At 34.5% G+C, this 57,671-nt stretch carries 51 protein-coding genes (1 of these 51 running past the window's edge); 2 read left to right on the forward strand and 49 right to left on the reverse strand.

The window, feature by feature from the left end; genetic code table 11:
* Positions 1–146: 146 nt before the first annotated feature.
* From ACZM4J_RS03615 to mtaB, 22 genes are all read right to left on the reverse strand, one after another.
* Positions 147–665: a hypothetical protein gene (locus ACZM4J_RS03615; protein WP_489485633.1), complete on the reverse strand. Its 519-nt coding sequence runs from the start codon at positions 663–665 to the stop codon at positions 147–149.
* A gap of 109 nt (positions 666–774) precedes the next feature.
* Positions 775–1,764 carry a hypothetical protein gene (locus ACZM4J_RS03620; protein WP_489485635.1) on the reverse strand — a complete coding sequence of 330 codons (990 nt, stop codon included), beginning with the start codon at positions 1,762–1,764 and terminating at the stop codon, positions 775–777.
* Between the two features lie 185 nt (positions 1,765–1,949).
* Positions 1,950–2,711 (reverse strand): class B sortase, encoded by a 762-nt coding sequence (locus ACZM4J_RS03625; protein WP_489485637.1) that lies wholly within the window; start codon positions 2,709–2,711, stop codon positions 1,950–1,952.
* Positions 2,695–6,924, reverse strand: a complete 4,230-nt coding sequence (locus tag ACZM4J_RS03630) for a SpaA isopeptide-forming pilin-related protein (RefSeq protein ID WP_489485638.1) — start codon at positions 6,922–6,924, stop codon at positions 2,695–2,697. The genes ACZM4J_RS03625 and ACZM4J_RS03630 overlap by 17 nt, the downstream gene beginning before the upstream one ends.
* 259 nt (positions 6,925–7,183) lie before the next feature.
* The gene (locus tag ACZM4J_RS03635; RefSeq protein WP_489485640.1) at positions 7,184–8,119 is read right to left on the reverse strand and encodes a CAP domain-containing protein; all 936 of its coding nucleotides are present in this window, start codon (positions 8,117–8,119) and stop codon (positions 7,184–7,186) included.
* Between the two features lie 197 nt (positions 8,120–8,316).
* On the reverse strand, positions 8,317–9,477 hold the full coding sequence (locus tag ACZM4J_RS03640; protein ID WP_428245267.1) for a DUF6017 domain-containing protein: 1,161 nt from the start codon (positions 9,475–9,477) through the stop codon (positions 8,317–8,319).
* Complete coding sequence (locus ACZM4J_RS03645) at positions 9,461–10,309, reverse strand: ParB/RepB/Spo0J family partition protein (RefSeq protein ID WP_428244556.1); 849 nt, start codon at positions 10,307–10,309, stop codon at positions 9,461–9,463. The genes ACZM4J_RS03640 and ACZM4J_RS03645 overlap by 17 nt, the downstream gene beginning before the upstream one ends.
* Positions 10,302–11,084, reverse strand: coding sequence for a ParA family protein (locus ACZM4J_RS03650; RefSeq protein WP_489485642.1), 783 nt, complete (start codon positions 11,082–11,084; stop codon positions 10,302–10,304). The genes ACZM4J_RS03645 and ACZM4J_RS03650 overlap by 8 nt, the downstream gene beginning before the upstream one ends.
* 398 nt (positions 11,085–11,482) lie before the next feature.
* On the reverse strand, positions 11,483–12,577 hold the full coding sequence (gene tsf, locus ACZM4J_RS03655) for a translation elongation factor Ts (RefSeq protein ID WP_489485643.1): 1,095 nt from the start codon (positions 12,575–12,577) through the stop codon (positions 11,483–11,485).
* A gap of 34 nt (positions 12,578–12,611) precedes the next feature.
* A complete protein-coding gene (rpsB, locus tag ACZM4J_RS03660) occupies positions 12,612–13,334 on the reverse strand; it encodes a 30S ribosomal protein S2 (RefSeq protein WP_118000251.1) in 723 nt (240 codons plus the stop codon).
* Between the two features lie 484 nt (positions 13,335–13,818).
* Positions 13,819–15,888 carry a type I DNA topoisomerase gene (topA, locus tag ACZM4J_RS03665; protein ID WP_302690256.1) on the reverse strand — a complete coding sequence of 690 codons (2,070 nt, stop codon included), beginning with the start codon at positions 15,886–15,888 and terminating at the stop codon, positions 13,819–13,821.
* A 23-nt stretch (positions 15,889–15,911) separates the two neighbouring features.
* Positions 15,912–17,000, reverse strand: coding sequence for a DNA-processing protein DprA (gene dprA / locus ACZM4J_RS03670; RefSeq protein ID WP_302690255.1), 1,089 nt, complete (start codon positions 16,998–17,000; stop codon positions 15,912–15,914).
* Positions 17,001–18,506 carry a YifB family Mg chelatase-like AAA ATPase gene (locus tag ACZM4J_RS03675; RefSeq protein WP_428244554.1) on the reverse strand — a complete coding sequence of 502 codons (1,506 nt, stop codon included), beginning with the start codon at positions 18,504–18,506 and terminating at the stop codon, positions 17,001–17,003.
* Between the two features lie 48 nt (positions 18,507–18,554).
* Positions 18,555–19,190 carry an RNA polymerase sporulation sigma factor SigK gene (sigK, locus tag ACZM4J_RS03680; protein WP_302690253.1) on the reverse strand — a complete coding sequence of 212 codons (636 nt, stop codon included), beginning with the start codon at positions 19,188–19,190 and terminating at the stop codon, positions 18,555–18,557.
* A 238-nt stretch (positions 19,191–19,428) separates the two neighbouring features.
* Positions 19,429–20,655 (reverse strand): peptidase U32 family protein, encoded by a 1,227-nt coding sequence (locus ACZM4J_RS03685; protein ID WP_489485645.1) that lies wholly within the window; start codon positions 20,653–20,655, stop codon positions 19,429–19,431.
* A 66-nt stretch (positions 20,656–20,721) separates the two neighbouring features.
* Positions 20,722–21,366, reverse strand: coding sequence for an O-methyltransferase (locus tag ACZM4J_RS03690; RefSeq protein WP_428244552.1), 645 nt, complete (start codon positions 21,364–21,366; stop codon positions 20,722–20,724).
* 24 nt (positions 21,367–21,390) lie between these two features.
* A complete protein-coding gene (locus ACZM4J_RS03695; RefSeq protein WP_302690250.1) occupies positions 21,391–21,810 on the reverse strand; it encodes an endolytic transglycosylase MltG in 420 nt (139 codons plus the stop codon).
* Positions 21,811–21,822: 12 nt separating this feature from the next.
* Positions 21,823–23,484: a ribonuclease J gene (locus ACZM4J_RS03700; RefSeq protein ID WP_302690249.1), complete on the reverse strand. Its 1,662-nt coding sequence runs from the start codon at positions 23,482–23,484 to the stop codon at positions 21,823–21,825.
* Between the two features lie 80 nt (positions 23,485–23,564).
* Positions 23,565–23,837, reverse strand: coding sequence for a DUF1292 domain-containing protein (locus ACZM4J_RS03705; RefSeq protein WP_022165738.1), 273 nt, complete (start codon positions 23,835–23,837; stop codon positions 23,565–23,567).
* Between the two features lie 65 nt (positions 23,838–23,902).
* The gene (gene ruvX / locus ACZM4J_RS03710) at positions 23,903–24,316 is read right to left on the reverse strand and encodes a Holliday junction resolvase RuvX (RefSeq protein WP_302690248.1); all 414 of its coding nucleotides are present in this window, start codon (positions 24,314–24,316) and stop codon (positions 23,903–23,905) included.
* A 238-nt stretch (positions 24,317–24,554) separates the two neighbouring features.
* A complete protein-coding gene (locus ACZM4J_RS03715; RefSeq protein WP_022165740.1) occupies positions 24,555–24,815 on the reverse strand; it encodes an IreB family regulatory phosphoprotein in 261 nt (86 codons plus the stop codon).
* A gap of 58 nt (positions 24,816–24,873) precedes the next feature.
* Positions 24,874–26,169, reverse strand: a complete 1,296-nt coding sequence (gene mtaB, locus ACZM4J_RS03720) for a tRNA (N(6)-L-threonylcarbamoyladenosine(37)-C(2))-methylthiotransferase MtaB (RefSeq protein WP_412622309.1) — start codon at positions 26,167–26,169, stop codon at positions 24,874–24,876.
* 127 nt (positions 26,170–26,296) lie between these two features.
* Between mtaB and ACZM4J_RS03725 the strand changes: the two genes are divergently transcribed.
* Positions 26,297–26,524 (forward strand): HPr family phosphocarrier protein, encoded by a 228-nt coding sequence (locus ACZM4J_RS03725; protein ID WP_118000269.1) that lies wholly within the window; start codon positions 26,297–26,299, stop codon positions 26,522–26,524.
* 211 nt (positions 26,525–26,735) lie between these two features.
* On the opposite strand, the gene thiI is transcribed toward ACZM4J_RS03725, so the two are convergent.
* The 19 genes from thiI to ACZM4J_RS03820 form a co-directional block, all read right to left on the reverse strand.
* Positions 26,736–27,914 (reverse strand): tRNA uracil 4-sulfurtransferase ThiI, encoded by a 1,179-nt coding sequence (gene thiI / locus ACZM4J_RS03730; protein ID WP_118437023.1) that lies wholly within the window; start codon positions 27,912–27,914, stop codon positions 26,736–26,738.
* 183 nt (positions 27,915–28,097) lie between these two features.
* Positions 28,098–29,252, reverse strand: coding sequence for a cysteine desulfurase family protein (locus ACZM4J_RS03735; protein ID WP_412622308.1), 1,155 nt, complete (start codon positions 29,250–29,252; stop codon positions 28,098–28,100).
* A gap of 1 nt (position 29,253) precedes the next feature.
* A complete protein-coding gene (locus ACZM4J_RS03740; RefSeq protein ID WP_412622306.1) occupies positions 29,254–29,991 on the reverse strand; it encodes a 16S rRNA (uracil(1498)-N(3))-methyltransferase in 738 nt (245 codons plus the stop codon).
* 17 nt (positions 29,992–30,008) lie between these two features.
* Positions 30,009–30,974 (reverse strand): 50S ribosomal protein L11 methyltransferase, encoded by a 966-nt coding sequence (prmA, locus tag ACZM4J_RS03745; protein WP_301956176.1) that lies wholly within the window; start codon positions 30,972–30,974, stop codon positions 30,009–30,011.
* A gap of 535 nt (positions 30,975–31,509) precedes the next feature.
* Positions 31,510–32,676, reverse strand: coding sequence for a molecular chaperone DnaJ (dnaJ, locus tag ACZM4J_RS03750; RefSeq protein WP_412622304.1), 1,167 nt, complete (start codon positions 32,674–32,676; stop codon positions 31,510–31,512).
* Between the two features lie 8 nt (positions 32,677–32,684).
* Positions 32,685–34,538: a molecular chaperone DnaK gene (gene dnaK / locus ACZM4J_RS03755; protein ID WP_022165086.1), complete on the reverse strand. Its 1,854-nt coding sequence runs from the start codon at positions 34,536–34,538 to the stop codon at positions 32,685–32,687.
* A gap of 42 nt (positions 34,539–34,580) precedes the next feature.
* The gene (grpE, locus tag ACZM4J_RS03760; protein ID WP_022165085.1) at positions 34,581–35,207 is read right to left on the reverse strand and encodes a nucleotide exchange factor GrpE; all 627 of its coding nucleotides are present in this window, start codon (positions 35,205–35,207) and stop codon (positions 34,581–34,583) included.
* A 19-nt stretch (positions 35,208–35,226) separates the two neighbouring features.
* Positions 35,227–36,270, reverse strand: a complete 1,044-nt coding sequence (gene hrcA, locus ACZM4J_RS03765; protein WP_022165084.1) for a heat-inducible transcriptional repressor HrcA — start codon at positions 36,268–36,270, stop codon at positions 35,227–35,229.
* Between the two features lie 305 nt (positions 36,271–36,575).
* A complete protein-coding gene (locus ACZM4J_RS03770) occupies positions 36,576–37,409 on the reverse strand; it encodes a DegV family protein (RefSeq protein WP_428244551.1) in 834 nt (277 codons plus the stop codon).
* Positions 37,410–37,515: 106 nt separating this feature from the next.
* Positions 37,516–38,052, reverse strand: coding sequence for an LOG family protein (locus ACZM4J_RS03775; protein ID WP_022165082.1), 537 nt, complete (start codon positions 38,050–38,052; stop codon positions 37,516–37,518).
* A 146-nt stretch (positions 38,053–38,198) separates the two neighbouring features.
* Positions 38,199–39,431, reverse strand: coding sequence for a radical SAM family heme chaperone HemW (gene hemW, locus ACZM4J_RS03780; RefSeq protein WP_022165081.1), 1,233 nt, complete (start codon positions 39,429–39,431; stop codon positions 38,199–38,201).
* 106 nt (positions 39,432–39,537) lie between these two features.
* A complete protein-coding gene (gene lepA / locus ACZM4J_RS03785; RefSeq protein WP_428244550.1) occupies positions 39,538–41,352 on the reverse strand; it encodes a translation elongation factor 4 in 1,815 nt (604 codons plus the stop codon).
* A gap of 12 nt (positions 41,353–41,364) precedes the next feature.
* The gene (locus ACZM4J_RS03790) at positions 41,365–41,889 is read right to left on the reverse strand and encodes a DUF4364 family protein (protein WP_022165079.1); all 525 of its coding nucleotides are present in this window, start codon (positions 41,887–41,889) and stop codon (positions 41,365–41,367) included.
* A gap of 3 nt (positions 41,890–41,892) precedes the next feature.
* Positions 41,893–42,492, reverse strand: a complete 600-nt coding sequence (yihA, locus tag ACZM4J_RS03795) for a ribosome biogenesis GTP-binding protein YihA/YsxC (RefSeq protein WP_022165078.1) — start codon at positions 42,490–42,492, stop codon at positions 41,893–41,895.
* A gap of 32 nt (positions 42,493–42,524) precedes the next feature.
* Positions 42,525–44,837, reverse strand: a complete 2,313-nt coding sequence (gene lon / locus ACZM4J_RS03800; RefSeq protein WP_428244548.1) for an endopeptidase La — start codon at positions 44,835–44,837, stop codon at positions 42,525–42,527.
* A gap of 36 nt (positions 44,838–44,873) precedes the next feature.
* Entirely contained in the window at positions 44,874–46,148 is a 1,275-nt protein-coding gene (clpX, locus tag ACZM4J_RS03805) for an ATP-dependent Clp protease ATP-binding subunit ClpX (protein ID WP_118436998.1), read from the reverse strand.
* Positions 46,149–46,213: 65 nt separating this feature from the next.
* Positions 46,214–46,795, reverse strand: coding sequence for an ATP-dependent Clp endopeptidase proteolytic subunit ClpP (gene clpP, locus ACZM4J_RS03810; RefSeq protein WP_022165074.1), 582 nt, complete (start codon positions 46,793–46,795; stop codon positions 46,214–46,216).
* 35 nt (positions 46,796–46,830) lie between these two features.
* Positions 46,831–48,111 carry a trigger factor gene (gene tig, locus ACZM4J_RS03815; RefSeq protein WP_022165073.1) on the reverse strand — a complete coding sequence of 427 codons (1,281 nt, stop codon included), beginning with the start codon at positions 48,109–48,111 and terminating at the stop codon, positions 46,831–46,833.
* Positions 48,112–48,272: 161 nt separating this feature from the next.
* Positions 48,273–48,818, reverse strand: coding sequence for a DJ-1 family glyoxalase III (locus ACZM4J_RS03820; protein ID WP_022165072.1), 546 nt, complete (start codon positions 48,816–48,818; stop codon positions 48,273–48,275).
* A 369-nt stretch (positions 48,819–49,187) separates the two neighbouring features.
* On the opposite strand from ACZM4J_RS03820, the gene ACZM4J_RS03825 reads away from it, so the two are divergent.
* Positions 49,188–49,646 carry a CYTH domain-containing protein gene (locus ACZM4J_RS03825; RefSeq protein WP_022165071.1) on the forward strand — a complete coding sequence of 153 codons (459 nt, stop codon included), beginning with the start codon at positions 49,188–49,190 and terminating at the stop codon, positions 49,644–49,646.
* Between the two features lie 109 nt (positions 49,647–49,755).
* On the opposite strand, the gene ACZM4J_RS03830 is transcribed toward ACZM4J_RS03825, so the two are convergent.
* From ACZM4J_RS03830 to ACZM4J_RS03865, 8 genes are all read right to left on the reverse strand, one after another.
* Positions 49,756–50,424 (reverse strand): ABC transporter ATP-binding protein, encoded by a 669-nt coding sequence (locus ACZM4J_RS03830; RefSeq protein ID WP_022165070.1) that lies wholly within the window; start codon positions 50,422–50,424, stop codon positions 49,756–49,758.
* Positions 50,425–50,427: 3 nt separating this feature from the next.
* A complete protein-coding gene (locus ACZM4J_RS03835) occupies positions 50,428–51,582 on the reverse strand; it encodes a hypothetical protein (RefSeq protein ID WP_022165069.1) in 1,155 nt (384 codons plus the stop codon).
* Positions 51,583–51,584: 2 nt separating this feature from the next.
* Positions 51,585–52,622 (reverse strand): ABC transporter permease, encoded by a 1,038-nt coding sequence (locus ACZM4J_RS03840; protein ID WP_412622286.1) that lies wholly within the window; start codon positions 52,620–52,622, stop codon positions 51,585–51,587.
* Positions 52,623–52,630: 8 nt separating this feature from the next.
* Positions 52,631–53,050 carry a hypothetical protein gene (locus tag ACZM4J_RS03845; RefSeq protein ID WP_022165068.1) on the reverse strand — a complete coding sequence of 140 codons (420 nt, stop codon included), beginning with the start codon at positions 53,048–53,050 and terminating at the stop codon, positions 52,631–52,633.
* Between the two features lie 178 nt (positions 53,051–53,228).
* The gene (locus ACZM4J_RS03850; protein ID WP_428244547.1) at positions 53,229–53,759 is read right to left on the reverse strand and encodes a LytTR family transcriptional regulator DNA-binding domain-containing protein; all 531 of its coding nucleotides are present in this window, start codon (positions 53,757–53,759) and stop codon (positions 53,229–53,231) included.
* Between the two features lie 148 nt (positions 53,760–53,907).
* Entirely contained in the window at positions 53,908–54,624 is a 717-nt protein-coding gene (gene srtB, locus ACZM4J_RS03855) for a class B sortase (RefSeq protein ID WP_428244546.1), read from the reverse strand.
* Between the two features lie 162 nt (positions 54,625–54,786).
* A complete protein-coding gene (locus ACZM4J_RS03860) occupies positions 54,787–56,151 on the reverse strand; it encodes an ABC transporter substrate-binding protein (RefSeq protein ID WP_428244545.1) in 1,365 nt (454 codons plus the stop codon).
* A 47-nt stretch (positions 56,152–56,198) separates the two neighbouring features.
* Positions 56,199–57,671, reverse strand: the final stretch of a protein-coding gene (locus tag ACZM4J_RS03865; protein WP_489485647.1) for a hypothetical protein. The gene runs 22,431 nt beyond the window's last position; the window shows 1,473 of its 23,904 coding nt (coding positions 22,432–23,904); its start codon lies off the right edge, out of view — the gene reads right to left on this strand; the stop codon is at positions 56,199–56,201.

The following is a 57,671-nucleotide window of genomic DNA, read 5'->3' on the forward strand; positions in this document are numbered from 1 at the left end:
TGGGAATTCCCAATGATAATAATCTCCTCTTGCCTCTGTAGTACGTTTAATCAACAAAAACTTTCTTCCATAACATACTAATGCTTTAACAGCTACATAAATTTTTTTTTCCATCTATTTATCTTCCTTTCTTATATTAATATAAACTACCACTCGTTCTCTACCTTAATATTTTGCAATGCATATTTTATTGGTAAATATTTTTTCCTTGTATTTTTAACAACAGTATAATACATAATAGCCAAAAACATTCCCACTATGCCTATTATTAATAGACCTATGTAAAACTTGCTTGCAAATGCATCGGCATATACTATCATTTTAATGTTTTTTATTGTATTTTCAAAATTTTTTTCATTAGCTATTATATTTCCAATTTTTTTTATCCCTGCATTATCATAAAATTCTTTAATTGCTGAAGACACACTAAAGAAACAAGATATAATTAAAGCTAAAGTTGAAACCCAAAAAGCTGAGAAATTTAAATCCAACTCTTTTTCTACTTCCATACTATAAACTAAAAAGGTATACTTATCACCTTTTATTTCTTGATTTAACTTTTCTTCATAACACTTGATTTCATTATCTTGATTTTTTATATTTCTACATATTTCTACTTCTTTTCTTATCTTATCAATTTTCTTATTTGTTTTGTTTTCTAACATATTTTTCTCCTCCTTACCAACTAGATTTCTTTTTTAATTGCCATAATTTTCCTGTTTAAATCTTGCTACCTTTTTAATATGTTTTATACTCATTCAATTTTCACAATCTTTATGGCATATTAAAGGCATATATGTCCAAATGTATGTCCTTGTCACTTCTTATCATATCAATTTTCCAATGCCTAGACTCAGTGTAATTTGTACTTTCTTCAATAAAACTTCCTTCAACTTCATATGGGTACTCATATTCACCTAAATATGTATTTAATCTCAACATTAAATTGGCATAATTAGAATTTCTAGCATAAATGATAATAATTGTATTGGGACAACCGATAGGATTATAATTTGTTAATGCTTTATCTATATGTTGCTTTAAATTTTGTTTATCAATTGTTGTTAAAACTAACGCTTCTACGATAGATATTGGCAAATCTTCCTCTTTAGTTGATATGAGTAAATCTAATTCACCTGACTCTTTACCACTTTCTGATTGCCCATGCCTTGTTTGATCATGTACTTGATATCTTCGTGTATTTTTTAATCCATCTCTAAGACCATCATTTAATAAATTTTCTTTCACACCTCTGTAAATACTGTTGCCTTGCATATTTTTGAGTATTGTATAAACATCTTTTTGCAGCTCTATTCTTATGGTAGGATCTTGAACAAATTCCATATTTATGAATGTGTCCTTTTCATTGTTTGCATCTTGCAATATATACATATCTGATATCTGAATTTTAAAATTATCTTTTCTTAATCTTCTATTTACCTCAGCAGCAAATTCTTTTTTCCTATCCTTTTTCACCCATAATTCATACATTATGTTCAAAAAGTCCTTTATGTATTCCTCTTCCATACCTCTAGTGGCAATTTTTAAAAAAGGATATTCTTTTTCATAATACATTCTGTATTGTGTGTTATAAAATGAAATGTTCTGTTCAAACTTTTCCCCTGTCGACTTTACATATTCTTCCGTAAATAAATTTTCTCTAACATTCTTTTGAGATATCCATGTTGTAAAACCTATCCAGAATGAATTCATATCATCTTTATATGTGTCATTTACATTTCTAAATCTAATACAATTAACCATCCACAACATCCTCTCTAACCAAAATGAATTATTTCTCATTTTCAATTTCAATAACTATTTCACTAATATTTTTGTTCAAGTTTCAAAAACACATTTATTTTATTATAACTCATAGTTTATTTTTTTTATATTTGTTTTACTCTGAATCATAACTTTTTTAATATTATATATTTCTGACATAAAACTCACCTTGACCTTCTAGATTTAATTCTTTTTCTATTTGCATTTTGTTTAAAATTGAAAGCACTCTTTCCAACCACTACAATTCTCCAATCATCGCCTTTTCCATTATCACAGGTAGACAACATCAGCATCTGCTCTCCATACTTAGACTTTTTCCCGGCACTCCACAAGCTATGCTCCAACACTTTCTCCACAAATTTGTCATAGTACTTCTCATCCCTTGCCATTACAAACTTCCAATATTCAAAATCCCTTATGTTCACACTCATAACGGCAAACACTTCATATTTTCTTCTTCTGTCCGTTGTAAAAAATATCTTTCTGTGTCTATCAAAAAAATCCTTATTCTTATACTGCTCCAGTGCTCCAAACATTTTTCCACCGTTTATGTTATGACCATAAATAATTAGATTGTCAGATTTTTTTAAGTCACAGTAAGCACTTAAGTATGGTGTTCCATAAAAACTGTAATTCTTATTAAAATCATGATTTAAATAAAAATCCGGATTATCCCTTGTTTGCATTACAGGATAACTAATGGTTGTTCCTGGCACTTCCAAATATCCAATGCAGTCCTCATTTTCTCCCTTTAGTTTTGTCACATTCATTGTTTTGTCTTTTTTCTCAGCAACACTTTCCTGTATATTCTCAAATTCCTTTTCGCTTTTCTTCTCCGCTTCTTTTTCCTTTAAAAAAGGGACAGCTACAACCACAGCCATCCCTACTAAAAGAAGTATCAGAGTCATTTTAATCATTCTCTTCATTTTCCTTCTTCTCCTGTTTAAAATTGTATTTTGATTTATCCTTTGCTCTCACGCATGCAAAACATCCAAGTGCCATTAATAATGAGATAAGTGAAATCATCATTCCTGCAGTCTTTCCCTTTATTCCTGTCTGTGGTGTGTCAGGTACTTCCGGAATTCTTTCATCAACCACAGATAATTTCTGAAGTTTTCCAGTATCCTTTATTTTGATTTTCTTATCCTTTGCAACCTTGTAATGCTTTGGTGCGCTTACTTCCTTAAAGGTATATGTTTCTCCTGCCTTTAGGATTCCTTCGATAAGTTCAGCATTTTTACCTGTTGTAAATTCATAAACCTTTCTGCCCCTGCTGTCATACACCTTGTATTTTGCACCGCTAAGCTGCTTCTTTGTGTCTGATGCAGTCTTGTTAAACTGAACCTTTATTGTATCATCCGTCATGCTTACCTTCTGAACCCTTCCATCATCTTCCACTGTAAACTCAACACTTTCTGCAGTTGCATAACCGTCTCTTGGTTGTTTTTCAGTTAAAACATATGTCTTGCCTACAGCATACTTTCCTTCAATCACGTGGCTTTCTTCCGTTGAAACCCATTCATCCATTACAACTCCTGTTTCCTTATCAGTTACCTGCATGTGACATCCTGAAAGTTCCCTTCCGTTTGTAATGTCCTTCTTTGAAAATTCAACCTTTGTTGTGTCATCATACATTACCACCTGATTATCAATATTTTCCTTGAAGCTGTCTCCACTCTTAACATAAACCTTTGTCCTACAATTACTGCTATCACTTTCAACAAGCTTGAATGTAATGGTATCTGCAGTTACAAATCCATCTGCAGGTCTTGTTTCAGTTAATGTGTATTCCTTATCCTTAAGAAGTCCATTGATTTTTAATGCATAATCGTTGTCTTTTTCGACATGAACGTTGGAATATCCCATTTTCTTAAGATTTTCATTTAACTTAACTGATGAAATGTCACCTGAAATCCAGCTTATGATTTCATTGCCCTTATCATCATTTATCCTTAAATGACAGTCCTTGATTTCCACTGATGATGCAATCATTCTCTTGCTGATTACTGTTTCAGTCTGGTCTTCCTTAACAGTTACCCTTGCTGAAACCATGGCTGTTTCCTGATTCTTGTATTCAAGGTGAACCTCATGCATTTCCCTGTCAATGTAATAGCTGTCACTTACACTCTCCTCAAGGAAATAGTAATTACCTGAATTTAGTGCCTCATTAATAAGTTTTCCCTGCTCATCAACCTTGCCGTAACCTTCATCCATTACCGGCACATTAAATGGTATCTTTGCCACACCATTTTCATCTATTGTGACTGTGGCAATTTTTTCACCGGCATTTACAATCATGTTTCCCTTTCGGTCATAAATGTTATCCCTTGAATAGAATCCAAACACTGCATCCGCGATTGGTTCTCCTGTTCTTGAATCCTGCTTTTGAAGTGTGATGTCAGTCTTTACAAGGTCATTGTAAACATCAAGTTTTCCTTCCTTGGAATTTTCAGAAATATCAAGAACGTATTCATCATCCTTGTTATTCCATTTAAAGCTTAAGTCCCATGATGACTGTCTTGGAAGAACATAACCGCACTTTGTCTTTACTTCCTTTAATGTGTATTCACCAAGTGGAACATTTAATGTCATTGTGCCATCTTTGTTTAAGCTATATTTGCAAATGCCATTACAGTCATTTGTAAACTCAGCCTTTTCACCTGTTGTAATTGTTGCAACAACTGAATCCTTATTAAACAGCACTGTTCCCTGATTGTCCTGTGACATGATGTCTTCTTTTGCAGTAAGTTCAAACATAACACCGTTAAGCTTTATAGCATCATAATCAAATGGATTTACATTGACCTCCGTTGTTTTGTCAGCGTTGCTTTCATCATTTCTGCCACATAACTCCGGACCTGTTTTGTCTAATGTGAATTTTCCGTAAGTAACATCATTGTAATACTCGCACTCTGCATAAAGGTATTCATTTCCAAGTTCATCCTTCATTGTCCTGTATGAATTGCTGTTTATTTCAACTATTACAGGACTCTTGTTTACCTTGTATCCTTCCGGTCCTTCAATTTCGTATACCTTGTATGTTCCTGCCTTAAGCTTTTCATAGGTAATGATTTCTCCTGTTTCATCTGTTACAAATCTGTCAACGACCACCATTTTGTTGCCGTTGCTGTACTTCTGTGTTACAAGAGTTTCATTTCCTTCCTTGTCTACCTTGTAAATCTGATATGTTGTGCCTTTCTTTAAGACTGTCTGATGTGTCTTTGAATCCTTCTTCACGATTTTTAAGTATGCCGTAAATTCAGGATTGTTTAATAAGTACTGATAAGTCTTACCGTTTTCAGTTACATTCACATAAAAGTCAGGACATTTTTCAGTGTTGTCTGCTCCAACAGTCTGATGAACCACATATGTACCATATGGTAACTGCTTTGACTTGGCATAACCGTTTAAGTCTGTTGTTAAAATGTCTCTTTCAGTTGCCTTTGCCTTTTCATATGAACCTGCACCTGCAAGATAAATCTGAAACTGTGCACTCTTTTCAAATGGTACAATGCCTGCAGTTCCGTTACCCATGCCCTTAATGATTGCCACATCACCCTTGACTGGCTTTTCTGAAACCTGCTTTTCAACCGAATTGTATTCTGCTGTGAAGTTTGTACCGTCAGCTACAATGTCATACACTTTGTCATTCTTAAGATATCCCTTGGGCGGTGTGATTTCCTTTAGGTAATAAGTCTTTCCACATCTCATGTAATCTGTTTCAAACTGATAGTTATTATCTGTTTTATATGACTTAATTAACTTTGTGCAGGCTGCATCTGAATATACACCGTACACTGCTCCTTCAAGTGTTGCATCACCCTGAGCAACCTTGCCTGTTTCTTCATCAATCTTTACTGCAGTTAATTTCACTTTCTTATACTTGTCCTTAAGAACCGGCTTGTATGCAAGCTTATAATTACTATAAGATTCTTCTGCAGTTTCAGGCCACTTTCCGTCACTGTTTCTAATCCAAGAGTCGGACTTTTTAAGTGTGACTGTTACCTTGTTAGCAGACTGACTCGTCATCTTGTTTGAACCTGAATCAACTACAAATGAATTTAAGATGTTGCTGTTGCCTGATGAAATTTCTTCAATTATATAATTATTTGAAATGTCATCCATCTGCTCTTCTATGTCTTTATTAATTAACTTTTCAGCTCCACTCTTAGACAAATCTGATGCATACGAATATCCCTTATCATCCAATTCATCTTTTACTTTTTTCTTATCGTCATTTGTCATGTTTTTTAAGTCAGATTCTTTTACATAGTAATATTTCTTAGAATTTAACTGATATGTGAATCTAAATACTATCTTTCCATTTGAATCTGTCTTAACATCTTGTGTAAATGTTGTGGCATCATCATCAACATCTTCCTTTACTGAATCTCCCCAGCCATTGTACTGATACGAATATAATTCCTTAATGTTCTTTGCTGTAAATCTGAATGAAACCTGTTGTAATGGTTTATTATCTTCATCATTTTTCTGTAATGTTATCCTCTGACGATAATATTCACTGGATTTCAAAGGTAGAAAATCGTATTCTTCTTCTGTTGACTGTATTTGTAATAATCTCTGCACCTGATCCTTTTTAGTTGTTCCTGAATATTCCCATATTTCAACATCACAGGATACAGTTTTTCCTGGATTAAAAATGTCTGAATAAATGGTATCATTTGAATAATAACCTGTGTTCTTCTTAACCTGACTTATAATGTCCTTTAATCCTGTCTCACTTGTGATTCCTTCTTCAACCGCCCAAATAAGACACTGTGCATATACCCACGCCTTATTGCTCTTCTTTTTCACTGTTGAATACCAATATCCAATCTTTGCTTCCAATGAATCCTTCTTATTAGAACTATCACTGCTTATATTTTTTGTCTTTGATACGTAGGTATATCCTGTGTGACATGCCTTTCCCAAATCCATACAAAATACCGGGCGGTCATTCACAAGTGTCTGTAGCCATGTTCCACTTTCACTTTTTGAACCCACATTAACTGTTCCTAGTTTTCCTAATGAATCCAATGTTGCTGTTCCTGATGCTGCCTTTACATTGCTTGTTGGCAAAGTTGCCGTCAACAACATTACCATTGCCAATACTCTTGCTAAAATTCTCTTTACTTTCATTATTGTGTTCCCTCCTATTAAAATCTCCTATGTCGATGTTCTTACGCCCACCAAATTATATTTTGTGCAAGCACAATATCACTTGCCAGGCTTTTGCTAATCGAGTAGTCTACTCGATTAACGCATATTAACATCTCAAAGCATAGCTTTTCGATGTTCTTGCGCCCACTAAATGATATTCCGTGCAAGCACGACATCACTTAGTGGGCTTTTGCTACAAAAAAAGAACGCCTTAATTTAATAAGACGTTCTAAATGTTTTATTTACTTGTTTCTTTGAGTATTTTGTCCACATCCATATCTGAAAACAATGCTACCCAATATGTGCCAGTTTCTGATTTATAACATGCTATTGCTCCACTTTTATGGCTTGGATTTTTTAAGTTATTGTAATGTCCCTGGCTGTTCTTCCATTGCTTCATTGCATCCTTATAATTATCAGATCCTTCTGCAATGTTCTCGCCTATGGCATATGCTTCTCCATATTCCATACCATTATCATCTTCATACCAATAATATTTTTCTTCTATGCCATATTCCTTGTTTAAAACATTAAATACAGTATCTGTCCATCCATCGTGGGAAAAGTTTTTGCTTATCATCTTTGCTCTTTCAAGACAAACCTTGTACAAGGCCTTTGACCATTCAAGTTTCTCTGCTCCAACCTTTGCTCTATACCCATTCTGTACTATGAAAGCATTTTCCGCTGCCACTCTGTCATGAAATCTCTTTTTTATTTTTCCATTTGATTTCCTAACATATGTAAGACTTTTATTTTTAACTGTTATGGTCTTCGAAAAACTTCCCTGCTTATTTTCTCCATTTTTTATGGATTTGTAAGCAACTACTTTCAGTTTGACCTTTTCATTAGCCAAAAGATTTGTCAATGTGTATTTATTTTTCTTTGTTGTCTTGACACATTTCCACTGTTTCACTGCAGGATAATAAACATATACCTTATAACCTAAAATATTTTTAACTTTCTTCCACGTTATTTTGTAACCTGCCCTGTACTTCATCGATGTCTTTTTTAAGCTTGCATCCTTTATTGTCTTGTACTTTTTAGTAACAGCTGAAACCTTAATGTGTGTTACTTTTCCAATGACCCCTGCACTTACGGTTTTGGTGGTTAAACAAAACCCTAATGTGACAATCAGCATTGTCATAATCAAATATTTATTTTTTTTCTTAATCATTGTTCCAACCCTTCTGTCGAATCGTTTTACCATTTATAACAAATATTCATCGATTTCAATTCTGTGGTTATTTCATTGAGAATCGATAAACACATTTTACCATACTAATTTTTTATTTCAAATTCTAATATGGTTGAATTTCGACACTTTCAACCAAACTCCTTCTATTTTTACATTGGGACCCGGTGTCCCACTTTCTAGTTTGCAAGTTCCGGCATATCATGTTGCACTCTTGCCTTATAGTAACTGTCTATTGTTGTTGGTGCATTATAAAGTGCTGCCAACAAATATTTCTTAATGTTTTTAATTTTTGTTGTGTTATGATTCATACATTCCAACACATATTCAATATGACTTATATCCAGTTTTAAAAATCTTGACTTTACCGTCTCCTTTGGAAACTTTGTGCTGGATATGACAATGTAATCATTTTCGCTAATCATAGTTTCAACAATCAGATTAACCATTCCGTCTATTATTGATTTTTCTATGTAATGCCTGTCTATCAAAACATCATAATCTATGTTTTCTTTTACCAATTTTTTGTACTTATCAAAATCTGATTCATCTTCTCTTCCCATCTTATCAATTGCTTGTTTTACAACAGGATTAGATAAGATAGTATTACTCTCTTTAGTATTATTCGTTTTAGTATTACTTAAATCCGTATTATTCATATTAGTATTACTATTATTAGTCTTATTAATAAGTGGGGCCTTTTCGGTTACCTCTTGAAGTGTACTTTTTACACCTCTTGACGTAATCTGTCGTACACCTTTAGAAGTTTCCACATCTACACTTCCTGAAGTGTAAGTTCCTGCACCTCTTAAGGTTTCCTGTTCTACACCTTTAGAAGTTACCATATCTACACTTCTTGAAGTGTAAGTTTCTACACCTTTGGAAGTTTCCAGTTCTGTGTTTACAAAATTTTCCATATTTTCACTTAAATTATCTTCTTCTGACTTATCAATAAAATCTGTATCATCAGGTTCTGAATGGTCCTGTAATACAATAAAATTCTTTACATATAAGAGGCTTGGTAATCCCAACCCTCTTCTTTTCTTTTCAACCAATCCAAAATCCTCAAGCTCATTTAAATATCTTACAGCTGTTTTTTTACTGAAATTAAAATCTTCCATAATTTCAGAAATCTGATAAATTATGTACACTCTGTTCTCTGAATCAAACCATTTGTTCTTCATTGAAAGATTCATTCTGTCAAGCAAAACTCCATAAAGAAGCTTTGCATTGACTGATAAATCTGCAAACATTGGATCCACTATCATTGATTTTGGAATTCTTATGAAATTAAACTGCTCTGCCTGAGCTCCGTAATAATAATCAAATGTCATAACCATCACTCTTCCATTTCTCCAATAACTGGTAAATTATGTTCTCCATTTCCGCTTTTGTATAATTTTCAGGGAAATATTTATTAAGCTTGCTTCCTGAAATTGTAACCTTTGTACTTTCCCTGCTTTTTTCTTCTGTCTGCTCTATAACCTCTGTTGTCTTTTCCTTATTTTTAATTGATTTAATCTGTTCTATGCTAACCTTGTATCCTAGATTATAATAATCCAATATTTCCTGCTGTTCTTTTTCAGACAGCTCTGCGATTTCAACAGCAAGCTTTATGGCAATCTTTTTTTCATCAACCATTTCAAGCAACTCCGGTAACAATTGTGTCAGTTTAATGTATCGTGATACCTGTCTGCCCGACAAACCATTTGTCTCACCTACAACCTCTCTGCTTTCTGCTCCCTTTATGCCTTTATGGTGTATTGCTTCAAGCTTCATTTGAAATGCAAATGCTCTTTCACTTGGAAGTATTTCTTCTCTTTGAATGTTTGAATCCACCATTACTATTGTTGCATCATCATCGCTTAACTCTCTTATAATAACCGGAACGCTTTCAAGTCCTGCAAGTCTTGCCGCATGCTTTCGTCTATGTCCTGATATTATTTCGTACTCTTCATTATCTGTTTTTCTAACTAATATAGGAAGAAGCACTCCTCTTTCCTTTATGGACTCTGTTAATTCATCCATCTTTTCATCATCTGTTACCTTAAATGGATGTTTTCTAAAATCATGTATTTTGTCTATTTCAATTTCCTTTAATCCATCTGCCACATCTACCTTTAACAATTCATCATAACTTGTTAATTTTATCTTTTCTCTTACTTTACTCACGTCCAAGCACCTCCTCTGTTAGTTTTTCGTAGCTTCCTGCAACTTTTCCTCTAGGGTCATGAAGATAAATACTCTTTCCCTCAGCACTTGTTTCTGCTGCTCTTACTGACATTGGAATTCTGCTTTTAAATATCCCAATAGTTTCACCATAGGTATTTTCCAATGCCTCCAATATATCCTTTGTATAATTAGAACGCATATCAACCATTGTCATTACCATTCCTTCTATCCTGAGTTCCGGATTAATCTGTCTTCTTACCCTGGTTATTGTTTTTATTAACTGCTGTAAACCTTTTACCGGCAAATAAGATGCCTGTACAGGAATAAGCACTGAATTAGCACACACTAAAGCATTAATTGTTATCATTCCAAGACTTGGCATACAATCAATTAGAATGTAATCATAATTTTCCTTTATAGCTGATATAAACTCCTTCATTACCAATTCCCTGCTCATTATATTAACCATTGAAACCTCTAAACCTGCCAATTCAATATTTGCCGGAATGAAATCAATATTTTCCTGATGTTTTTTAATTACCTTTTTATTATCAATCTCTTCCTCATTTACAACATCCATTAACACATTCGCCAACGAATACTCAATTTTGTCAGGTTCATCAATTCCAAGACTTACTGTCATGCTTCCCTGTGGGTCCGCATCAATTAAAAGAACCCTTTTTCCCTTTCTTGCAAGTCCTATTCCTAAATTAACTGTTGTGGTTGTTTTTCCTACTCCACCCTTCTGATTTGCTATTGCAATTATTTTACACATTTGTTCCTTCCTCCTATTAATTAAAATTTTGATTTGAAAGATAAAATTAATTTTAATTTTGTGAAATTGTTTTACTCATATCGACTTATTTATTGTTACTTAAATGCCACTATATTGTTCAACTAAAGAAACAGGCAAACTTTGCATCAAATTTGGTTCAACCAAAAATTACCAAAGTCAAACCAAAATCAACCAAAATTTAACGATATAGTACGATAATTTGCGATAATTTATGCTTACCTGCCTTAGTATTGTTTGAAAGGTTTGTCAACGCAAAAAAGACCCTCAAACATACAAAATATAGTATGTTTGAGGGTCTTTATCCTCTATCTTGTGGGTTCACACCCTATGAATCATAGATTGTTTTGATAAAATATCAAGTTATGATAACTTATGATTTATTTCATCTGTGCTGCAACTTCTTCTGCGAAGTTTTCTTCTTTCTTTTCGATACCTTCACCAGTTTCGAAACGAACGAATTTCTTAATTGCTACAGTAGCGCCAACTTCTTTTGATACTTCATCAAGATACTTAGCAACTGTCTGCTTTCCGTCAGCAACCATAACGTATGTCTGATCAAGAAGACATACTTCTTTTAACTGCTTAGATACACGACCTTCTACTAAACCGTTGAAGATCTTGTTTTCCATGATTTCAGCTTTCTTAGCCATAGCAATTGAGCTTAATGAAGCCTTTGCTTCGTTTGAAAGGAAGTTGAATAAATATTTATCATTCTGCTTTTCTTCGTAGATAGCTTTGTCTTCATCGTTGAATACGTTCTGGCTTAAAGCTTCTGCAAAGATATCCTTCTGGATTGGCTTTGGAAGTGAATCTGGTTCATTTAAAGCACTGTCAATTGTGATTTCTCTCATCTTAGCAAGTTCGTCTGCTGAAATGTCGTTTCTTGAAACATACTGTGGGTTCATAGCTGCAATCTGCATAGCAATTGTCTTAATTGCTGCTGTTACAGTGTCGTTTTCTGGAGCATCAGCTTCAACTAATACACCAATCTTTCCACCTGCATGAATGTATGATGCGATAACACCGTCTGATTCGATTCTTTCAAATCTTCTGATGTTCATGTTTTCTCCGATTACTGCAATCTGTGATACTAATTCGTCTTTTACAGTCTTTGTAGTATCAAGTTCCCATGGTTCAGCCATGAATGTATCCATATCAGTTGCTGATGAATCAACAATCTGGTTTGCAACGTTAGCAACGAATGTCTGGAACTTTTCGTTCTTAGCAACGAAGTCTGTTTCTGAGTTAACTTCAACGATTGCTGCCTTACCGTCTTTAACTGTTGTGTATACGATACCTTCAGCTGCAATTCTACCTGATTTCTTTACAGCTGTAGCTTCACCTTTTTTTCTTAAAACTTCGATAGCTGCTTCCTGATCACCATCAGTTTCAACTAAAGCTTTTTTACAAGCCATAACACCAGCGCCTGTTAATTCTCTTAATTCTTTTACCATTGCTGCTGTAATTGTCATATTTCTATTCCTCCTAAAATCAAAAATCTGTTAATTATTCAGCATCTGCTGCAGCTTCTTCAGCAACCATTTCTTCACCCTGGTTAGCTTCGATAACTGCGTCAGCCATCTTAGAAACAATAAGTTTTACTGCTCTGATAGCATCATCGTTACCTGGGATAACGTAATCTAATTCTTCTGGATCACAGTTTGTATCTGCAATACCGATTAACTTAATTCCAAGTGCATGTGCTTCCTGAACACAAATCTTTTCCTTCTTAGGATCTACAACGAAGATTGCATCTGGGATTCTCTTCATTTCCTTGATACCACCAAGGTTCTTTTCAAGCTTGTCCCATTCTTTCTTGATGTTTACAACTTCCTTCTTAGGAAGAACATCAAATGTACCATCTTCTGACATTCTTTCGATATCTTTTAATCTCTTAATTCTTGACTGGATAGTCTTGAAGTTTGTAAGCATACCACCTAACCATCTTTCGTTAACGTAGTACATACCACATCTCTGTGCTTCTTCCTTAACAGCTTCCTGTGCCTGCTTCTTTGTTCCTACGAAAAGGATTGAACCACCATCAGCTGCGATGTCTGATACTGCTTTGTAAGCTTCATCTACTTTACCTACTGACTTCTGTAAGTCGATGATGTAGATACCATTTCTTTCTGTGTAGATGTATGGAGCCATCTTAGGGTTCCATCTTCTTGTCTGATGTCCAAAATGAACACCTGCTTCTAATAACTGTTTCATTGAAATAACGCTCATTTTAATACCTCCTGGTTTTTAATAATTATTTTTGGTATCGTTCCGTAAACCTACGGCAAATACCATACCTTCCATCTGCTTCCCCGAATCAGACAACCCCGAGCAAGGGCACCCGCCTGTATCTCCACAGATGTGCTTAATGCAACTCAAATATCATAACACAAAAACAGGACCGGTGCAACAACTTTTTACGTTATGTATTAGTTGTTTTTACCAGTCCCATATTTTAATTTTATTTAATGCTGCTTACATTAATCCTACAATCTTATTTAATGCTGCTCCCATTAATACTTCAATTTCATTTTTTTGCTATTCAAATCAAACATGTAACTTTATCTTACTCAACTCCGCATATCCTATACCAGATACTGAAACCTGCCAGTTTAGCTCCATGTTTAGCTTAGCGCATCCGCACCGGGTACCAGAACATGTTAATCTGTTTCCTTTTTTGCCCCTGCATATCCAACACCGAGCATTGAATCTACTAATTTGTCTCCTTCTTTGGCTCTACATATCCACACTGGGCATCAGCACATGCCAACTTATTTCCTTTTTCTACCATGTAGCCACCGCACTGTGGACACTTCTTAGTTGATGGTTTCTGCCATGACATAAAATCACATTCAGGGCCGTCAATACATCCGTAGTAACGTCTGCCTTTTTTTGTCATGCGGTATACCACGTCTTTGCCACATTTTGGACAAGGAACACCAACCTTTTCAAGATAAGGTTTTGTATTTCTACATTCAGGGAATCCCGGACATGCAAGGAATTTTCCATGTGGTCCGTATTTAATAACCATTCTTCTGCCACATTCCTCACAAATTTCATCTGATTCTTCATCTGCTATCTGAATCTTTTCAAGTTTCTGTTCAGCGTCCTTTACCATTAATTCCAAATCAGGGTAAAAGTTTCTGATAATTGTCTTCCACTCAATCTTGCCTTCTTCAACAGAGTCCAAAAGTGATTCCATGTTCGCTGTAAATTCTGTATCTACGATAACGCTAAATGCTGTTTTCATTACGTTGTTTACTGCTTCCCCTAATTCTGTAACGTAAAGATTCTTCTTTTCCTTTGTTACATATCTTCTGCCAACAATAGTTCCGATTGTTGGTGCATAGGTACTTGGACGACCAATGCCCTGTTCTTCCATTGCCTTTACTAAAGCCGCTTCTGTAAAATGAGCAGGTGGCTGTGTAAAATGCTGATTTTCTTCAAACTTAACAAATTCTAACTCTGAGTCTTTGTCAAGTTTTGCAATTGTATTGTTTGTTACAACTTTTTCGTTGTCGCTGTCTGTGTATATTTTCATAAAACCGTCAAAACCGATTTTTGAAGTTGATGCGTTAAATACATATTCTCCTGCACCGATTTTTACATTAAATGTATCATAGACTGCATTTTTCATTCTGCTTGCAACAAATCTTTTCCAAATCAACTGATAAAGTCTGAACTGGTCTCTTGGAAGCTGTGCTTTTACCATGTCAGGTGTAAGTGATACGTCTGTAGGTCTAATGGCTTCGTGAGCGTCCTGAATTTTTTTAGATGACTTCTTAGAAACAATTTCTGTTGCCATGTAATCATCACCGTAGTTGCCTTCAATAAATTCCTTTACCTGTGCTTCTGCTGTTTCAGATACTCTTGTGGAATCTGTACGAAGATAAGTAATAAGACCTATGCTTCCACGCCCTTTTATCTCCACACCTTCATATAACTGCTGTGCTATACGCATTGTTTTCTGTGTCGAAAAATTAAGTGCTTTTGAAGCTTCCTGCTGCATTGTACTTGTTGTAAATGGAATAGGTGCTTTTCTTGTACGGTTTCCTTTTTTTATGTCATTTACAGAGAACTTACTGTCTTTTATCTGTTCGATAATTTTATCAAGTTGCTCTTTTCCTGTAATTTCTACTTTTCCTTTTTTGTCACCGTAAAAACTTACATTGAATTCTTTGTTTTTGTATTTTAAAACGGCATCCATGTCCCAATATTCTTTTGGTATAAATGCGTTTATTTCTTCTTCTCTGTCACATAACATTCTAAGTGCTACTGACTGAACACGACCTGCACTAAGTCCTCTTTTAATTTTCATCCATAAAAGTGGGCTGATGCTATAACCAACCATTCTGTCCATTACACGTCTTGCCTGCTGTGCGTCTACAAGATTCATGTTAATTTCTCTTGGATGTTTTAGTGACTCCTTAACTGCCGGTTTTGTAATTTCGTTAAATGTTATTCTTGCACTTTTTTTGTTTTCTAATTTCAAAGCCTTTGATAAATGCCATGAAATTGCTTCTCCCTCGCGGTCCGGGTCAGTTGCCAAATATACTTTGTCCGCTTTTTTTACACAACGACGAAGTTCTGCTAACTTCTCACCCTTTCCTCTGATTGTAATATATTTTGGTTCATAATCATTTTCAAAGTCAATTCCCATTGTGCTTTTTGGCATATCCCTTACATGTCCGTTTGAAGCTACAACTTCATAATTTGAACCTAAGAATTTTTTAATTGTTTTAACTTTTGCTGGTGATTCCACGATCACAAGATACTTTGCCATAAATACTCCTTTTTGAAAAAATATCAACTCAGCCTTGAATAATAATTGTATGATGGTTGTTCCACTAGCCCTTTCAATTGTAATTGTAACAACATCTCAACTAGCTTTTCATACTTTAATCCTGTGTTTTCCATTAATTCATATATATTTTTCGGCTGTAAACCTAACTCACTATACAACATCAAAAATTCTTTTTCAAGTATTTTTTCTTCGGTATTTTTCTCATCAGCCTTATTAAATACGAAGTATTTAAGCTCAGATATTATATCATTTGCCGATGTTACAATACCTGCACCATTCTTAATTAACCTGTTCGTGCCACCACTTAATCTGTCTCCAACTCTACCGGGAACCGCCATAACATCCCTGCCCTGCTCCAACGCCCATTCAACAGTTATAAGGGAACCGCTTTTTTCTTTTGCTTCAACTACAATAACCTTGTGGGACAAACCGCTTATTATTCGATTTCTTTGTGGAAAATGCCACGCTAAGGCTTTACTACCCGGCGGGTACTCAGATATAATTCCACCTTTTTTCAATATGTCATTATACAATTCTATGTTTTCTGTTGGGTAGCACACGTCCACACCTGTTCCAACTACCGAAAAAGTTGCCGTTTCTCCCACAATGGCTCCTAATTGACTATATGTATCAATTCCCCTAGCCATACCACTAATTATCTGCACACCTGCTTTTGACAAATCTTCTGCAAGCTTTTTTGCCATGTTTCTGCCGTAACCTGAACAGGCTCTCGCCCCTACCATTGCCACAATTGGTTTGTTACAGTCAGGCAACTTTCCCTTATAAAATAAATAATATGGTCTGTGGTCGTAAGGTTTCAAATTTTCCGGATAATCTTCATCTTCAACGGTCACAAATTTTATGTCTTTTTCCTTTAGCTTTTCATAAAAATCTTCCTTATTAAATTTATCCCTTGATTCAACAATATTTCTTATATCTTCCGGTGACATTCTATCATCTGACATTAACTTCTTTTCGCTAATATTATATAAATTTTCCGCTGTGCCATACACTTTCAAAATCTTCTGTATTTTATCAAAATAAAAGTATTCGTTTGAGGCAAGCCACGCCCAATAATCTCTCTTTTCCATTTACCCCACACTTTCTATTGTCTTAAAACTAATGGCCTCTGCCAAATCTTCTGTTGATATTTTATTTTTTCCTTTTAAATCCGCAATTGTTCTTGCTACTTTTAATATTTTTTCGTAAGCTCTCACGCTTAAATTCATTTTCTCATAAACGTCTTTTATGAGTTTCTCTTCTTTCCTGTCCAAGGCACAGTATTTCTCTATAAACTCCCCTTGTAATTGACTATTATAATTAAAGTTTTCGTATTTATACCTTTCCCTTTGAATAGCCGCTGCCAAATCCACACGTTTTCTGATTTCTTCTGAAGATTCCTGCTCTTTGTCACTTTTTATTTCCATAAAAGAAACCGGGTTCATGTGTACGCACAAATCCATTCGGTCCAGTATTGGCCCACTGACTTTTTCTAAATATTTTTTCACATCATTTTCAGTACAATTACATTTGTTTCTGTCCGGGTAATAGCCACACCTGCAAGGATTCATTGACGCCAGCAAAACAAAATCCGCCGGGAAACTGTAAGTGCCGTTTGCCCTTGAAACTACTATTTTTCTATCCTCTAGCGGCTGTCTTAAAGTCTCCATTACCGCTCTTGAAAATTCAGGGAACTCGTCCATGTACAAAACACCGCCATGTGCCAATGTCATTTCACCGGGTTTTGGATTAATGCCACCGCCTGTAAGTGCCGTAACTGTTGTTGTGTGATGTGGACTTCTAAAGGGTCTTTTGGTAACAAGTCCCTCTTCTAAAATGCCCGCTATACTTTGTATTTTTGATATTTCAATTATTTCCTCTTTCGACATTCTGGACAGAATCGTAGGCAGCGCTTTTGCGATGGCTGTTTTTCCTGTTCCAGGTGGTCCCACCAGTAAAAGATTATGCATTCCTGCTGCTGCAATCTCAGCGCCCTTTCTGCCCTGCACCTGACCTTTTATGTATTTAAAATCTTTGCCTGCATACTCGCTTTGGCTGTTTATTTTTACTTTATGAATTGGTTCGTATTTCCCTGTAGTCAGCATCATTACAAGCTCGTTAAGATTCTCCACTCCGATTACTTTTATCCCTTCTACAAAACTACATTCATTTACGTTTGCTTTCGGCACAAAACACTCTTTGATTCCGTTTTCCAAACCATGTAACACAATGGGTAAAATTCCGTTTACAGAAACAACTCTACCATCCAAGCTTAGTTCCCCAACAAACATTTTACCCTCCACGTCACATTGTAAAATCTCCAAAGCCTTCAATATAGAAACTGCTATTGGCAGGTCAAAATAAGTTCCTGTTTTTCGAATATTTCCCGGTGAAAAATTTATTGTTATTCTTTTCGGCGGTATCATAAAACCTGAATTCTTAATGGCGGTTCTAACTCTTTCTCTTGATTCTTTAATGTCTGATGATAAAAGACCTACCATATCAAATGATGGTAGGCCATTACATATATCAGTCTCCACAATAACCGGCAGTACGTCTACCCCTGTTATTGTGGCACAATTAATTCTGCATACCATAAGTCCCTCCTTGTTGTTTTCACGCAACATTTTGTTTTTATGATATTATCACATAGTATTTGTATTGTCAAAGGCTTTTTTTAATTTTTCTAAAGCTTTTTTCTCAATTCTACTTACATAGCTTCTGGATATCCCCATTTCTTCTCCTACTTTTCTCTGGGTTACAGGTGCTTCTCCATTTAAGCCGTATCTTTTATTAATTATTTCTCTCTCCCTTTGATTTAAATTTTTCTCCACATATTGTCTAACCCGTACTATATCCTCGGCTTTTTCTATTGCGTCTAACGCCCCTGGTTCATCCATTTCAACCACATCCAGCAAATTAATGGTATTGCCCTCTTTATCCATTCCTATTGGCTCATTTAAGGAAACTTCTCTGCTTTTCTTTTTCTCTCCACGAAGCATCATTAAAAGTTCGTTTTCAATGCATTTTGCAGCATAGGTTGCAAGACGGCTTCCTTTTCCTGTATTAAAAGTATTAACCGCCTTTATCAACCCGATTATGCCAATGGAAATTAAGTCGTCATTATCTCTATTTTCACTATTATATTTTTTTGCAATATGAGCAACCAGCCTTAGGTTCCGTTCAATTAGTATGTCTTTAGCTTCTTTATCTCCCTTTTCAAGTTTTTCTATCCACACTCTTTCTTCCGCAGGTGTCAAAGGCTCTAAAAAAGTCTTCACACATTTCACCTCGCGACATACTTAATTATATTTTATGATAGGCTACAGTTTCTCGTGCATGTCTAGAAATGTTTAGTTATTTTTTCAATATCGGCTACAAGGCATCCCTTTCGACTCATGCTACTTGCTTTTGGATGCCCTTTTCCTTTTTTGACTTCGTACAACTTTCCCTTAACACACAAAAAGGGCAACCAAACAACATATAAAAAATGCCATTTGGTTGCCCTTGCTATTCTTTCTACTGTTCCTTCACTCTCAAGATATCCCCTTTTTCCAATTCAATTCCAAGATTAATCTTAAGCTTCTGTTTTGGATGTGGGCAGCTTTCCATTTCGTTGCCCTCTTCATCTTTAATTGAAACAACTTCAACTTCTATATCGTTTCCGTCAGCTTTCATCACTTCAATTTTCTGTCCCTGATAAAATTTGTTTTTCTGCTCAAGGCTGTATTCCATTTCGCCAACTTGGTCGCCTACAATTCCTAAGTACACGTAATCTCTTTCGTATACATTGCAATCGTATATCTGTGTAGTTTCATCAGGTTTTCCAAAGAAAAATCCTGTTGTGTACTGTCTGTATGTGCACTGTGAAATAAATGTTCTATACTTTGGCAAATTCATTTCGTACTTTTTAGGATCTTCTAAATAATCGTCAATTGCCATTCTGTATGTTCTTGCAACTGTGGCAACGTACAAGGCTGTTTTCATTCTACCTTCAATTTTGAAACTATCAATTCCTGCATCAATTAATTCAGGTATATGTTCTATCATGCACAAGTCTTTTGAATTGAAAATATAAGTTCCTCTTTCATTTTCTTCAATTGGCATGTACTGTCCCGGACGGTTCTCTTCCATTACCGCATATTTCCAACGGCATGGGTGAGTACAGGCACCTTTGTTGGCATCTCGTCCTGCCATAAAACTGCTAAGAAGGCATCTTCCTGAATATGAAATACACATTGCTCCATGAACAAAAGTTTCTATCTCCATATCATCAGGTATATGTTCTCTGATTTCTTTTATTTCTTTAATCGAAAGTTCTCTGGCTGACACAACTCTTTTTGCGCCAAGGTTCCACCAGAAATTGTAAGTACCGTAGTTAGTATTGTTTGCCTGTGTACTAATATGAAGTTCCATTTCAGGCAACATTTCTTTTGCAATTGTAAAAATTGCAGGATCAGCAATAATTAGTGCATCGGGATTTACTTTCTTTAAGTCATTGAAATATGCCTTAACAGGTTCTAAATCTGCATTATGGGCTAAAATATTAGCTGTAACATACACTTTCACTCCATGTTCGTGAGCGAAATTCACACCTTCTGCCATTTCTTCTAATGTAAAATTCTTTGCTTTAGCTCTTAGCCCAAATACTTCACCACCAATATACACAGCATCTGCACCATATCTTACTGCTGTTTTTAACACTTCCAGGCTACTTGCCGGAACTAATAATTCAGGTTTTCTCATTTTATTTTACCAAGCAATTACTTTTTAGCACTTTATTCTAGTACCAAATCGTGCAAGCCTTCCTTTCTATTTTTTTACTGACATTGTAATTCCATCGCCAATTGGCACAATTGATGTTTCAAGTTGTGGATGATTTTTTACCACTTCCAAATATTCTCTCATTCGTTTGTGAATTGTTCTGTCACGTCTTCTTACAACGTACTTTGACTGAATCAGGTCTCCTTCCTGTAAAACATTATCCGTAATTAAAACTCCATCTTTTTTCATCAAACGTAAAACTTCCGGAAGGAAATGAATATATTGCGCCTTTGCCGCATCCATGAAAACGAAGTCAAACTGGTCCCTTTCAAGAGTTGGCATAATTTCCATTGCATCGCCTTCAAGTAACTTTATTACATTTTCCCTGCCAGCTTTTTTTATATTTTCTTTTGCAATTGGAATTCTCTTCTCATAATTTTCAATTGTTATGATTTGTCCTTTTTCATTAATATATTCACTCATTAAAATGGCTGAGTACCCTACTGCGGTACCCAGCTCTAATATTCTCATCGGCTTTTTTATTGACAGCATAACTCTAAGAAAACTTTCCATTTCCTTTCTAATAATCGGCACGCCATCCTTCCTTGCCTCTTTTTCTATTTCCTCTAAAACAGGAGAATTTTCTTTTTCTAAAGAGTTAATATACGATACTATTCTTTCTTCTACTATCATACTAATTTCCTTTTTTAGAATTCTTTATTTATCAGACTTAGACTTTGCCTTAGTCTTTGTTGACTTTGTACTCTTTGTTTTCTCCGGTCCTTCTTTAATCTTGTTAAAAAGTTCCTCTGCATTCTGAGATGTGTTAAATGTATACTGACCGGCTTTTATGCTTTTGGTATTGTATACATACGCCTGCACTCTGAAAACCGTAGTGTCACTTATTATACCGTACTCTTCAAGAGTATTCGCCAACTCTTTTATAGTTGTTCCTTTTTTGATAGTAACAGTCATGTCTGTTCCCGGCTTTGCTTCAACTCCTGTTGAGTAAAATATTTTTGTTCCAAAATTGTAAGCTGTTGTTGCACAAACAATGATAATAACAGCCATTATTATATACTTGCAGACTTTTATTGAAACATTAGCAAATCCTTTTGATGTTTTACTATTGCTCATACAAACTCCTAACTATTCCACTTCCATAATTATTGGTAAAATCATTGGACTTCTCTTCATAGTCTTCCATAAATATTCGCCAAGACTATCTTTTACTACCATTTTGATTTTGCCCCAATCAACATTTTTGCTTTCCAAACAGTCCAGTAAAGCTTCTGTGACTACTTCTTTGGCATTTTCAATTAAATTCTCAGATTCTCTTACATATACAAAACCTCTTGTTACAATGTCAGGGCCTGCCAAAATCTGATTTGTGTATTTTTCTAAAGTTAATACAACTATGATAATTCCGTTTTCAGCTAAATTCTGTCTGTCTCTTAAAACAATGTTTCCAACATCACCAACGCCAAGTCCGTCTACTAAAACTGAACCTGCAGGAACTTTTCCTTCAACCTTAGCAGATTCCTTGTTTAACGCAAGAACGTCACCTGATTCCATAATGAAAATATTTTCTTTTGGAATGCCCATGTTCTCTGCTAATCTTCCATGTTCTTTTAAATGCTGATATTCACCATGAACAGGAATTGAATATTTTGGCTTAACTAAAGCATACATAAGCTTAATTTCTTCCTGACATGCATGTCCTGATACGTGAGTATCCTGGAATATTACTTCTGCCCCCTGCTGATACAATTCGTTTATTACCTTTGTAACCGCTTTTTCATTTCCCGGTATAGGTGTTGAACTAAATACGATTGTATCGCTAGGCTTAATGTGTACTTTTCTATGAAGAGATGCAGCCATACGTGACAAGGCTGCCATTGATTCACCCTGACTACCTGTAGTAATAAGAACTAACTGGTTGTCTGTATAACTATCCATTTCTTCTATGCTGATTAATGTATTTTCAGGAATTTTCAAGTAACCCATTTCTCTTGCAACAGAAATAATGTTTACCATACTTCTTCCTTCAACAATAACTTTTCTTTTATATTTACATGCAGTGTTGATAATCTGTTGAACTCTGTCAACGTTTGATGCAAATGTTGCGATGATAATTCTACCATCGGTATGCTCAGAAAATATATGATCGAATGTTTTTCCTACTGTTCTTTCAGAAGGTGTAAATCCCGGTCTTAACGCATTTGTACTATCGCACATAAGAGCAAGTACACCTTTTTTCCCAAGTTCACTAAATCTAGCCAAATTAATTGCATCACCGAAAACAGGTGTGTAATCAACCTTAAAATCTCCTGTATGCACAATAATGCCTTCAGGAGTGTGGATTGCAAGTGCTGCTGCATCTGCAATACTATGATTTGTTCTAATAAATTCTATTCTAAAATCACCTAAGTGAATACTCTGTCCGAACTTAACAACTTTACGCTTAACAGCCTTTAATAATTCATGCTCTTTAAGCTTTCCTTCAATAATACCCATTGTAAGCTTTGTTGCGTAAATAGGTACATTTATTTCTTTCAAAACGTATGGTAATGCACCAATATGATCTTCGTGACCATGTGTGATTACAAAACCTTTTACCTTCTTAATGTTTTCCTTTAAAAATGTAATATCAGGAATTACACAGTCAATTCCTAACATATCATCAGATGGGAATGATAGACCACAGTCAACTACAATGATGCCATCATTGTATTCGAATGCTGTCATGTTCATTCCGATTTCCTCTAAACCACCTAGAGGAATTATTTTAATCTTCGAATTGTCGCTCATTATTTAACAAAATCCTCCTCTTTTCACAATAAAAAGGTCTATAAAAGACCTTTCATACTAACGCCCGAAATTTCAGACAACTAATCTTCTGTAGTAATATCGATATCTTCAAGTAACTCTGAAAATACTCTGCCAATGTAGTCCACCTCTGACTCATCATCTACTATTTCATATACAGCTTCTTCATCTTCGTCATTAGATATATCTTTCAAAATGTATGCTTCTGCTTCTTCGCTGTCACCTTCATCATCTGTTACAAGAAGGTAATTAACATTGTTAATTCTTGTTTCTTCAATAACATACATTTCAATTTCATTTCCATCTTCGTCTACAAAAATAATCTTTTCTTCCATTAAAAAACCTCTTACTTTACATATTTTTCTAATTCTTACTTGTGCGTTACTTTTAGTTATTTGTCCTATCTATTAAGATAATCCTCAAGTATGACCTTTGCGGCAACCATATCCACGTAATCATATCTCTCTTCTTTTTTGATTCCCATTAAATCCATTATTTCGTATGCTTCAACAGTAGTTAATCTTTCATCCTGAAATATAATTTCCTTGCCTGTTCTTCTCTCAAGCATTGAAGCAAATTCTTTTGTTTTCTCAACTCTTTCCCCTTCACTGCCATCTAACATTACAGGATATCCCAAAATTATTTTCTCAATATTATATTCTTCAATTATTTTTTCTATCCTGGCTAATGTTTTTCTCAATTTGTTTGGGGATGTTCTTCTTACAATTTCTAAACCTGTAGCCGTAAGTCCTAATTCATCAGACACTGCTACCCCTACAGTTTTAGAGCCAAAATCCAAACCTAATAATCTCACTATTTTGCCTTTCCAATACTAATTGCCATTAATACTTCTATTTGCATTTAAGTCCTTTAATTATTCATTAAATTATTCACCTTCGGCAAAAATACATAATTATCCAATCCTTTGTCCAAAGGGCATAAACATCCTGTAGAATAAAGAATGTCCTTTGAAAATCTACGACATTCTGCGCCCCAATAACAAAGTCTAGCACTCACCTTCTCTACAGAGCATTTCAAATCCGATATTCTAATTATTTTAACTTGTTGTTAATGTAATACTTCACAGCTTCTTCAATTAACTCATCACGTTCAACCTTCATAATAAGACTTCTTGCATTCTTATGACTTGTAATGTAAGTTGGATCACCAGACATAATATATCCTACAATCTGGTTTACAGGATTGTATCCCTTTTCTGCAAGTGCTTCATATACCTGCTCGAAAATTTCCTCTACTCCTAATTTCTGTTCCTGTCCTACTTTAAAAAACTGTGTGTGTTCTAAATTGTTCATCTTCTCACGTCCTTTTTATGCCATTGTTGGCAGTATATTTATAAGTTTAATATAAAAACTATCTAGTGGCAAGCACTATTTCGTCATTTAGGAAGTCTTGCACAATAACTTTGCAAATTTTACCTGAAAAATCGTCATTAGTTTCTACAGCCACCTCTATATAGTTTTTAGTATGACCTAACATGTAATTTTTTCCGTTAATTTCTTTGCTTTCTTCAAACAAAACTTCAATCTTTTTATTAATAAAATTCTGTCTGTAAGCTTTCATTAACTCTTCACCTTGCTTAATTAAAACTTCACTTCTCTTTGTTTTAATCTGCTCGTCAACCTGATTTTCCATCACTGCTGCTCTTGTGCCGTTACGCTTTGAATATTTAAAAACATGTATCTGTGAAAATCCAATCTTCTTGGTAAATTCAACTGTTGTTTCGAAATCCTCTTCAGTTTCTCCTGGAAATCCAACAATAATATCTGTTGTAATGGCAGGATTTTCATATATACTTCTTAGCATCTCACATTTCTCAAAATACTCTTTTGTTGTGTAATGTCTATTCATTGCCTTAAGCACGTTGTCGCAACCGCTCTGCATTGACAAATGAAAATGTGGGCACATCTTCTTAACATGTTTTAATCTTGCCACAAATTCTTCTGTTATAATTTCAGGATCAACTGAGCCAAGTCTGATTCGCTCAATTCCTTCAATTGAATCTGCCATTTCTATAACATCAATTAATGTTTTATCTTCGTCTTTGTAGAAGCCAAGATTGATTCCTGTAAGAACAACCTCGTGAAATCCTTTTTCAGATAATCTGACAATTTCTTCTTTGATGTTTTCCAACTTACGGCTTCTGATTCTGCCTCTTGCATAAGGTATAATGCAATATGAGCAAAAATTGTTACATCCATCCTGAATCTTTATGTGTGCTCTGGTATGTTCTGTAACTGTAGCAACTTCAAAATCTTCGTATTCATCTGTATTATTTATATCAATAACAAATGATTTTTCTTTATCTTCAAAATATTCTTTTAAAATATTTACAATATCTTTTTTCTTGTTATTTCCAACAACAATATCAATTGCCAAATCTTCTTTTATTTTTTCTGTTGCTGTTTGGACGTAACAGCCTGTTGCCACAACAACCCCTTCCGGATTTTTCTTTTTCGCCTTGTGAAGCATTTGTCTTGATTTTCTGTCAGCCATGTTTGTTACGGAACATGTATTTACAATATATACATCCGCCTTATCTGTAAACGGAACTATTTCATATCCATTGTTTTCAAGCAATTGTTTCATTGCTTCTGTTTCGTAGGAATTAACCTTACAGCCTAAATTGTGTAGTGCAACTTTAAGCATTTATTTCTCCTTTATAGCAAATTTACTAATTTTTTAAATAATTTTTATTATTTGTTGTAATTGAACATTCACATAATACGTGGTATTATGTAGGCATAAGAAATTGAGAGAGTGAGGTGTTTGAAAAATGAAAACAGTAACAATCAATCTAGGTTCAATAGACAAAGTAAAATCTTTTGTAAATGATATTACAAAATTTGATAGTGACTTTGATTTAGTTTCAGGTCGTTATGTTATTGATGCCAAATCAATTATGGGAATCTTTAGTTTAGACCTTTCAAAACCAATAGATTTAAATATACATAGCGAAACAGATCTTGATGAAATTTTAAGTGTTTTAGAAAAATATAAATAAGTTTAATTTCTTATGTAAGCCGGCTTTTCAGCCGGCTATTTTTTATGTAATAGAAATTCCAGAAGAATTTCTTATTACATAAAAAACCTTCTTAGAAACTTCTATTAACATACTCTCTCGAAAAAACTGTTCTTATTAACATTTCTCCACTTTAAACTAACACTTTTATCATGTCACTTATCTGTTTATTTTAAATCGATTTCTTTTAACCTTACTGAATTTTAATTAATTCTGCTGTATTAACCGCTTCTTCAAACATTCTGTCGATTTCTTCAGCTAACTTCTTTTCTGAATTTCTGATAACGTTAATGTTAGGTTTAGTTACAGGATGTTTTGCAACGAAAGTTGTACAACAATCTTCGTATGGAAGAATTGATGTTTCATATGTGCCAATATTCAATGAAATATCAATAATTTCCTGCTTGTCAAAAGCGATAACCGGTCTGAATACAGGCATTGTACAAACATCATTTGTTGCAGCAAGACTTTGCATTGTCTGGCTTGCCACCTGACCAATTGATTCACCTGTAATAAGTCCCTGAGCATTTTCTTTGTTTGCGAAATATTCTGCAATTCGCATCATATATCTTCTCATAATAATAGTAAGCTCATCGTGGGGACATTTATCGTAAATATACATCTGAATATCTGTAAAATTAACAACGTATAAATTCATTGGGCCTGAATATTTTGAAACTAATTTTGCCAAATCCACAACCTTCTGCTTTGCTCTTTCTGATGTGTATGGTGGTGCATGGAAATATACTGCATCAACTACAACACCACGTTTTGCAGTCATCCAACCTGCAACAGGGCTGTCAATTCCACCTGATAAAAGAAGCATTGCCTTTCCTGCTGTTCCTACAGGCATACCACCTGGTCCTGGAATAATCATTGAATAAATGTTAATATGATTTCTGATTTCTACATTAATTTCAATGTCAGGATTATGAACATCTACTTTCAAGCCTTCAAAAGCCTCTAAGATTTTTCCACCTAATTCTGCGTTAAGTTCCATTGAGTTCATTGGATAATTTTTTCTTGCACGTCTGGCCATTACCTTAAAAGTAAAATTCTTTTCAGGATATGTTTCATCAATATATTTAATTACCTGCTGTGCTAAATCTTCAAATCCATTATCTTCAATCTGAACCATAGGACAAATTCCCACAATACCAAATACATGCTGAAGTGCATTTACTGCCTCATCAAAATCATATTCAGCATTTGCTATTGCATAAATTCTTCCGTTTTCTTTTGTTACACTAAAATCTCCATCAATTTTATCTAATGCTCTTTTGGCGTTGTCAACTAAAGCATTTTCAAAAATATATCTGTTTTTTCCTTTTACACCTATTTCGGCGTACTTAATTAAAAACGATTTAAACATCTTTTCTCCTCCAACTATAAAATGTGTACTTACGCTCATATATTTCTCCTATAAAAATACTGGTATATTTGTGTTTTTTCGATAATCAAACGTGCTCTTCTTGTATGGTTCTATATGGATATATGCACTCTTATGCCTATATTATTCTTCGGTAATTTTCTGTGCTTACGTTTATGTGCCATTCTATCTACGCACGTATTTTCTCAAAATTGGTAACATTTGTTTTAACTGCTCTACGGCGTAATCAATTTCTTCTTTTGTGTTGTCTTTGCAAAAACTAAACCTAACTGTAGAACCAAGTAAATCCTTGCCAATGCCCATTGCCTTTAAAGTTTCACTAATGGCTGGCTTGTTTGAAGAGCATGCACTACCTGCTGAAATATAAACGCCTTTATCTTCAAGAGCGTGCAATAAAACTTCGCTTCTTACTCCACTAAAGCTTGCGCTTACAACGTGTGGTGCACCCTCTGCCCCTTTTCGACTGTTAATTGTCACACCATCAATTGTCTGCAAACTGTCAATTAGGTAGTCTTTTAACTCTGTCATTTTAGAAACATTTTCCTGCAAATTATCATAACAGTCTTTTGCCGCCTGTCCGATACCTGCAATTCCCGGAACATTTTCTGTTCCTGAACGCATTCCTTCCTGCTGACCACCACCTAAAATAAATGGATTAACTTTCGCATTTTTCTTTAGGTACATAAAACCTGTTCCCTTTGGTCCATGAATCTTATGACCACTAACCGTCAATACATCAATGTTGCTTTTTCTTGGTTTTATTTCCAGCTTACCAAAAGCCTGAATTGCATCAACGTGATAAATAACATTTTTATTTACACTTTTTATATACTTACCTATTTCTTCAACAGGTTCAATAGCTCCAACCTCGTTGTTTACATACATTATTGAAACTAAAATTGTATCTTCGCTCATTGCTTCTTTTAAAGCATCAATGCTAACAACGCCATACTCATCAACGGGCAAATATGTTACTTCGTATCCCTGATTTTCAAGATACTTCATTGGACTTTTTACGGAAGCATGCTCAACCATTGTTGTTATAATTTTATTACCGTTTCGCTTATTAGCTTCCACTGCACCTCTAATAGCCCAGTTATTTGACTCAGTACCACCTGATGTAAAATAAATTTCCTTTGGGTCTACCTTCAATATTTTAGCTATATTTTCCTGAGCTGCTTTTAAATATTTTTCAGCATTAACGCCAACCATGTGCATTGACGATGGATTTCCATAGTCTTCCACCATTACTTTTACAACAATATCTTTTACAGCTTCAGATACCTTGGTTGTTGCTGAATTATCAAAATATGCTTCCATTTTATTCCTCCATTAAGTACATTAAAACAGCCATCACTGTCATGCCCGCCGTTTCTGTACGCAATATTCTTTTACCAAGAGTTATTTCTTCTGCTCCATTGTCTTTTGCTGTTTGAACTTCCTCTTTAGAAAAACCACCTTCTGAGCCAATAAAAATTCCCACAGACATACCTGGTTCAATTTTTGAAATAATCTCTCTTGTATATACCATGTTTTTTGCTTCTTCATAAGGTATGAGAATCATATCCAGTTCTTTTGCTTTTTCCACAGCCTCTTTAAAAGTATGAACCTCTGCTACTTCCGGTATAATACCGCGCTTTGACTGTTTTGCGGCACTTTCCGCAATGGCATTCCAGCGTTTCACTTTATTAGCTGCCTTCTTTGCATCTAATTTCACTACGCAACGTTTTGTTGACATTGGCACTATCTGATAAGCACCAAGTTCCACCATTTTCTGTATAATGGTTTCCATTTTGTCACCTTTAGGCAATGCCTGAAACAAAGTAACTTTAATTGGTAACTCTCTTGTTTTGCCATTAATATCTTCTATTTTTGCTGTGATTTCATCATCTGCAATTTTCTCCACACTACAAATGTATTCCTTGTCACTTCCATCACTTATTAAGATTGTCTCGCCAATTTTCATACGCAAAACATTTTTTATATGATTCACGTCTTTTCCAACTATTACTATTGATTCTTCCCCAATTTGATTTGGTTCAACAAAAAATCTGTACATTTTTTCTCCTAAATATTTTACTGTAATTTTGCCATAACTGCGCGCCAATCGCCCTGCTTTACCACATCTGTTAATTGTAAATTTTCATTCTTTTTTACGGCTTCTTTTACATCGTCTTCTTTCATATAAATAATTCCTGATGAAATAAATATGCCGTTTGGTTTTAAAAATCTGTCAACTATTCCTGCTATTGGAATAATTACGTCAGCCAAAATGTTTGCCACAACAATGTCATATTTCTCTGTTTCAAATTTTTTCTGCATTTTTGTATCTTCCAATACATTTCCAGCAAGCACTTCCACATCGTCCATTAACATCTTATTTACTGCAAAATTTTCTCCTACAGCTTCAATTGCCGCCGGGTCAATGTCAGTCATTGTAACTTCTGCTGCTCCTAGTTTTTTTGCAACAATTGAAAGTATGCCGCTTCCGCAACCTAAATCCAAAACTTTATCTCCCGGCTTTACATATTTTATAAGCTGCTTAATACAAAGCTGAGTTGTGTCATGTTTTCCTGTGCCAAATGCAGTTCCCGGATCAATTTCTATCATTTCCATGTTCTTGTGACTTTCATCAAGTTCTTCCCAAGTTGGCTTAATGAAGAAATTATCTACTGTAAATGACTTGAAATATTTCTTCCAATTGTTTACCCAGTCTACATCTTCTGTCATAGTTTTCTCGATTGTGCCTTCACCTACATCTAGAAATGACTTTGCTTCTTTTAACTTTTCTCTCAAAGTATCAAGTAACTTTTCATTGTCCGCATCCTGTGAATCTTCCTCTGTGTAAAAACTTACATAAGCTGTTCCATCATCTTCCGGCAAATCTGCTAAATAATCTATAAATTGTGCTTTTTTCTCTTCCTCTGTTAGTTGTATATTATCTTCAACTTCCATACCTGTTATTCCAAGATCAATTAAAATACTACACACGAAATCACTTGCCTGTGTTGTAGTTTTCAATCTATATTTATTCCACTTCATAGAAACTCCAATCTTCTTTTCAATTCATATTTATAAATTATTACTATAAAACTAAAATATCATAACACACATAGAGAATTTAAGCAAATTTATCAATTTTCTTGTCATTTGTTTTCTTATCATTTTTAGATATTTTCAATCTTTCCACCCCTTTAGATTGTTATAACTTCTTAGGGGTGGATTTCCTGACATTTCTTCGATTTTTTCTTCTCATATTTTTCTATATTTTCAGTTTTTTCCACCCCTTTAGATTGTTATGACTCCTTAGGGGTGGATTTCCAAGGACTTCTTCATTTTTCTCTTATCATATTTTTGTATACTTTCAGTTTTTTCCACCCCTTTAGATTGTTATAACTTCTAAAGGGTGGAAACACCATAATACCTGCCATAACTGTATCCCCCGAACAATAGCAAATTAAGCCAAAAGACAAAAGAATGAATAGAGCCACACAAATAAGATATAACCAAAAAGAGCCGTGCCTTAACAACTCTAAATTGTTAAAGCGACAGCTCTTTTCCATCCATATTTCCTAAACTAGAAAAATTTCTTTTTCTTCTTTTTTGTTTTCTCGTGTTCTGATTTGTTATCATCAAATTCCTTTAATGAATTTCCTGAAATCTCGTCAAGTTTCTTGATTAAGTCTTTTTGTTCATTGTTAAGTTTTGTTGGAACCTTAACAACTAATGTTGAATACTGATCACCTCTTGCATTCTGATTGTGTACATTGCATACACCTTTTCCTCTTAATCTAATGCGGGTACCTGTTTGTGTTCCAGGCTTAATGTTGAACTTAACATCGCCATCTACTGTCTTAACACGAATGTCGCCACCTAAAGCAGCCTGTGCAAAAGATATAGATGTTGTTGTATATAAATCCATTCCATTACGTTCAAATTCATTACTTGGAATTACTCTGATATCTACAAGTAAATCACCTCTTGGACCGCCATTTGTTCCAGGCTCGCCTTCTCCTGTTTTTCTGATTCTCTGCATATCGTCTATACCTGCAGGGATATCAATTGTGATTTTCTTTCTTGTAGACTTGTAGCCTGCTCCATGACAGTCCGGACATTTTTCTTTAATGACTTTACCTGTACCATTACAGTCCGGGCAAACCTGTGTGCTTTGCATCATGCCAAACATAGTCTGCTGACGTGATACATACTGTCCTTTACCACCACATTTGCTACATGTTTCAGGAGATGTGCCTGGCTTTGCTCCACTACCTTTACAAGTGCTACATTCTTCCTTAAAGTTAATTGTAACTTCTTTCTTACAGCCAAATACAGCCTCTTCAAAAGTAATACGGAGTCCTGTTCTAACGTCGGCTCCACGTCTTGGTCCATTGCTAGGGCCTCTACGTCCACCGCCACCGAATAGGTCGCCAAAAATGTCTCCAAATCCACTTCCGCCAAAAATATCACCGAAGTCAAAATTGTTAAAATCAAATCCGCCGGAGCCACCTGCACCACCATCAAAGGCAGCATGACCAAACTGGTCATACTGTCTTCTCTTGTCTGCATCACTAAGCACTGCGTATGCTTCAGATGCCTCTTTAAATTTTGTGGCAGCTTCCTCATCACCCGGATTTGCATCGGGATGATATTTCTTGGCTAATTTTCTATATGCTTTCTTTATTGTTGCTTCGTCAGCGTTCTTATCAACGCCTAGCACTTCATAATAATCTCTTTTATCTGCCATGATCTATTTTAAACCTCTGTAAAGTCTCCATCTACTACATCATCTTCCGGTTTTGAACCTGCTCCCATGTCAGGACCTGCACCCTGTGCTCCTGCAGCCTGTGCCTGTTCATACATCTTTGAGAATAACTGCTGTGCAGAATTCATTAATTTTTCTTTTCCAGCCTTTAATTCTTCAACCTGAGCTTCTGTTGGTTCATTTTCACCAATTGCTGCTACTGTTGCTTTTAATGCATCAATGTCAGCCTGAACAGCCTGCTTATCAGCATCTGCTAATTTATCACCAGCTTCATTCATTGCTGTTTCTGTCTGTGTGATAATTGAATCAGCTTCGTTCTTAGCATCAATTGCTTCCTTACGTTTCTTATCAGCTGCTTCAAATTCTGCAGCTTCTTTTACAGCCTTATCAATATCTTCATCTGACATATTTGAACCTGCTGTAATTGTGATGTGCTGTTCCTTACCTGTTCCAAGGTCCTTAGCTGATACATTTACGATACCGTTTGCATCAATATCGAATGTAACTTCAATCTGTGGAACACCTCTTCTTGCTGGTGGAATTCCATCAAGTCTGAACTGACCAAGTGATTTATTATCTCTGGCAAACTGTCTTTCACCCTGTACAACATTGATATCAACGGCTGTCTGGTTATCTGCTGCTGTTGAGAAAATCTGGCTCTTCTTTGTAGGAATTGTTGTGTTTCTTTCAATAAGTCTTGTAGCTACACCACCCATTGTTTCAATTGATAATGAAAGTGGAGTTACATCAAGAAGAAGGATATCGCCGGCACCTGCATCACCTGCTAATTTACCACCCTGAATTGAAGCACCAAGTGCAACACATTCATCAGGATTCATCTTCTTTGATGGTTCATGACCTGTTAACTGTTTTACCTTATCCTGTACAGCTGGGATTCTTGTAGAACCACCAACTAATAATACCTTGCTAAGTTCTGATGCTGAAATTCCTGCATCCTTTAAAGCATTCTGTACTGGGATTGCTGTTCTTTCAACTAAATCTCTTGTTAATTCATCAAATTTAGCCTTTGTAAGTGTCATATTTAAATGCTGTGGTCCCTGTTCATTTGCTGTAATGAATGGGATGCTAATTTCAACCTGAGTAGCTGATGAAAGTTTCTTCTTTGCATCTTCTGCTTCAGCTTTAATTCTTTCCATAGCCATCTTGTCACCTGAAAGGTCAATTCCTGTCTTTGACTTAAAGTCTGCTACCATGTAGTCCATAACTTTCTTATCAAAGTCATCACCACCAAGTTTGTTATCACCGTTTGTTGCTAAAACTTCGATTACACCATCACCGATTTCGATAATAGATACATCAAATGTACCACCACCTAAATCGTATACCATAATCTTCTGTTCCCCTTCGTTATCAAGACCATAAGCTAAAGCTGCTGCTGTTGGCTCGTTGATAATTCTCTTAACATCAAGTCCTGCAATCTTACCGGCATCTTTTGTAGCCTGTCTCTGAGCATCGTTAAAGTAAGCAGGTACTGTAATAACAGCTTCTGTAACTTTTTCACCAAGGTAAGCTTCTGCATCAGCTTTTAACTTCTGAAGAATCATAGCTGAAATAGCCTGTGGTGTATATTCTTTTCCTGCTACATTTGCCTTGTAATCTGTTCCCATATGTCTTTTAATTGATGAGATTGTTCCTTCTGCGTTTGTAACAGCCTGACGTTTAGCCTGCTCACCAACTAATCTTTCTCCATCTTTCTTAAATGCTACTACTGATGGAGTTGTTCTTGCTCCGTCTGCATTTGTGATAACTGTAGGTTCTCCACCTTCCATAACAGCTACACATGAGTTTGTTGTTCCTAAATCAATACCAATAATCTTTCCCATTTTATTTTCCTCCTAATAAATATATGATTATTTCAAATAAAACTAATTAGCTACTTTTACCATACTGTGTCTTACCACTGTATTTCTGTATTTATAACCTTTCTGTAATTCCTCTGACACAACGTTTTCACCAAGTTCGTCATTGTCTTCATGCATTACAGCGTTGTGAAGTTCAGGATCAAATTCCTTTCCCTTCGCCTCAATTGCTTCAACTCCAATATCTTCAAGAGTCTGAAGTAACTGTTTATATATAAGATTCATTCCCTGTCCTACAGGTGATTCTAAATCTTCTTCACTAAGTGCTGCAACTCCTCTTTCGAAGTTATCAACTACAGGTAAAATCTTTTCAATAATTGATTTTGCGCCTGTTTCAAACATTGCTGTTTTTTCTTTATCACTTCTGCTTCTAAAATTTTGAAATTCTGCAAATAGTCTTTGATATTTATCATTAAGTTCTTCTATTTGCTCATCTCTCTTATCTTTTCGCTTGAAGCCTTTTTTCTTTTTCTTTTCAGTTTTCTCTTCTGAAGCATCTTCTGTTTCCTGTGTTTCCTTGGATTCTTCAGTCTTCTCTTCTGAATTCTCAACTTCTTGGTTCTCTTCCACTGCAGATGCTTCTTCTACATCTACTTTCTGGTTTTCTTCCAAGTCCTTATTTTCCTTTTCCATTGGACTTTCCTTTCTAAATTTATTCTTTGTCGTTAAAGTTTTCATTTAACTGTTCTTTTACAACTCTTAAGGTTTCAACAACCTTTTCATAATCCATTCGCTTTGGACCAATGATACCGATTGTTCCTTTGAAACCATCTTCTAATTCGTAAGTAGCAGTTACAACACTGCAATCCTTCATGGACTGAACCGGACTCTCGTTTCCGATGTAAACCTGAATTCCGGTTTCTTCATCACTTTCGTTAATCAATTCTGTTAGCTGTGACTTTTCTTCCAGTGTGGTAAGAAGCTGACTTGCTCTCTCCTTGTCACTAAGTTCAGGATATTTAAAAATATTTGTTGCACCTGATGTGTAAATCTTCATTTGCTCCTCAGTGGAAATAGCTTCTGTTATTGCCTTAAGCACTTCATTAACCAAATCCTCATATTCACCTGCCTGTGAAGTCAATGCTGAAATAACACCTAAGTTAATTTCCTCTAAAGCCAAACCTGCAAGTGCTGTGTTAAGTGCCACGTTAAGTCTCACTATCATTTCCTGACTTACAACTCTGTCAACATTAACAATCTTATTCACTACGTGGTTCTTATCGGAAACCACTGTGCACAACAACTGTTTTTCTTCAAGTACAGATAACTGTATGAATTTGATTTTGTTTCCCTGAGACTTTGGAGAAGAAACCATTGTGGCATAGTTTGTATTGTTTGCTAAAACCTTTGCCATATTCTGGAGAAGTGTCTCAACCTTGTCAACTTTTTCAATTAAAAGGTCTTCCTTCTCGCTAACCTTCTTCTCACGCTCATCTAATTCTGACATCTTATCTTTGAGCATGTGGTCTACATAAAATCGATAACCTTTATCAGTAGGAATTCTACCTGCTGATGTATGAGGCTGAACTATATAACCCATTTCCTCAAGATCAGACATTTCATTTCTGATTGTTGCTGAACTAAGATTCAGATCTGTGTATTTAGAAATTGTTCTTGAGCCAACCGGTTCCCCTGTCTCTAAGTAATTTCTAATTACTGCATCCAGAATCTTTTCTTTTCTTTCATTCAGTTCCATAGATTACTCCTTTCTATGGTTTTAAGACTATTAGCACTCGTGTTGTTTGAGTGCTAACATCTTTTCTATGGTCTAATCTATCACTATCAATATTCTTTGTCAACACTTTATTTTAAAAAGAATTGTAAATTAAATGTAAAAAAAAGTTGTCATTATTTTAATACTCTTAAGTCCGTTAAACTATAGAATATTATCCTAACAACAACTTTCTTATTCTCTTTAACATAAACACTTTAATTGATTTTATGTTAATGCTTTATATTTTCTTATTTTCTTTGTTCTTATGTAAGACCATAAAGCAAGAATTACTCTGCTACATAAACAATTCCGTATGCTTCAGGTCCGATGTGTGTACCAATTGTTGGTCCAATCTGTAATCTGTCTGAAACTTCAATATTAGCTTCTTTCAATCTGTCTGTAAAAGTTTCATTATTTACAGTTCCAATTGAATATATACTGTAAACCGGGAAGTCTGTATTAATTGTGTCGTTTGAAATCAACTTCATAATATCATTTAAAGCTTTTTTCTTTCCAATGCTCTTTGCCTTAATACCTACTTTTCCATCTTCTGTAAAATAAATTAAAGGTTTTATTTTTGCAATTGTGCCAATTCCTGCTTCGATTTTTGACAAACGACCACCTTTATACAAATTATCCAATGTATCAAGCACTGCATACATTCTAACCTTTGGCTGAATTTCTTTAATAGCCGCAACTATTTCTTCTGCTGTCTTGCCACTGTCTCTTAACTGTATGCCATAGTCAACCAAAACCTTAATAACAAAAGTAGCTGATAATGAATCAACTATATGTATCTTATCATATTCAACCATGTTCTTAGCTAATGTGGCACTTTGAATCAAGCCACTTAAACCTGATGAAAGTAAAATACATATAAGCTCGTCTCCATCTGCCTTAATTTTTTCAAATATGTCAATAAAATCCTGTGGTGATGGCTGAGCTGTTTTAGGGAACTCATCTGATTCCTGTGTTAATTTATAAAATTCATCCTTAGAAATTTCACCGTCTCTAAAACTCTTATCTCCTACACTAATCGCTATCGGTATGTACTCTATCCCTTTTCCCTGTAACTGTTCTTTATCATAATCAGAACCTGAGTCAATTAAAAATTTTATCATTCTGCATCTCCTTTTAACCAAAACAAAAGCTGTTCACAATAGTTTACTTTATGAACAGCTTGTATTTTGTACTTTACTACACATTTGCAATTTAGTCAAATTTTTATTATTTTACAATCATCTCTTCAATATCTTCAAATGTATTAGCAACGCTATACACTCTTGATAAATCGCAGTGGAACATTCCCTGTTCCTTCATTTCATCCATAAATTTAAGTAATGTATCATAAAAACCATTGTGGTTAAAAATAATTACTTTTCCTTCAATCATATACTTTTCGATTAATACAATTGCTTCAAATAACTCATCCATTGTTCCAACGCCACCTGGTAAAACAATGAACACGTCAGCTTCCGATTCAAAATGTCCTTTGCGCTCAGCCATTGAATCACAAACAATTTCCTTATCACATCCTTTGAACACGTTCATATTCTTAAATGCCTTTGGATATACACCTGTTATGTAAGCACCTCCGTCGTGCATTCCTCTTGCCATATATCCAAGTGTACTATCTGCACCGCCTCCATAAATAAGGTCGTACTTTTCTCCTAACTTCTTTCCCATATCATAGTATGGTTTTAACTTTTCTTCTGAAACGTAAGGTGAGAATGATCCGTAAATGCATATTGTTTTTCTGTCCATAATAATCCCTCTTTTCCGTTTGTAATTTATAATATGTTTTATATTATACTATCTATTCCAAAAGAATCAAAGAATTTTCTGTATTGCAATCCAATCTTGTTAAACTTACACGAAACATAACAATCTTACACAAAGTCACAGTAATCTTACAACAAAAACTGAGACATTGCATAATTGCTTAGATCCACACCTCTTTTAGTTAAACGCACGTTGTCACCATTGACTTCTATAAGTCCCTGCTGCACTAATTTTTCTGTTACCTCTCCGTACACGCTGTCGTATTTTCTGTCAAATGCCTGATGAAATTCTTCTTTTGAAATTCCGTCAATCATTCTAAGTCCCAAAAACATAAATTCTTCTTTTTTATCTTTTTCTGTTAAACGCTGGATTTTTCCTTCTATTACAGAAATGGCATCCTCTGTTATATCCCAGATGTCATCCTGATAAATAAAACTGTCGCCGTAAAAATCACTATCTGTATCTTTGCCATCCAAAAGCAAACTAATGTATTTATCAATATCTTCGGTATTACTGTATCTGCTGTTGTTATATAAAGAAGCCGCGCCAAGACCAAAGCCCAAATAATCCACTCTCTTCCAATAACCTATATTATGCCTGCACTGAAATCCCGGCTTGCCATAGTTTGATATTTCATAATGTACATATCCGTTTTCTTCCAGCATTTTTTCAGTTAAATAATACATTTCTCTTTCAGCATCTTCGTCCGGCAAAATATTAATGTTTTTGCTTTCCGCCTCCTGGACTCTTTCCTGAAGTGGCGTCCCATCTTCAACAATAAGGCTATAAGCGGAAATATGCTCCGGCTCCAATGCCAGCACTCTTTCCAACGTATATTTGTAACTTTCAACTGTCTGTCCTGGTAAAGCACTCATTACGTCCACATTGATGTTTTCAAAGCCTGCTTTTCTTGCCAACTCATAACTTTCTTTAAACTTTGTAAAATCGTGAATACGACCTATGCTTCTAAGTTCCTGATTATTTGCAGACTGAAGTCCAAAACTGATTCTGTTAATTCCTGCTTCTTTGTAACTACTTAATTTTGATTCTGTTACAGTTCCGGGGTTACACTCAATAGTAATCTCGGCATCATCAGATAACTGACAGTTATTTTTTACCGCCTCCATAATTTTTGTAATAAAATTTTCCTGCAAAATTGACGGCGTTCCACCGCCTATGAAAACACTTGTAACAACTCTGCCTTCCATCTTTTCTTTGCTTAATTCTATCTCTCTAACCAAAGCATTTACATATTCTCTTTTTGTACCTTCGTCCATGCTCATTGATAAAAAATCACAATAATCACACTTTCTCACGCAAAAAGGAATATGAATATATATTTCCAACTGCTTACTGTTCATTTCTTATCCTTCCTTACAATATAACTAATGCCAAAGAAAACTAACATCTAGTATTCTTTGGCACTGTAAAAATTCTTATAATCACAAATACATATTTCTATATATTCTATTCTTCGTCTAATTTTAAAACTGCCATAAATGCACTCTGTGGAATTTCTACGTTTCCAACCTGACGCATTCTCTTCTTTCCTTCCTTCTGTTTTTCAAGAAGTTTTCTCTTACGGGAAATATCACCACCATAACATTTTGCCAATACGTCTTTTCTCATTGCCTTAACAGTTTCTCTTGCAATTACCTTGCTACCAACTGCTGCCTGAATTGGAACTTCAAACAACTGTCTTGGTATTTCCTTCTTTAATTTCTCGCACATCTTTCTTCCACGCTCGTAAGCTGATGCTTCAGGAACAATAAATGATAAGGCATCCACTTCTTCTTTATTAATAAGAATATCAAGCTTAACTAACTTAGCCTGTTCATAGCCTTTCAATTCATAGTCAAAAGAAGCATAACCTCTTGAACGTGACTTTAATGCATCAAAAAAATCATAAATAATTTCATTTAATGGAATATCGTATTTAAGGAGTGCTCTTTGTCCTTCTACATATTCCATGCTAATATATGTTCCTCTTCGTTGCTGGCAAAGTTCCATAATGGCACCGATAAATTCTGTTGTAACCATTATCTCTGCACTAACAATAGGTTCTTCCATATAAGCTATTTCACTTGGATCAGGAAGGTTTGTTGGGTTAGTAAGTTCAATTATCTCACCGTTTTCCTTGTATACCTTGTAAATAACAGATGGTGCTGTAGTAACCAGGTCAAGTCCATATTCTCTCTCTAGTCTTTCCTGAATAATTTCCAAATGGAGCAAGCCTAGGAATCCGCATCTGAAACCAAAACCTAAAGCGATTGATGTTTCAGGTTCAAATTTCAAAGCTGCATCATTTAACTGTAATTTTTCTAAAGCATCTCTTAAATCAGGATACTTTGCTCCATCAGCCGGATACAAGCCACAATAAACCATTGGCTGAACTTCCTTGTAACCCGGAAGTGGCTTATCACATGGGGCATCCGCATTTGTAACTGTATCACCTACTTTTGTATCTGACACATTTTTAATGCTGGCTGTTATGTAGCCTACCATTCCTGCCGGTAATTCATCACAAGGAATAAACTGACCTGCGCCAAAATATCCAACTTCTACAACATTTGCCACTGCACCTGTTGCCATCATTTTTATATTCATTCCCGGCTTTACAGTACCTTCCTTAATACGGCAAAATACAATTACACCTTTGTAGGAATCATATAAGCTATCAAATATTAAAGCCTGTAAAGGTGCATTTGAATCACCTGTAGGTGCCGGTATATTTTTTACAATTGCCTCTAATACATCCTCACAGTTTAAACCTGTTTTTGCAGAAATAAGAGGTGCATCTTCCGCCTCAAGACCAATAACATCTTCGATTTCAGCTTTTACCCTGTCAGGATCTGCTGATGGTAAATCTATCTTGTTAATAACCGGAAACACTTCCAAGTCATGGTCTAATGCCAAATAAACGTTTGCCAAAGTCTGTGCCTCAACGCCCTGTGCCGCATCAACTACCAACACTGCACCATCACATGCTGCCAAACTTCTCGAAACCTCATAGTTAAAATCCACATGGCCCGGTGTATCAATTAAATTGAAAATATATTCCTCGCCATCTTTTGCCTTGTAAACAGTACGAACTGCCTGAGACTTAATTGTAATGCCTCTTTCTCTTTCAAGTTCCATATTGTCAAGAACCTGAGCCTGCATTTCCCTGTTTGTTAAAAGACCTGTCATTTCAATTATTCTGTCTGCCAAAGTTGATTTACCATGGTCTATATGAGCTATAATACAAAAATTTCTAATTTTACTCTGATCAATATGTGCCACTTTTTCCTCCAATTACTTAGTAAGATTATCAATTACAAACTGATATATTTTTTGACTGTTGTTCATTGCTTCCCAATTAGTACACATCTTAGATGCCATGTGCTTATCAGGGGTTGAAATATTCAGCTCAATTAACGTGCTGTCACCTTCTTTTACCTGACAATGTACCACATAGTCCCCATTAGAAGCCCTGTAATAATCAGACACCGTACCTACTTCGTTTCTAAGTTCGTATCTGTTGTCAACCAAAAACATATCTATATCATCAATAACCTGGTTAGGTATCTTGTTCTCGAAGAATTTAAGACTCTCTCTTCCCTCTGATGATAAATGGTAATATGATGTATTTCTGTTTACATTTGAAAAAACAAACCCATCCTCAATAAGTTCATTAATTGCTTTCTGCACAGCAAAATAATTTGTATATTCATTTTCCAAAAAGAATTGTGCAATCTGTGAGTTAGTCAATGGAAATTCTACTTTATTTAACATATGCATAATCATTAACTTGTATAAAGTTTCTGTTTCTATTGCCATATTCTACTCCTCTACTGTACCTTTTGCTAATTCTTCTATAACCTGTAAAATTTCTTCTTTTCCCTGCTTTGTCTGAGCTGAGAATGGTAAAATCTTTGTTCCCGGAATTACGTTTAATCCCTGACGAATCATTTTGATGTTCTTCTGAACCTGACTTCTTTTTATCTTGTCTAACTTAGTTGCTATAATAATCGGTTCATAACCGTTTGCCAAAATCCACTCATACATATTAACGTCATTCTTTGATGGCTCATGTCTTATGTCTATTAACAAAAACACTGCCTGCAGCATTTGTGAAGTATGAAGATAATTTTCAATCATCCTGCCCCACTTTGCTTTTATTTCCTTAGACACGCTGGCATAACCATACCCCGGTAGGTCTACGAAATACATTTCCTTATTTACATTGTAAAAATTAATTGTCTGAGTTTTTCCCGGCTGAGAAGATGTTCTAGCCAATGCTTTTCTATTAACCAAACCATTTATTAATGATGATTTTCCTACATTTGACTTTCCTGCAAAAGCAATTTCCGGCATTGTATTTTCCGGTAATTTACTTGTTATTCCACAAACTGTTTCCAATTCAACATTTTTAACTATCATCTTCTCTCCTATCTTTCACTGTAAATCAAATTCTAAACTAATGCAATCTTTATAACATCATCCATTGTTTCAGCCAGAACAATTTTCATTCCGCCTGTTATCTCTTTTGATATTTCTTCAAGCATTGGTTTGTTCTTCTTAGGTACTACTACAATCTTAATACCTGCGTTCTTTGCTGCCAATAACTTTTCTTTTAATCCACCAATTGGCATAACCTTCCCTCGTAAATTAATTTCACCGGTCATTGCAACTTTACAGTTCACTTCTCTGTTTGTAACAGCCGAAAGTATTGCTGTTGCCATAGTGATACCTGCTGACGGTCCATCCTTTGGCACTGCCCCTTCCGGAACATGAATATGTATGTCATGTTTTTCAAAGTAATCATCTGCCACGCCATACTTACCTGCAATGCTTCTTACATAAGAAAGTGCAATCTGTGCAGATTCTTTCATAACATCGCCTAACTGACCTGTTAATTTCAACTGACCCTTGCCAGGCATTGTGTTTACTTCGATTTGTAAAGTTGTTCCACCAACTGCTGTCCAGGCAAGTCCTCTTACAATACCAATATCATTCTTTTCATTAGCCTTGTCATCGTCAAAAATCTTTCTGCCAAGATATTTTTCAATATTCTTTGAAGTAACCTTTAAACGCTTTTTGTTGTTTTTGATAATAAGACCTGCTGCCTTGCGACAAATCTTTGAAATTTCTCTTTCTAACTGTCTTACACCTGCTTCTCTTGTATAGTAGCGGATAATACTGTTAATTGCTTCATCTGTGATGGATAACCAGCTTTTCTTTATACCATTTTTTTCAAATTCTTTACTAATTAAATGTTCCTTGGCAATATGGAATTTTTCGTTTTGAGTATAACCTTCAATTTCTATTATTTCCATTCTGTCAAGTAAAGGTCTTGGAATTGTGCCTGCGTCATTAGCTGTTGCCACAAATAAAACCTTTGATAAATCAATTGGTATTTCAGCGTAATTATCTCTAAACTTTGAGTTCTGCTCTGAATCCAACACTTCTAATAAGGCTGACGCCGGATCTCCATGAACTCCCTGTCCCATTTTATCTATTTCATCAAATAAAATTAAAGGATTAGAACTTCCTGCCTGCTTTAGTCCTTTAAGGATTCTACCTGGCATTGCTCCTAAATATGTTTTACGGTGTCCGCGAATTTCTGACTCATCACTAACACCACCTAATGATATTCTAACATATTTCTTGTTAAGTGCCTCTGCAATTGATTTTGCAATACTTGTCTTACCTGTTCCTGGAGGTCCCACAAGACAAATAATCGGTGCCTCACCCTTTGCCATAGTCAATTGTCTTACAGCTAAAAATTCTAAAATTCTTTCTTTAACTTTAGTTAATTGGTAATGGTCTCTATTTAAAATTTCCTCTGCATTCTGCAGGTTGGGATTTTCTTCTGTTTCATTGTTCCATGGCAAATCTAACATTGTTTCCAAATAGGTTCTAATAATGTTACCTTCTGCCGGATTACCCATGGCTGATTTATATCTTGAAAGTTCTTTTAATAATTTTTCTTTAACACTGTCATCTGCGTTTAAATTATTAATCTTCTCTTCAAGCTGATCTGTTTCTGCGTCAAAGTCATCCCCTAATTCTTCTTTGATAATCTGCATCTGTTCGCGAAGAATATGTTCCTTCTGACTTTTTTCTAAACGTTGTTTAACTTTTTCTATAATCTCATTTCTAACCTGTGCAACTTCATTTTCTTTTGCAAGAAACGAATATATAGTAGTAAATTTATCTTCAATACTGTTCTGTTCCAAGTATTCCTGTTTTAATTTATATCCTACTTTTATTCTCATTAAAATCTGGTTCATTAGAGTTTCAATATTACTAATATCTAACAAACCTCTTAAACTTGAAGGAGATAATTCTCTTACCTTACCCTCGAATAATTTTAAAGTATCTCTTAATTCTCTAACATAAGCTTCTTCCTGCGCCTCTGTTAAAGTATTTTTATCTTCTTCTATAATTGAAACTTCCCCGGCAAAATGTCCATCAGCCATGTATAAAGACTGTATTTCTCCTTTGGCTTTTGCCTCCACCATAACTCTTACCACGTCATCGGGAAGTTTATTTAACTGCTTTACAACTACAACTGTTCCAACCTTGTATATACCATCAAAACCCGGTGTGTCTTCCACCGGGTCTTTTTGTGCAACAACAAACAATTCTTTATCGTCAATCATTGACTCTTCTGCTGCTGCAATTGATGCTTTTCTGCGAACGTCAAAATGAACAGTTGTTCCCGGTATAATAGTAAGGCCTCTTAATGGTATAACCGGAAAAGTTTTTAAGTTCTCTGACATGTCTTCTCCTTGTAATAGCAACTTAAATGTGGCTAATTATTTCTTTTTTGTAGTATTCTTTTTAGGGATTACCGAATTATAAATTATTTCAGGATCCGCTAATCCATTTACCACATCTTCATTTATAATACATTCTTTTATTGATTCGTCAGATGGTGTCTCATACATAATATCCATAATAACATTTTCAATAATTGCTCTAAGGCCTCTTGCACCTGTTTTTCTCTTAACAGTTAATTTGGCAATAGCGTTTATCGCTTCATCTGTAAATGTTAATTTAACTCCATCTAACTCAAACAATTTCTTATACTGTTTAACTAAAGCATTCTTTGGTTCTGTTAAAATCTTTTCTAATGCTTTTTCATCTAAGTAATCTAATGTAACTGTTACCGGTACTCTTCCGATAAATTCAGGAATCAAACCGAACTTAACTAAATCTTCCGGCATAACTTCCTTCAACAATTCATCTTCAACAATTTCAGATTTCTCAGCAATTTCAGTATTGAAACCTATTGAACTCTTATCAAGTCTTCTTTCAATAATCTTATCCAGTCCTGCAAAAGCTCCACCACAAATAAATAAAATATTTGTAGTATCAATAGGGATAAGTTCCTGCTGTGGATGTTTTCTACCACCCTGTGGTGGAACGCTGGCTTCTGTTCCTTCTAAAATCTTAAGCAAAGCCTGCTGAACACCTTCACCTGAAACGTCTCTTGTAATAGAAACATTCTCTGATTTCTTTGTAATCTTATCAATTTCATCTATATAAATAATACCATGTTCTGCTCTCTCAATATCATAGTCTGCTGCCTGAATTAATTTAAGCAGAATATTTTCAACATCTTCACCAACATAACCAGCCTCTGTTAATGTTGTAGCATCTGCAATTGCAAAAGGTACATTTAAAATTTTGGCTAATGTTTGAGCAAGATATGTTTTACCTGAACCGGTTGGACCTAAAAGTAATATGTTTGATTTCTGTAATTCTACATCTAAATCCTTGTCAGCCAATACTCTCTTGTAATGATTGTAAACAGCAACTGAAAGAACTTTCTTTGCTTCCTGCTGTCCAATAACATATTGATCCAAGAATTCTTTTATTTCTTTAGGCTTTAGTAAATTGATTTCCTCATTTGCACTTTTCTTTTCATCACCATAGATTTCATCATCAACTATGCTTGCACAAATCTCAACACATTCATCACAAATGTATGCATTGTTCGGACCTGCTATAAGTCTTCTAACCTGATTCTCACTTCTACCGCAAAAAGAACAGCGCAAATTGTTATCAGTTATATTTTTATTCGCCATAATAACCTCGCATTAATCTAAATTTGAACATAAGGCACCACAGTAATTGCGGTGCCTTATTCATTCTATCTCTGTTTAATTACCTGATCTACTAAACCATATTCTTTAGCTTCATCTGCACTCATCCAGTTGTCTCTGTCAGTATCCTTTTCAACAACTTCAACGGGTTGACCTGAATTTGCTGCCAAAATGTCGTTCAATTTCTTTTTAGTCTTTAAAATGTGCTCTGCAGCTATTTGAATTTCTGTAGCCTGTCCTTGTGCACCGCCAAGTGGCTGATGAATCATAATTTCTGCATTTGGAAGGGCATATCTCTTTCCTTTAGCACCACTTGATAAGAGGAATGCTCCCATACTTGCCGCCATACCGATACAAGTAGTTGAAACATCACACTTTACATAATTCATTGTGTCATAAATAGCCATACCGGCTGTAACAGAACCGCCCGGGCTATTGATATACATATGAATGTCTTTTCCAGGATCTTCTGATTCTAAAAATAGAAGCTGTGCTACAACAACACTTGCTGTTGCATCATTTATCTCTTCTCCTAAGAAAATAATTCTGTCCTTTAATAATCTTGAGTAAATATCATATGAACGTTCACCACGTGAATTCTGTTCAATGACATAAGGTACTAATGCCATAATCTATACCTCCTTAATAAATGCTAACAAATATCTTATTTAGCTTTTTCTACTACTAACTTAGCAGCCTTTCTTGCACAGATGTCAGCTCTGATGTTCTTCTTATCATCATCTGATAATAATTCATTAACCTTATCAGCTTCCATCTGATATCTTTCAGCCATTCTCTTGATTTCTTCATCAAATTCTTCATCTGATGCTTCAATCTTTTCAGCCTTAACAATAGCTTCAAGAACTAAGCTTGACTGTACTCTTGCTTCAGCCTGTGGCTTAACCTGTTCTGTAAGCTGATCTACAGTTGTACCTGTAAACTGCATGTATTGGTCAAAAGAAATTCCCTGCATAGCAATGTTCTGTGCAAATTCTTCAACCATCTGCTGGCTCTGAGCTTCAATCATCTTTTCAGGAATATCCATTTCTGAATCATTAACGATTGCTTCAATTACCTTGCTTTCCTTATCAGCTTCAGCTTCTTGTGCTTTCTTTTCTTCAAGATTCTTCTTAATGTCTGCCTTGTATTCATCTAATGTATCAAATTCTGAAACATCCTGTGCGAAATCATCATCTAATTCAGGATATTCCTTAACTTTAATTTCCTTAATTGTTACTTTGAACATTGCTGGCTTTCCTGCAAGTTCCTTAGCCTGATACTGTTCTGGGAATGTAACGTTTACTTCTACTTCTTCGCCAACTTTCTTTCCAATAAGCTGTTCTTCAAAAGTATCAATAAATGAATGTGAACCAATTGTAAGCGGATAATCTTCACCCTTTCCACCTTCAAATGCTACTCCATCAACAAAACCTTCGAAATCGATTGTTGTCTGATCTCCGTCTTCAACTGCCTTATCGTCAGCAGCTACAAGTCTTGCGTTCTGTTCCTTAACCTTATCAAGTTCAGCAGCTACATCTTCATCTGTAACTGTTGTGTCCATAGCTTCAACCTTAACTCCCTTGTACTTTCCAAGTTTGATTTCAGGCTTAAGTGTTACTTCAGCTTCGAAAACAAATGGCTTTCCTTTTTCAATCTGTGTTACATTGATTTCCGGACGAGCAACGATTTCTAATTCACTTTCTGCTGCTGCATTTGCATAAGCATCTGGAATTAATTCGTTTGCAGCTTCTTCATAGAAAACGCCTGCACCGTACATTTTTTCTACCATAGCGTAAGGTACTTTACCTTTTCTAAATCCTGGTACGTTAAATTTATTCTTGTTCTTCTGATATGCTGTCTGAATGGCCTTATCAAATTCTTCTGCCGGTACTTCAATAGTAAGCTTTGCTGTGTTATTTTCTAACTTTTCTACCTGTAAACTCATTATTTTTCCTCCTTGTTATCAAAACGGGTATGAGTATCCCATTTAATTCATTGAATTTTACTCGTCATAGCCTAGTAACCTATTGACGCAGTGTATGATTATATCATACTTTCCTTTTCTTGTCACTACCTTTTAAAACACATATTTTCAACAGTATTCTACTAATTATACTGAATCTGGTCAGCTATTTTGCCACTTGTTTCCTCATCAATAAGACATGATATTAATTCAAGTCCAAGCTCTAATGCAACTCCAAGACCTTTTCCTGTAATAATATTGCCGTCTCTTACAACACCACCGCCATATTCCTTACATTCCATCTTGTCTGCAAAACTTGGAAATGAAGTTGCCCTCTTGTCCTTCAAAATGCCAAGACTGCTAAAAATACTTGGTGCCGCGCAAATTGCTGCTAACCACTTACCCTGTTCATTATACTTAATGATATGGTCCTTTAATGTCCCACACTCACTTAAATTTGTTGTTCCCGGCATTCCTCCCGGCAAGAAAATACAATCGCCCTGTTCAAAGTCGATTTCATCTATTGTCTTGTCTGCAAAGAATTTAACCTTATGAGAACTTTCAACCATTAATTCTTCCTTGATGGATACTGTAACTACATTCAACTTAGCTCTTCTAAGTAAATCCACAACCATCAAACATTCAACTTCCTCTAATCCGTCTGCTAAAAATGCATATACTGTTTTCATTTAAAACCTCCTGTTTATTTAATGTGTCAAATATAATCATTTAACCTATAATTAACATAAGTATAATAGTAAATAACCGAATTTAATTATATCATAAGGGTATAATATTTGTTATACTAAAAAATATTGTAAAAAAATTATTAATTAAATATTTTCGTAATAAATTTATTATATCTGCTGTGGGAAACATACAACATTTAAGAAAGTGCTGGTAGCCCGTCGGTTCATCAAGGCAGCGTAGTCGGCTTGATAGAACCGCTACGAGGCGGACGCAGCGGAAGCGTGCTTTCGTAATGTTGTATGTTTTCACAGCAGTGTATAAAATTGTGAAAATTTTAGAGTTACTAAGAAAGGTGGTTTCATTATAATATGGGAATGGAAATAGAAAAAAAATTTATACCTACAGATTTACCAAAAGATTTGGACAGTTACGAACATCATGTAATTGAACAGGCATATCTTAACACTGCTCCTGTTGTTAGGATTAGAAAACAGGACGATGACTATGTTCTTACTTACAAAGGTAGTGGCATGATGGCTAGAGAAGAATATAATCTTCCACTGAATAAAAAAAGTTATGAGCATTTGTTAGAAAAAGCAGATGGCAACATTATCTCAAAAGTACGCTATCTTATTCCAATTAACGACGGAAAACTTACCGCCGAGTTAGATGTTTTCAAAGGAAAATTTGCAGGAATGCTTTTAGTTGAAGTTGAATTTTCAAGTGTTGAACAGGCTGATGCTTTTCAGAAACCGGATTGGTTTGGAGAAGATGTAACATATAGTAAAATATATCACAACAGCTATTTATCACAGATTAAGGGATAATTAAAAAACAGCACCAGCCAAAAATAAATAAGATTAATTTACTGATACCACTAATCTTTTTTATTTTTCATCAAACTGGTGCTATTTATTATTCTGTTTTAATATTTAGCTATTCTATCTTTCCATCTTTTATTGTTATTATTCTACCGCATTTTTTTGCAACGGTCTCATCATGTGTAACAATAATCACCGTTTTTCCTTCTTTATTCAGAGACGATAGTATTGACATGATTTTTTCAGCATTTACCGAGTCCAAAGCCCCTGTAGGCTCATCTGCCATTATATATTCAGGGTCACATACCAATGCCCTTGCTATTGCTACCCTCTGTTTTTCGCCTCCTGATAAAACAGATACCTTTTTGTTTGACAAATGTTCCACTCCTACTTTTTTCATTTTTTCTAAGGCTACTTCTCTTATTTTTTTCATAGAAGTTCTACTTAACATTAACGGAAGAGATACATTTTCCATAACAGTTTCGTCCTCAACCAATCCAAAATCCTGTAATACAAATCCAATTTTTTCATTTCTAATTTTAGCCCTTTGTTTATTAGTAAAATCAGATATGTCTTCACCATCTAACTTGTAGTTTCCCCGGTCGCATACATCCAACAAGCCTATTATATGTAAAAGGGTGGATTTGCCTGCTCCTGATTTACCCATTATTGCTATCATTTCGCCATCAGCAATAGTTAAATTGACACCATTTAACACTGATTGAATTTCGTTGTCTCTATTTATTTCATATTCTTTGTATATATTTGAAAGTTCTAATCCCATTTTCTATTCCTTATTTTTCTTATATAATTCTATAATGTTACTTTTACCTGATTTTTTTATAAAGTCAAAAGATGAAACTGCATAAATAAAGCACAAGTTTATAACAACCACTATATACATCCAGTTTTCTATCCTACCTACTCCTTTAGGTGATGTTATTGCCGCAATTTTTCCACCAAATATAAGCATTGTAATAGCAGAAATTCCGATTACTGAAAATGTATTAAGTGTTTCAATTAACATTCGTTTATTCTTGTTCATTCCCAACATAAATAAAATAGTATAAAACTTATCATTATTTTTGCTTTGAATATAATTTATTCCACCTATCCCTGTCATTGTAAGAAACAAAAATACTATTCCTACAATTCCATTTGTAAAAAGAAATTCTCTGTTACTTTTGTTATAGTTTTCCTGCATTTGTTCTACAGATGTAATAGCACCATAATCACTTAACATTTTTATAGCACTTTGATATTTCTTACCATTGCAATATATCATTTGGGAATCCTGCGGTAAATCCATTTTTACAATTTCTGAATTGTTATAATAGCTACAATTTGGCCCATACGGCATAATTAAATCACACCCTCTTACCGTCGCTAATATTTCTTCTATTGAGGATTTTCCTGAAGACGCTGACGCATTAAATCTAACTACACTACTATCCTCTGAGATTTTTCCTACAACTTCACAAATTTGTTTGTCCGACAATACTATTGTATCTCCAACTCTAAATCGATTTCCCATAGCAATTACCGGAATATTATCACCTGTATATGACGATATATTTTGCCCTTCTATAATATTTAATTTTAACTTCTTCATAATGATGTCATCATATCCTATCACTGCTATAGCGCTATCACTTTTTGATTCTATCTTCAATTCATGCATTTCACAAACTTCTACATTTTTAAAACCTTTTTGACTAAGTAGCTCTTCAGCGGAAAAGTCATCATAGTATGTATATGGTGAAAAATAATATATGTTTTTTCCATCAAAAGAATATGCCAAATCTTTTGTCTCAAAGTAATAAAAGATTTTTCCTAAAGTGGATAATATAACTATAGAGCATATTATTATTTCCACAGTTAATAAAAATAATGACCATTTTCTTTTTTTTGTTAATCTGTATGCAATTCTTAATGTATTCATAATCACTCCACTATATTATATATAATCTCCGACTTAGTTGCCTTTTTTGCCAGAATATATGAAAAGCCTACCAAAAGAATGATTACCACCCCTGATATAATTATGTATGGCAAATAATTTTGTTGATATACTATCTCATATTTCCTTATTATCATCTTTAAAATGGCAAACAATATATTTCCCACTAAAACTCCACTGAACATAAGAATTACCGTTTGAGTTAACGCAATATGGATTATGTCTTTTTTTGTCGCTCCACATATTGCATAGATTTTGAACTTTCTATTAAATGTACTTAACCATGCATAAGTCATACATAATACATTTATTATAACCGCTGCAAAAATCAATAAAATTTGAACAAAAGCTCCCATGAAATCTTCTGATAAAAATGGTGTACTTCTTTTCATATTATATTTTTTTACTATGGTATTTTGCGCAAGTGTCTTTTCTATTTTTGAGGAGTTTTTTCTATTATTATACTTTATCATAATATAGTCAGTAGGATAATTGTTAATATAATAATAAACAGGCAAAATGTAATTATCATATTGGGAATATGGAATTATCCCACCAATTCTTATTTTTTTTCCACCTACTTTAATGTTTTTACCTACTGGTTTTTCGTATCCTTCAATATTATCAACTTGATATTCAGCCATTAATAAATATGGTCTATTGTCATCAATACTATAACATTGTCCTACCAGCATATGCTCTTTCCATGTTTTATTGTATTCACCTATAAGCTTACCTTCTGATAACTTACCATTTGACACACACATATCTGATATATCCTTTTCTTTTAAAGACAACTCCTCAATCACTCTAATAATATCCGAACTCTGTGTTGATTTCTGTAAATAAATTTCCACCTGGTTTTCAGTCTGCGATTGGTAATAATCGTATAAAAAATATCCTGAATAAAATAATATTCCTAAAACCGATAAAGTTATACTTGTAAATATTATTAACATCATTATACTTTTATTTTTTAACATCAACCTTATGTTATTAATAGCTAAATATACTTTTTTCACTTTATTTCCTACTTCTTCCAAATTGTATTTTTTGTTGATACCCACTTATTGTTTGTGTTATATGTTTTTGCCTTATGAGTTCCTACAGCTTTTTTCGCTGCTCTAATGCTAGCTTTCGCCCCGGCATTAAGCGGCAAATCCCATACTGCTCCCCCTTTCAAATTATACGAGTCTTTTTTACAATCGCCATCAGAATTATAAATTTTAACAGTTGTTTTAGACTCACAATCATTGTATTTTTTTGATGGTCTTGATACACTTGTATAAGCTGTTGCATTATCTTTTAATATAGGTACTATATGTACATTTACGGATAAGTTTCCCTTAATACTATATCCAGCTGCCCAAATTGATGTTGCTAACATTGTTGTCAACGCTAAGCTTACTATAAATGTTCCTATTTTTTTGCTATAATTAATATGTTTCATACAAATTACTCTCCTTACTTTTTATTTTTTCAAATATATGAATTTACCATATTAGTACGCGCACTATAATTCACACATCGAAGTTACTATATCATTCTTTATCAATAAATAAAACCTCATGGTCATTTTTTGTATATTTAAAGTCCACTTTTTTCATATTCAATATTGCTTCCTATTTTTAATTTCTGTAATAACTTTCCATCTTTTCCTTCAATTCTTTTGTTTTCGAACGCGATACAGAAAGTATTTTTCCATCCAATAATTGAATTTCCTGTCTTTTTCTACCCCGTATATATTCCATATTTACTATATAACTATTATGTGCGTAAGCAAAATTATAATGTTCCAAAATTTTATATAATTCACAAATTCTCCTATTACAATGCACCTTTTTTATATTTAACCTCTGTTGTAACTTTTCGTTTATAAAAACATCAACTCCTCTTTTTGCAATCGCTATATACATAATCTCTTTAGGGGCTATTTTATAACTATCCTGTCCACTATGACATAATATATATTCATTTGCAAAACCTAATTTTGAACAAACTATATATGGGGCTTGTTCTCTCTTTATTGCTTTTATTAAATCTTCTTTTGAATTATATTTGTGAAATACTATATTTTTATTTAGATTTGACTTTAGAAATGTATTCTTGATTTGTCTTACATAATCTTCATCATGATTGTATATTGCTATGTTTATCATATGTTCCCCCTTTAATTTTGTTTCATTTTTCAAGACTTCCATAATTCTATCACAATTTACAAATTGTGTAAACATTAGGACTACAAAACCTCTCTCATTTATAGAACAACAAGGAATGTCCTTTAGAACATTCCTTGCCATTTAATAACTATTTTTTCTTCACTGCTACTACAATTAATCTGCCATCTTCATCCGAACCGTAGCATGTAGACAATGTTAATAACTGCTGACCAAACTTAGGTTTTACTCCTGTTGTATAAAGTACTTTTTCCATAATTCCTGTAATATTTTTCTTGAAATTTTTGCTATTTGGTGCATCAATGAAGTTGTACCATTCATCATCCTGTTTTAAAGCAACAACAGCAAAAATCTTATAAAAATTATCTCCGTTTTTTGTTTGGAATTCTACCTCCGGATGTTTTTTATAATATGATTTATCTACATACTGTTTTAGGGAAGCAAACAGCTGTCCATTACGCATATTATGTCCATACAATATGCAGTTACTGCTATTTATTGTACAACGTGCATCTAAAAAAGGAGTTCCTGAACTACTATACTGTCCGTTAAAATTTTTATACAAATATTTCTTAGGATCATTAGGTGTGTGCATTACAGGGTAATCTATGGCTGTTTTCTTTATGCATACCCAGCCAATGCACTCCTTATTTTTCTTAAATAAAGCATCTAAATCTCTTCCTGATTTACTGTCATTAGAGATTTCTTTTGACAGTTCTTTGAATCGCTGTTGTGCCACTTTATGACTGAAAATTTCACGACCAATTATAATTCCCGCTACTACAATAATTAATAACAATATTAAAATTATAATCCATTTAATGCCTCTGCTTTTTTTCTTTTTCATTACATTTCTCCTTTTAATTTGTAACCAATTTTAGGAGAGGATTGATTACATATTTTCACACCTGCACACAGTATATTTTTAATGGTGTACATGCAATTCATATACCTTCCCTATAGAAAGTATAGGGATTGTCATACATCATTCATATAACAATCCCTAATATTATTCTGTAATTTCTTTGTTGTCTCTTCCTGCAAGGAATGCAACCCATGTAGTGTCTTTGCTTATTGGCACTATGTTGTTTTCAGTTGCAAAAAACTTTTCGAAACAATCATAGAAATCTTCAGCGTCCATACCATTATTTTCCTTGAAAAATTTCTGAGCATCGGTGTCGCCCATCATATCCTGATATGCACCATAGGCAACAGTTATGTCATCGTTAAAACCTTTTGGAACTTCTTCTGTTCCGTAATCTTTTTCAGTGGTTTTAACCCCTTCTTCTTTCAACTTTTTAGCCAAAGCCTTGTAAATGTTTTTGGCTATTGCTGAGTAGTCATGACCAATTGTTAAACTCTTTGTTTTGTCAAAGTTTCCGCTATCCAGATATGAATAGTAATTTGGTTTAACGTAGGCATTTGTCATTCCGTCTGAATAAATCCCCTCTGCACTTGTTTTCTTGAAAAATTCTTCACCTTCTACTAATTTTCCAATGGCGTTTTTTGTGTCCTTATTCTTAATGTTAAGCTTTAAGAACCAACCTGTTTCTTTGCCATACTCGTAAATATCATAGGCTTTGTTCTTTTTGATTGCATCTCCATGCTCATCTTTATTAAATAAGAACATGTCATAATCCTGTGATTTAATGAGCCTTGTTTTGTCGCTAAAATCAGCAGTTTTTATTGTGACTGTTTTGTATGAACAATTACCATTTTTACCAGGCTTTAATGTAATATTATCGTACGCCTTAACCGAATCAATAACATACTTTCCTGTACCTAACGGATAATCCTTTTCCTTTAGTGACTGATAAATAATAGGAATATTAAATATTGTAATATTTCTGCTGTCAACAGTGTTAAAAGTAAATACTAATGTTTCATCATCTGTAACTTTCACACTTGAAATTCTTGTAAGCAAATCTTTGTAAGAATTGTCCTGTGATCTAAACCACCTGTATGACTGTGCCACATTAGAAGCTTTTACTTTTTCGCCGTCACTGTAAGTTTTATCAGTATTTAATTTCACTACGGCTTCCCTGCCTTCTTTGTTGAAGGTAATAGATTTTGCATTGCAGTAAGTAATTTTGTAATTACCGTCAATATTTATTAATGGTTCGTAAACAAGTTTTTTTAGAACTGCTGCTGCCTCATCATCATGACTGTATGGATGATTGTCAGCTATGGAAGTTGAAACCCCAATGGAATATGTATCTTCTCTATCCTGTTTTAAATTAACCTTAGATGAATCACCTTTGAATACAACGTGTGATCTCTGCCCTTTTCCAGCAAAAAACGCTATGATTAACCCTATTACAACAGCAATTAAAAATACAACTATCAGGGCTATAATTTTGTTTTTTTTATCCATTTTAAAATTTTTCATGTTCTTAATAAAGAATAAGGGGAAAAATCCCCTTATTCTACTTCCTTTCTTCTCTTTTTACCGAATATCAATAATATTGCACCTGCAAGCATTGCTAATACCATTGGTACTAATGCCCACCAATATTTCATGTCTAAGCCGGTCTGAATCTTATCAGATTTCTCTACTGCGGTAAATCCAAGATAAGCGTTCTTATGATTGTAACCATCAAGCTCATATTTAAGCTTGTAGTAACTCTTAGCCTTTCTTGGAATTGCCAATGTAATTGTTGGAGTAATACCTGTTGTTACCTTGTCCTTAGCACCCTTAGAAGTGTCAGGAGCAAGAATATTAACCTGTTTGCTTCCAAATATTACAAATTCATAATCCTTAGTAAATGAACGTTCATCCGGTTTTTCCATTGTCAAACGATATTCATAAGGTTCATTATTTTCATCAAGAACCGGAAGATTTTCAAATTTGAAGAATCCTCTCTTATCTGTAACAACTTTTCCACCTGGATACTTAACAAACTTGTCATCAGATTTCTTCTTGTATAATAAGTAAACATCTTTGTTTTCAAATTTCTGTTCACCCTTATCAATAATACCATCTGCATTAGCATCTTCAAATACAATACCTGCAATGCTTCCTACTCCGTAAGGAATAATACCTGCATCAAGTGATTCTACTGAGAATCCGTATGAAATATTATAGCCGTCTACGTTGTAATCAGCCGGTGTTGTGTTATCAGCTTTATCTGCTAAAATCATCAATGCCTGTTCTGTTTCCAGATAGCCTGTCTTTTCGTTCAAGTCACTCTTGTTTCCTTCAGCTTCAACATGGAATTTTGTAACTCCATACTGACTTGGGATTTCTGAAACCTTAACACGATATCCGTATACTACCTGTTTCTCATCAACATTTCCGTATAACTCAAGGTTATCGAACTTGTATTTTCCATCCTTGCCAGTCTTCATTGTTACAGGTTCTTCTTCGTCTATCTTAACCCATTTTCCATTGTTAAGATATAACTTTTCAAGTGTAACAGTAACGCCCTTAGCGTATTTCTTTTCATTACTAATTCCATCTCGGTCTTTGTCAACCCATACAAAACCTGAAATTGAGTAAACACGTTTTGCTACGAATCCACCGTTATACTGTTCGCGGTCAATTCCCTTAACAACATCATAACCTTCGATTATGTATGGTGTGTTAGGATTTTCATCATTGTCAGCTTTCTGTGCTAAAACAATACAACCCTTGAATAATTCTTCTCTGCCATCTTCTTTCTTAGTAATTTCGAAAGTATCGCTTCTAAGTGAACTATCCTTATCACCATTGTTCATCTCGTACTTAGTTGTCTGTCTGTCAGATTTGTCAATTACATATACTTTATATCCATACATGTAGTTTGTTCCATCTTCATTAACAAATGTATCAAGATTATCGAACTTATAGTTACCGTCTTTGTCAGTCTTTGTCTTAGCAAAGAATTCAACATCTTCTGTTGTTCCTGTTCCTAA

The organism is Eubacterium sp., from assembly GCF_057858645.1.

Bases quoted from the DNA above. Each gene is read 5' to 3' on its own strand.
- ACZM4J_RS03635 (WP_489485640.1), bottom strand. From the start codon at position 8,119: ATGATTAAGAAAAAAAATAAATATTTGATTATGACAATGCTGATTGTC.
- ACZM4J_RS03735 (WP_412622308.1), bottom strand. From the start codon at position 29,252: ATGGAAGCATATTTTGATAATTCAGCAACAACCAAGGTATCTGAAGCT.
- srtB (WP_428244546.1), bottom strand. From the start codon at position 54,624: ATGAAAAAGAAAAAAAGCAGAGGCATTAAATGGATTATAATTTTAATA.
- ACZM4J_RS03690 (WP_428244552.1), bottom strand. From the start codon at position 21,366: ATGATAGTAGAAGAAAGAATAGTATCGTATATTAACTCTTTAGAAAAA.
- ACZM4J_RS03700 (WP_302690249.1), bottom strand. From the start codon at position 23,484: ATGAGCGACAATTCGAAGATTAAAATAATTCCTCTAGGTGGTTTAGAG.
- ACZM4J_RS03790 (WP_022165079.1), bottom strand. From the start codon at position 41,889: ATGGCAATAGAAACAGAAACTTTATACAAGTTAATGATTATGCATATG.
- dnaK (WP_022165086.1), bottom strand. From the start codon at position 34,538: ATGGGAAAGATTATTGGTATTGATTTAGGAACAACAAACTCATGTGTA.
- ACZM4J_RS03695 (WP_302690250.1), bottom strand. From the start codon at position 21,810: ATGAGCAATAGTAAAACATCAAAAGGATTTGCTAATGTTTCAATAAAA.
- dprA (WP_302690255.1), bottom strand. From the start codon at position 17,000: ATGGAAAAGAGAGATTATTGGGCGTGGCTTGCCTCAAACGAATACTTT.
- ACZM4J_RS03740 (WP_412622306.1), bottom strand. From the start codon at position 29,991: ATGTACAGATTTTTTGTTGAACCAAATCAAATTGGGGAAGAATCAATA.
- ACZM4J_RS03835 (WP_022165069.1), bottom strand. From the start codon at position 51,582: ATGAATACATTAAGAATTGCATACAGATTAACAAAAAAAAGAAAATGG.
- topA (WP_302690256.1), bottom strand. From the start codon at position 15,888: ATGGCAAAGTATCTTGTGATCGTGGAATCACCAGCAAAAGTTAAAACA.
- ACZM4J_RS03640 (WP_428245267.1), bottom strand. From the start codon at position 9,477: ATGGTTATGACATTTGATTATTATTACGGAGCTCAGGCAGAGCAGTTT.
- ACZM4J_RS03820 (WP_022165072.1), bottom strand. From the start codon at position 48,818: ATGAAAACAGTATATGCATTTTTAGCAGACGGATTAGAGGAAGTTGAA.
- ACZM4J_RS03850 (WP_428244547.1), bottom strand. From the start codon at position 53,759: ATGATAAACATAGCAATATACAATCATGATGAAGATTATGTAAGACAA.
- yihA (WP_022165078.1), bottom strand. From the start codon at position 42,492: ATGATAGTTAAAAATGTTGAATTGGAAACAGTTTGTGGAATAACAAGT.
- grpE (WP_022165085.1), bottom strand. From the start codon at position 35,207: ATGGAAAAGGAAAATAAGGACTTGGAAGAAAACCAGAAAGTAGATGTA.
- hrcA (WP_022165084.1), bottom strand. From the start codon at position 36,270: ATGGAACTGAATGAAAGAAAAGAAAAGATTCTGGATGCAGTAATTAGA.
- ACZM4J_RS03845 (WP_022165068.1), bottom strand. From the start codon at position 53,050: ATGAAACATATTAATTATAGCAAAAAAATAGGAACATTTATAGTAAGC.
- ACZM4J_RS03725 (WP_118000269.1), top strand. From the start codon at position 26,297: ATGAAAACAGTAACAATCAATCTAGGTTCAATAGACAAAGTAAAATCT.
- clpP (WP_022165074.1), bottom strand. From the start codon at position 46,795: ATGGCATTAGTACCTTATGTCATTGAACAGAATTCACGTGGTGAACGT.
- ACZM4J_RS03615 (WP_489485633.1), bottom strand. From the start codon at position 665: ATGTTAGAAAACAAAACAAATAAGAAAATTGATAAGATAAGAAAAGAA.
- dnaJ (WP_412622304.1), bottom strand. From the start codon at position 32,676: ATGGCAGATAAAAGAGATTATTATGAAGTGCTAGGCGTTGATAAGAAC.
- ACZM4J_RS03650 (WP_489485642.1), bottom strand. From the start codon at position 11,084: ATGTGTAAAATAATTGCAATAGCAAATCAGAAGGGTGGAGTAGGAAAA.
- ACZM4J_RS03830 (WP_022165070.1), bottom strand. From the start codon at position 50,424: ATGGGATTAGAACTTTCAAATATATACAAAGAATATGAAATAAATAGA.
- ACZM4J_RS03860 (WP_428244545.1), bottom strand. From the start codon at position 56,151: ATGGATAAAAAAAACAAAATTATAGCCCTGATAGTTGTATTTTTAATT.
- ACZM4J_RS03675 (WP_428244554.1), bottom strand. From the start codon at position 18,506: ATGGTATGCAGAATTAATTGTGCCACAATAACAGGGGTAGACGTACTG.
- rpsB (WP_118000251.1), bottom strand. From the start codon at position 13,334: ATGAGCGTTATTTCAATGAAACAGTTATTAGAAGCAGGTGTTCATTTT.
- ACZM4J_RS03825 (WP_022165071.1), top strand. From the start codon at position 49,188: ATGGGAATGGAAATAGAAAAAAAATTTATACCTACAGATTTACCAAAA.
- thiI (WP_118437023.1), bottom strand. From the start codon at position 27,914: ATGTTTAAATCGTTTTTAATTAAGTACGCCGAAATAGGTGTAAAAGGA.
- ACZM4J_RS03625 (WP_489485637.1), bottom strand. From the start codon at position 2,711: ATGAAGAGAATGATTAAAATGACTCTGATACTTCTTTTAGTAGGGATG.
- ACZM4J_RS03775 (WP_022165082.1), bottom strand. From the start codon at position 38,052: ATGGACAGAAAAACAATATGCATTTACGGATCATTCTCACCTTACGTT.
- ACZM4J_RS03630 (WP_489485638.1), bottom strand. From the start codon at position 6,924: ATGAAAGTAAAGAGAATTTTAGCAAGAGTATTGGCAATGGTAATGTTG.
- prmA (WP_301956176.1), bottom strand. From the start codon at position 30,974: ATGAAGTGGAATAAATATAGATTGAAAACTACAACACAGGCAAGTGAT.
- ACZM4J_RS03685 (WP_489485645.1), bottom strand. From the start codon at position 20,655: ATGAGAAAACCTGAATTATTAGTTCCGGCAAGTAGCCTGGAAGTGTTA.
- mtaB (WP_412622309.1), bottom strand. From the start codon at position 26,169: ATGCTTAAAGTTGCACTACACAATTTAGGCTGTAAGGTTAATTCCTAC.
- hemW (WP_022165081.1), bottom strand. From the start codon at position 39,431: ATGAACAGTAAGCAGTTGGAAATATATATTCATATTCCTTTTTGCGTG.
- ACZM4J_RS03705 (WP_022165738.1), bottom strand. From the start codon at position 23,837: ATGGAAGAAAAGATTATTTTTGTAGACGAAGATGGAAATGAAATTGAA.
- clpX (WP_118436998.1), bottom strand. From the start codon at position 46,148: ATGGCGAATAAAAATATAACTGATAACAATTTGCGCTGTTCTTTTTGC.
- tsf (WP_489485643.1), bottom strand. From the start codon at position 12,577: ATGACAATTACAGCAGCAATGGTAAAAGAATTAAGAGAATTAACAGGC.
- tig (WP_022165073.1), bottom strand. From the start codon at position 48,111: ATGAGTTTACAGGTAGAAAAGTTAGAAAATAACACAGCAAAGCTTACT.
- ACZM4J_RS03715 (WP_022165740.1), bottom strand. From the start codon at position 24,815: ATGAACAATTTAGAACACACACAGTTTTTTAAAGTAGGACAGGAACAG.
- lon (WP_428244548.1), bottom strand. From the start codon at position 44,837: ATGTCAGAGAACTTAAAAACTTTTCCGGTTATACCATTAAGAGGCCTT.
- ACZM4J_RS03770 (WP_428244551.1), bottom strand. From the start codon at position 37,409: ATGATAAAATTTTTAATTGACTCAGGTTCTGATTATGATAAAGAACAG.
- ACZM4J_RS03620 (WP_489485635.1), bottom strand. From the start codon at position 1,764: ATGGTTAATTGTATTAGATTTAGAAATGTAAATGACACATATAAAGAT.